The organism is Clostridium boliviensis, from assembly GCF_033342255.1.
GTDB lineage: Bacteria > Bacillota > Clostridia > Lachnospirales > Lachnospiraceae > Lacrimispora > Lacrimispora boliviensis.
Window position 1 is genome coordinate 1 of the sequence record NZ_JAWONS010000102.1, and the last position, 57,671, is coordinate 57,671.

A 57,671-nucleotide genomic window follows, 5' to 3' on the forward strand; every position below is an offset into this window, starting at 1 on the left:
GCTTTTTGTTGTTATCTCTCGATCAGCAACTCATTTATTCTATCATGTTGCCATTTCTTTGTCAACAACTTTTTTTATTTTTTCAACCGGTTTTAATCGGCCGCCTTTGCGTTATATTCCGCATCGGAACTATAATATAACATGTCCCCAATAGATTGTCAAGGGAATTTGTGTCATTTATTCATACAATTTTTTATGTCTTCTTTTCACTACTATATATATACGTTTTTACGGATTTTTTCTATATCTTGGGATTGGAATAAAAAACTGCGGAAAAGACATTTTCGTCTTTAACCCGCAGATTTGTTTTAATTGAATATATCATAAATACAATTGTTCTCTCAGATCAGCCCTTGCAGTACCCCCAGAACCATAAGGTTCAGAAGATTATGGCTATAAAGAAACGACAGCCATTGGCTCGATTCAATCTGACGGGTAACAATCATACCCCATTCTGTGCCGGAAAACGCAGTGACAAGCATACATGCCACCCAAAGGAACAGCAATCCCTCAAGCCCGCCGGCCAATGCTCCAGCTATTTTATTGATTCCTGATATAATCGGAAGTCTTGCAATAATATCCAGCCAGCGAATAACCATCTTAGACGCCAGATAGACCGCAGCAAACAGCAAGACAAACCCCGCTGAGTTAATGATTGTATCAGCAAGATAATTTCCAACATAATCAGTAAATGCCTGAACTCCCATCATCTGATAGATCTCACTGTTGTTATTCTCGATCAGCGCAGATTTAACCGGACCAGGTAAATTCAGGTTCTCTATTATGGTTCTTTGCGCAGATGGCTTTTCTGGGATCTCTTCCTGGGAACCTTGCTCCTGCCCAAGACCTGCAGCCTTAATAATATTTTGTGATACCGTCTGCTGAAGAGTAGTGTTCTCTTTTAGATAGGTGGTTACAGCCGGCAGTGACATACGGACAATGGTCAGGGATAAGATCATTGCAAATATTGATACTACCAGCCTTATAAATCCTCTGTGATGTCCGTAAAGAACCATACCGAGAAGATATACTCCGGCTATTACAGATAACCAGTTTTCCATATACAGCTTTGTCATATTTCCATTCCCAATACCAGCTTTCTGATGACAGAAGCTACTCCGTCTTCATCGTTGGTTCCTGTTACATAGTCTGCTGCTTCAATGAGTTCCTTGCTGCCATTCTTCATGGCAACTCCTACTCCGGCTTTTAAGATCATAGAAAAATCATTCTCCCCGTCACCAATTCCCATCGTTTGACTGGGACTGATTCCCAGATGAGACGCAAGCCGCAGGATCCCATCCCCTTTTGTTGCACCCATAGCATTGATTTCCAGGTTATTGGAGATCGATGAAGTAACAAGTATATCACTTCTTTTATCCAGTTCTGCCCTGAGCCTTGCTCTTTCTTCCATATCACCAAAAAAAAGATTGATCTTTTCAACGGGCTTATTGCTCATCTCTACAAACTCTATGATGTCAGGATAAACATCACGGGTATTATGGACCAGATTCTGCAGTTCCGGAGTAAGAACAAATTCTGATAAACGATCCATGAAACGGGCTTCTGTGATTCCCCGCCTGTCTATGTATGGATCGTACATTACATGGTATGGATCCACAAACCGCAAAATCTCCAATGCGAGATCACAGCTCAGAAGCCTGGTGTCAATCACTGTGTTCTCTTTCATATCCTCTACGACAGCACCATTGGTCGTGATCGCATACCGGATTCCAGGTATTTTTTTTACCTCATCCGGTATTCCATCAACAGTCCTTCCGGTACATGGAACAATGTGTATTCCTTTTTGAATACAGCTTATCAGAGTTTCCCTATTATATTCGGACAGACCTTTTCTGCTGTTCAACAAGGTTCCGTCCAGATCAATTGCAATGAGTTTTATATCCACGTTAAATCTCCATTAATAAATAAAATGTTCCTCTTTTAAAATAAGCAGTCCATCTTTATCATATTTCGTAGAAAACAGACCTTTAATGCGCTTGCCCATAGATGGTTTTTCAGCGCGGTCTGCAGCCTCCTCAATCAGGTTTTCTGCATTTTCTCTATTTAAAGGAACTCCGTCTTCTTCCATGATTTCAATTCTCTCATAAAGTGCCAGCATGCTCTTTCCAGTGATATTGCAGTCAATTTCATTGGCATATCGACAGGCATACTGCGCAAATTCATCTATATCCATCTCCTCACCGGTATACTCCGGTGCACCCTGCTGTCTATAAACGGGCTCGTCCGCAGGCTCATCGGAAGATTCGTCGTAAAAATCATCTTCCTGGTAATCAGCCGGCTGATTATATGAATCGGAGTAGTCGTATTCCGGCTTCTGGTATTCTACAGAACGGTCATAGTGAGATTCCCGATTGTATACGGCGCTTCTGTCTTCCCGTACCGGATTGCCTGGTACCGGTTCAGGAGCAAAAATTCCCTCACCACTTCCAATACATTCGAATTTACTTGCCAGATCCGGATGTTCCTGGTGCAGCGTTTCCATCTGCTTTGGATTATCAATTAAGACTACAATCATTCCGCTGGAATCTCGTTCCATAAGCTGGTTTAACTCTAAAAGAGCCTCCGGCGTCAGATCTCCGGCATCTTCTATTACTAAGTCTTTTCCGGAAAGCTTATCTGCAGATGCAAAAATCCCCCGCTTAGACAATTTTGATCCGGTAATCTTGGCAACCGGATTATTCACACCGCTTTCCCTGTGAATCTGCTTTAATGCATCGACTGCCAGCTGAAGTCCTTTTTCGGGAGTTCTGGCTTCAATCATAAGGTGATTGCGCACAGGGGGCTCCTGCAGATCTTCTTCCTCTTCTTCAGCATACTGATTTTCAAAATCCAGTTCTTCCTCTTCATCCTGCGGAAAATGATAACCGCTAGTATCAGGCTGGTATACTGCAGATTCCTCTCCCTCGTAATAATTGGAGTATTGTTCTTCATCGTAAACGTAACTCTCTTCCGGTTCAAGAGTAACGTCTTCGTCCTGTTCTGCAGTTGCAGCTGACGGGATTTGATAAACCTTATGGTCAAATTCCTGTGGTTCTTCTTCTTCGATAACCGGCTCTGAGTATAATTCCTGCTCTTCTTCCACTTCAGGTATATAGCTCTCCCTGGATCTGGGTATTACCGGGATGTCTCGTCCTACCCTGCGGATATCTTCCAGTATTCTGGTATGCTCCACAGCCGGTTCTTCCTGAACTGCTGGCTCATTATAGGTTATTTTGGACATTTCTCTGGCCAGAGACTCCTGAACTTCCGCCTCCTGCATACTGGCTTCATAATCCTCTTCCACTGATTCCTCATATACCATGTCCGGGTACTCATCAGTTTCCGACGCTTCCTGGTAATAGTCGGTATCCGGTTTCAGCTGTACACTTACCTTTTTCCCAGTTCCATACTCCTGCTCTACCGCCCGAAGTCTGGCTTCGTATTTGTCCCTGTTCTCGATGAGATCCATCTGGTAATTTGTCAGAGGGGCATACTGGACTTTTAAATCCATTGCCTTTTCCACATATTTTCCAAGACCAAACATAAGCATAATCCGGTCACAAGTCTCTACGCAGCGCTCCTGCATGCCTGCAAGGCTATAAAGCTCTGCCAGTTCATAAAGCCATTTCTCATCAAGCTCTACGCTGGTATAGGATTCAAGGGAATGAATGAGCTGCTGGGCCGGTGCCCCTTTTGCCTTTAAAATCATATACCGAAGAAGCTGCTGTCTGGGATCTTCAGATGCCAGATCTCCAAATTCCTTGTAGTAGCTTTCTGCTTCTTCGATATTTCCCTCTTTTACAGCAAGCTCAGCAAGTTTATAAAGAAGCCTCTTCCCTATAGGCGCCCGCTCATAGGCCTGTAAAAGAATCTCTTTTGCCTCTTGATAATCTTCATTTTTTTCATATACCAAGGCTACCATGGAAAGCAAATTGGTATTGCGGACTCTTCTCCAGTCGATTGTATCGGCGATCTTCATAGCCGTCTCATAGTCATTTTTGTTGACCATTTTTTTAATTTGTTCAACTTTTATATTAAACTCGTACTTATCCATTCTTTGCATCTCCTAACAAGGCAAATGAGTTACAGTTCGACTCTGCCCTCCAGAGCCCGTAACAATGTCACCTCATCTATGTACTCTAAGTCTCCGCCAACGGGAACACCGCTGGCTATGCGGGTAACCCTGATTCCTGTAGGTTTGATCAGCTTACTGATATACATGGCTGTTGTCTCTCCTTCGAGACTGGAATTCGTGGCAATGATCACCTCTTCCACATCTCCCTGCAGCCTCTGCATTAATTCTTTCAGCTTTATATCTCCAGGTCCGATTCCCAGCATAGGGGATATGGCTCCATGGAGCACATGGTAAACGCCATCAAACTTTCCGGTTTTTTCATAGGCAGCTAAGTCTCTGGTATCTTCCACCACCATAATAACCTTATGATTGCGTTTCTCACTCTTGCAAATAGGGCAGCGTTCCTGATCCGTCAAAGTAAAACACTCTTTGCAGTAATGCACGTTACGTTTCGCCTCTGTTATGGATGAAGCAAGACCCGTCACCTGTTCTTCCGGCATATTGATTATATGAAATGCAAGGCGCTGTGCAGACTTGCTTCCAATGCCTGGAAGTTTTGAAAGCTCTTCTATTAATCTGGTTATCTGACTGCTATAATAATCCATAATTAGAACGGAAATCCTCCGCCTAATCCTCCCAATCCTCCGGTTAATTTAGACATGGCTGAACTGCTGTCTTCTTCCATCTGGCGGAATGCTTCATTGGTAGCTGCCATGATTAAATCTTCCAGCATCTCAATATCATCGGGATCAACCACTTCCTGGGATAATTTAACGGAAGTCACTTCTTTTTTACCTGAAACCGTAACGGAAACTGCTCCTCCGCCTGCTGCAGCTGTATATTCCTTCTCTTCAAGAGATTTTGTTGTCTCTTCCATCTGACGCTGCATCTTCTGTGCCTGCTTCATTAAATTATTCATATTGCCAGGCATTGCGCCTGGAAAACCGCCACGTTTTGCCATGGTGTAAGTCCTCCTATATTTTGATAATCTTATTATTCTTCTATTGTTATATCCATTTGTATATTCGCTTTTAATTCCTCGTCGCTGACATAAATGGTATCCATACGTTCGTTTCCGCCCTGGAGCCTGGTCTGAAAGGCAATGGACTTTTTATAATGATCCTGCACGTACCGTTCAATTTCCTCAATCGTAGATTCCCGGCTTCCAATCAGGTAATTGCTCTGATCCGAAAAAACCACACAGAGGCGGCTTTCGCCTGAAGGTTCTACTATTGTTTCCCGGAAACTCGCCCGTATGGGACCTCCCAGTTCTCGAATGATATTCCCCCAGTCACCTCGGATTAAGTTTAAATCTTCCAGCTGTCCCTGGGGAAGTGCAACTCTCTGTGCCGGAGTCAGTGTTTCCAGCTCACTGGAATCAGAACCTGCCTCTGCAGATGAGGACGCGCCCTCTTCTCCTTTCTGGAGAAATGTTCCGCTCTCCAGCTGCTGTTCAATACTTTTTAACCGCTGAAGTATGGAATCATAGTTCTGCTCCATCTGAGGACGGGTCAGCTTAATGAGGGCAACTTCTATGAGAACACGTTTCTGGGAAGCATAGCGGAGCTGATTGGACAAATCCGAAAACACTCTTATATACCGAAGAAGTGTTTCATTGTCCGCAAGCGCACTGTCCGCTCTTAACTGAATCTGGTTTTCCGAAGACATATCAAGGAGATTATCTGCCTCGTCTACGGATTTTATAATCAGAAGATTTCTTAAATACCAGATAAAGTCAACTACAAACTGTCCGAGTTCTCTCCCCTGGATCACCATATCTTCCAGACAGGATATGCATTCTTTGGTTTCGTTTTTTGCTACTGCCTCAAACAGCCTGCCAAAAACCGTGATATCTACAGCCCCAAGTACATCAAGCACGTTATCATAGGTAAGAAGCTCCCCGTAATGAAAGGCGATACACTGATCCAGCAGGCTTAGGGCATCTCTTAACGCACCGTCAGCCGACTTTGCAATGTAAGTAAGTGCTTTCTCCTCTACCCTGATCTGTTCTGCTTCTGTAAGTTCTTTTAAATGTTCTGTAATCGTTTCAACCGTGATACGCTTAAAATCGTATCGCTGGCATCTGGATAATACTGTGATGGGAATCTTATGCACTTCTGTAGTTGCCAGAATAAATATGACATAAGAAGGCGGTTCTTCCAGAGTCTTTAGCAATGCATTAAATGCTCCTGTAGAAAGCATATGAACCTCATCGATAATATAAACCCGGTATTTCCCTTCGGTTGGAGGATACTGTACCTGCTCCCTGATCTCCCGGATATTTTCCACACCGTTATTGGAGGCTGCATCTATTTCCACAACGTTTAAAGAGGCACCTGCCGCTATATTCCTGCAGGTATGGCATTCCCCGCATGGACTGCCGTCCTTAGGCTGCTCACAATTGACAGCCTTGGCAAAAATCTTCGCGATACTGGTCTTACCTGTTCCCCGTGTTCCGCAGAACAAATATGCATGTCCGATACGCTGGGATATAATCTGATTTTTAAGTGTTTGCACAATATGGTCCTGCCCCTTCACATCTACAAAGGATGAAGGGCGCCATTTCCTATATAATGCCGTATATGACATGCTGTTACTCCTTATTCGTCTCCAAAACTGATTCCGATCATCTTGGCTTCCTTAACGATGGAACATTCCGGATCGACTGTTTTTAATTTACCTGCCACCTCTGCCAGGGGCACCTTAACAATCTCATTATTGTTAACTGCAACCATGTAACCGTATTCTCTGTTGCTGATCAGTTTTGCTGCTTCTGCCCCAAGGCGGGTTGAGATCACTCTGTCATAAGGACATGGATCTCCCCCCCTCTGCATATGTCCGGGAACAGTGACCCTGACTTCCTGTCCGGTCCGTTCCGTGATCTGCGCTCCGATCTCATAGGCCACAGAAGGATAAATCACGCCATTCTTCTTTTTTTCTTTCAGTTCCTTTTTTGTCAGGACCGCATTCTCTTTGGAAATCGCTCCCTCTGCAACGGCAATAATGGAAAATTTCTTGCCCTCACTGGTTCTTTTCTTTAGCGCTTTTATCACTATATCCAGATCATAAGGAATCTCCGGAACCAGTATAATATCGGCTCCGCCGGCAATCCCTGCATAAAGAGTCAGCCAGCCTACCTTATGACCCATGACTTCAACAATAAAGACTCGTCCATGGGAAGCAGCCGTTGTATGAATACAGTCAATGGCATTGCTTGCAACATTCACTGCGCTTTGAAAACCAAAGGTTATATCGGTTCCCCATAAGTCATTATCAATGGTCTTTGGAAGCGATACAACGTTTAAACCTTCCTCTCGTAAGAGGTTGGCCGTCTTTTGGCTGCCATTGCCGCCCAGGACAACCAGGCATTCCAGTTTTAGGTTTTTATAGGTGTGCTTCATGGCTTCTACCTTATTAAGGCCATTCCCGTCAGGTATCCGCATCTGTTTAAACGGCTGTCTGGAGGTTCCAAGAATAGTTCCCCCTTTTGTTAAAATACCGGAAAACTCTTCAGGCTTCATCACGCGGTATTGTGAATAAATAAGCCCTTTATAACCATCTTCAAATCCAACAATTTCAATATCATCAAACAGCCGGTACAGCGCTTTGGCAACGCCACGCATGGTGGCATTTAAGCTTTGACAGTCACCGCCGCTTGTAAGAATTCCAATTCTCATCATGAAAGCACACCTCTTCTTTGATTAGATTTGTTGTTTGGAAATAGGTACTATTATACCCATTTTATTCTCAATTATAATACAAAGGGGAATGTGGGGCAAGGGAAAACTTTATTTCATAAGATAATGTAAGGAAAAATTAAAAATGAAAAAACACCGCAAAGCAAATTATTGCTCTCCGGCGTCCTGAAAACTATATTTAATCCGTGCGTCTCACTTTGAACCGCTATCACAGGCGTTACCCTGACAGTTAACTCGGTCCAGGCACCCTCACGGCACACAGAAGGTTTCACTTAGTGCTGCTGCATTCCTGCCCTGACACGGTTCATGAAGATCTGTTGCGTAAGACCCAAACGTCATCGTCACTTATCAGGGGCAGCCCTGCAATAGTCAGCCCTGGGTGAGACATCACCCCTGCTGGAGCGGATTGCAGGTACAGGGCACCGCTATCTCCCCGGCTGCACGGAAACTTTATGACGTATTATGACTTAATCGCAGTTAAGTATACATGGAAACCTCCGGATTGTCAAGGATTTAAGGGGCAATTGTATCTTCCATTTTCTGTTTTTTGCTGTCACGTAATTCTTTGAAAAATTTTTTCATCATCTGGGAACATTCCTCTCCCAAAACGCCAGATTCCATTTCAACCTGATGGTTGAACCCGCTTTGATGAAATAAATCCAGAACGGAACCTGCACAACCTGCTTTTGGATTCATGCAGCCAATGACTACTTTTTTCATTCTGGCCTGTACGATTGCCCCGGCGCACATGGGACATGGTTCCAGAGTCACATACATGGTACAGTCTTCCAGCCTCCAGTCTCCCAGCTTTTTACAAGCCTTACGGATTGCTGTAATCTCTGCATGAGACAGTACATTCTTATCTGATGTCCGCCGGTTATAACCTCTGGCAATTACTTTATCTTCGTAAACAATGACACAGCCGATCGGTACTTCTCCTGCTGCCCCGGCTTTCTTCGCCTGTGTTACTGCCTGACGCATATATTTTTCATCTGTGGTCATAATCATTCCTCTTTGCTATTTAATATGGTATACTTGTCCTAAGTATACCATGAATGAAAGGAATGGTGAAGAGATGAAGCTATGTGGTCTTCAAAAAACAACACTTCTGGATTATCCGGGCCATGTGGCTGCCACGATTTTTTTAGGTGGATGCAATTTCCGGTGTCCATTTTGCCATAACAGCAGTTTGATTGGAAATGATGTCCAGTCTGAGTTTTCAGAAGAAGAAATTTTTAATTTTCTTATAAAAAGGAAAGGAATTCTGGAAGGTGTCTGTATAACCGGCGGTGAGCCCACACTTTCCGGAGATCTGGAGTCATTGGTCCGTAAAATCCGTGATCTGGGTTATCTCATAAAACTGGATACCAACGGCTATCGTCCTGATGTATTAAAGAAACTGATTACAGACGGACTTCTGGATTATGTTGCAATGGACATTAAATCCGGACGGGAGCATTATAAAAAGGCCGCGGGAATAAACGGTCTGAAAATAGGGAACATAGAAGAAAGTGCTGCTTTTTTAATGGAAAACCGTATCTCTTACGAGTTTCGCACGACAGTTGTAAAAGGGATTCATTCAATGGTTGATTTTGTGGATATCGGTAATTGGCTGGAAGGAGACTCCCTTTACTTTCTTCAGAACTATGTGGACTCAGACCAGGTTCTTTGTCCAGGTTATGCTTCCTTTTCAGACAGGGAATTGCATGGGTTTTTAAATATATTAAAACCCTTTATTCCCAGGACCGAACTCCGCGGTGAATCTTACTGACGCAAAACAGGGGGCCTTATCAGCCCCCTATTTTTATATCCGTATACCAAAATCCAAACCGCCCGTCTTCCATGGGCTGATCTTTTGAAAGCACAAAATTAGGAAAACCGAACATTGATGCCATATATCTCTCATTGCTGTAATAATGACCCGGAATCCCCAGCAGATAGCGGGGCGTTCCTTCAGGATTAAACAGCTTGGCGAGAATTAAATAACGATAGTTGTAGTAGCCGTGAAGCAGAAAACTGTTATTTCCGTATACCCAGGTGTCTCTGGGCAGAAGCCCGATATCCTGTGGTTTGATGGTCAGAATCTCACAGCCATCCTCATAATCAAATGCCAGAACTCTGGTGTGCTCTTTTCGCAGTTTATCCCAGATCACACTATGTAGATTATCTGCCAGATTTTCTTTCTGGCGCAACTGCTCCAGAACTTCTGGATCTCCCAGCTTGGGGTCTGTCTGATTTTGATTTTTTGTTTCCTTTATTACGGCGTCAGCGCGGTACAAGCGGGTAGTTCCTGCACTTGGTTCACTCAGTTCTTCCGGATCCTCAGCTAATATGGCAGAACTGGAGCTCATCTGGACCGGATCTTTTAATCCGGTATCGTCTGACTCTGTCATGACCGGTTTTGGCATGAGTGGTACCATTTCCTGCTGGCTTTGAACTCCATCCTCTGTTTCTTCCGGCTGTTCTTCCGCTACAGATTCTGCAGAGATGGGCCCAGTGGGCATTGGTCCCGCCGGTTCGGTCCTTGGCGGTGTTGGTCCGGTTGGTACAGGTACTGGTGCCATTGTTCCTGTTGGCATGGGTTCATTCATTGCCGGTTCACCTGGTGTTGGTCCGGTTGGACGCGGCTCCTGCCACCAGCCAGGAATTGGTCCTGTCATAAGCGGACGGGTATTTTGCCGCCAGTCCGATACTGGTGCTGTAATCGGAGGTGGATTTCCCTGCTTCCAGCCTGCAGTCGGACCTGTTACTGTTACAGGCACTGCCTGCTGGATCTCCGGTATGACAGACTCATCCCCCTGGGGAACCTCAGATTCTGGCCTCTGGCTCTCATCCATTCCACTTACTTTATCTGTTCCAACCTCTTCCTGGCTTGGCTCACTGCCGGCTGACACCGTGCCTTCTGTCCTGGAAGGAACATCCTCCTCCTGAGAGTTGAGACTCTCCGTTTCTTTCGAATCGCTCTCATTAAGCGGAAACTCTTTCTCTATCTCCTGAACAGCCTTTTTTATCTGTTCTTCCGATATGTCGGACGTGTCTTTAACAGCAGATTTGGTGTGCTCCAGATCTACTTCTGCCGCATGGGCAACAGCGTCCTCCCATATTGTGGTATAAGATCTCCATGTATTTTTTACATCATGTATGGTCAGTCCAAAGCATTGGTCCATATTAATCCCGGAATGTTCAATATCATTTACGGATACCGTGGCTCTGAATTCACCGGATCCGCCTCGTATGAAAATATTACCCAGGTATATTTCCTGCTCTCCGGCCAATAGATAAACTCCAATGTCGTTACTGCCTACATAAATTCTTTTCACGCTTACTGTAATTTTGCACTGGATTCCTCTCGTCTCTATCTTGGCAAATCCGATGTTTTTTCCTTTGATTCCGCCTTCATAGGCATAAATATATGAGATTAGTCTTCGATAGTTAGACATGCCACCACTCCTTTATCACTATTTTATGCACAGGAACATTTTTACATGACAGGAATTGTTTTAAATTTCCTTCAAAATAAAGAAAAACTTATCTGCCTCATATTTTGGTACAAATTTCTTAAATTCCATTGCATCAACAACATAAAAATGATATCCTAATAAAAGAATAAAATAAAAAATTTTTCCAAAATATGGAGGTTGATAAAAATGAAGCTCTACCGTGCAAAAGACTACTATGATATGAGCCGGAAAGCAGCCAATATTATTTCCGCTCAGATCATTATGAAACCCAACTGCGTTCTCGGACTTGCTACTGGTTCAACACCCGTCGGTACCTATAAACAACTGATTGAATGGTATAATAAAGGTGACCTGGATTTTTCCCGCGTTAAGACAGCAAATCTGGACGAGTACAAGGGACTTAACAGAGATAATGACCAGAGTTACTACTATTTTATGAAGAAGAATCTGTTTGAGCATGTAAACATCAATGTAGCCAATACACATATTCCTGACGGAACAGAAGCTGATTCGCAAAAAGAAGCTGCCAGATATGAAGAAGTATTAAGAAACCTGGGCGGTATCGACTTACAGATTCTGGGCCTTGGACACAATGGTCACATCGGTTTTAACGAACCATCTGATATTTTTCCAAAGGATACGCATATTGTTGACTTACAGGAAAGCACAATTGAAGCAAATAAGCGGTTTTTCGATTCTATTGACCAGGTTCCGCGCCAGGCATATACCATGGGAATTGGTACCATTATCAGAGCGAAAAAAATTCTGCTGATGGTAAGCGGAGAAGATAAGGCAGACATTCTCCATGATGCATTGTGTGGACCGGTAACTCCGAAAGTCCCGGCTTCGATTCTACAGCTTCATCCGGATGTCATTATTGTTGCAGATGATGCGGCCCTTTCCAAATGGGAAAACATCTGATCTTGACGTTATATGTTTTTAATGGTAAAATAAATTAATTTTTTAAGGAGGTGAGACGCTGTGAGACCTATATCCATTCAAACCACATCATTATGGATTAATATTGAAAATATCTCTGCAGTTTTCGGCAATTTTGATAAGTCCGTGTATCAGTACGCCCATTTTTACGAAAACGGCAGCGTCCCATCTGTGAATTTTTCTGTTAGCCGGTAGTTTTTACCACTGGTTTTACGGTTGATTTTCCGCCCGGATGCTACTGCACCGGGTTTTTTTGTGCGTTTTTTTAGAAATGGAGGTCTGAACGGAGACAATCCCATTTACCGATATCACACACAATGGAGGATCTGACCTATGAAACAGGTAAAAACTTTTCTGTCCGGCTGCGGCTTACAATCAAAAGCCGTATGCTCCACAATCTTCATCTGCTCCAAGCAAATATTTGACGGAGGCTTTCTTTGTATAGCAGGAGGCTATTTTGTACAATTTGTGCAGTTTGTCCTTCTGACCTTTATCTGGAAGACGCTAAACGAATCCAATGCCCTTCCTCCAGATGTCTCCCTTGACCAGCTAATGACTTATACACTGATGTCCACCATATTACATCAGGAGCTGAATATTATCTCTCCTGCCACTTCCTCTCTGTGGGAGGGTTCCGTAATCGGGCGTTTTCTAAGGCCTATGGCAATTGAGACCAGCTTTATTGCAGAAACTATCGGCAGATTCTGGATTCCCAACTTTTTATTTCTGGGTGTCCCATTGATACTATTCGCACCGGTGCTGTCTGTCCAGCCATTGCCTGCATCTCCGACTCTGGGAGTTCTTTCTTTAATTAGTTTGATACTGGCGGTTTCGATTGGGTTTGCAGTAGATCTTCTTTTTGCTTCACTTGCCATGAATTTGAAAAATGGTTGCTTTGCAGCCCTTGCAGTCAGGGATGCCATTTACTCCCTGCTTTCCGGAGAAATGATACCATTTTCCTTATTTCCGAAAAAACTGGGAACGCTGTTTTCACTCCTGCCTCTGGGTTCAGTTGCTCACGGACCTTTAACCATCTATACCGGATCTGCACGTTTCCCTTTTAAGGTTCTGGCGCTCCAGCTCTTCTGGGCTGTTATCTTGTGGACTCTGGCTGTTTATGTGTTTAAAAAAAGCAAAGAAAGGATGATCTCTTTTGGTGGATAATTTAAAAACTCTGATCAGGCTTTACAGGCACTATGCAAAAATGGATTTATTATGGTTTCTTAGGGATACCCGCTATTTCTTTATTCAGTTGATTTCTGATGTTGTAAGCGGTGGCTGCACCATTGCGGGTGTGTGCCTTTTATCTTTTCATTTTGAGAGTTTTTCTGGAATGACTCAAAGTGAAATTTTATTTATGATGGGGTATTCTCTTTTTATAGACGGTATTTTTATGGTGTTTTTTATCGGTAATAATACCGGTATGATCAGCAGGATCATTGGGCGTGGACAGTTAGATCACATTATGATCCAGCCAGTCCCTCTGTGGGCAGAGCTTCTGGCGCAGGGTTTTTCTCCTGTCTCAGGTTCTCCCATGTTGCTTTTTGGAATTGCACTCACATATTACGGTGCAAAAAAAGCTGCTATTCCCATAAATCTTTTTATGATTTTGCTGTTTCTTTTTTTCAGCATCTGTTCCATTGCTATAGTAATGTCGTTTATTTATCTGCTTTCCTGCCTGGCGTTCTTTGCACCTGCTGCCGCAGAGGAGATTGCAGGTGTGGGCAGAGATTTATTCTCAACCCTGAAAACTTATCCCCTGGGAAATATGCGAGGAATCCAAAAGCATTTATTCTTGTCTGTTATCCCTGTAGGTCTTTGTGCATGGTATCCTTCCATGCTTTTAATAAAAGCGGGGAAATACGGAGCAGGGGCGGTTTTAGTTACAGATGCGCTCTATCTGCCTGCTGCAGCCGCAATATTTTCAGTAATAACCATTTTTACATTTAAGAAAGGAATGAAGCATTATGAAAAATCAGGTTGTCCAAGATACTCCGGCTTTGGTCATCGATAATATTATAAAAGAATACTGCCAGTGGCAGCGAAGCGGCAATGTCCGCGATATCATTAAAAATTTGATTCACCCGGAAAAACGGGTGGTAACGGCTCTGAACCAGATATCTCTCCAGATAAACAAGGGAGAATTTGTTGCTTACGCAGGTGCCAACGGAGCCGGAAAAAGCACCACCATTAAGATTCTTTCCGGTATTCTTATGCCTACGGCGGGAACGGTTTCTGTACTTGGGCTAAATCCGGCCAGAGACCGGATTCGCCTCATGAGCCGGATTGGAGTCCTGTTCGGTCAACGGACAGAGTTATGGTGGGACCATCCGGTTCTATCCAGCTTTGAATGGAAAAAGGAAGTATGGAATATCCCCGATTCCACCTACAGGAGAAACCTGGAGATGGTTACAGAGCTCTTAGACCTGTCCGATATTTTAAAAACCTTTGCAAGGGAATTGAGTCTGGGGCAGCGAATGCGGGCGGATATTGCCATGCTCCTCCTGCACAGTCCGGAGTTGATCTTTCTTGATGAGCCCACGCTTGGTCTTGATGTGCTAGCCAAACAGCAGATGATCCGTTTTCTAAAAAAGATAAACCAGGAGAATAAAACCACTGTGGTAGTAACCAGCCATGACATGGATGATCTGGAGGAAATGGCTCAGAGAATGATTCTTATTAACAAAGGGCAAATAGCATTTGACGGAAACTTCGACCAGCTGCGAAATGTGATGGGCGGCTTTTACCGGATTGTGCTTACCACAAACTCAGAGGTTCCTCCTCTTTCTCTACCTGAATTGAGACTTCTAAAAACACAAAACGGAATCCATGAGTACGAATTTGACCGTAATATCCTGGAAATCCACATGGTTATGAAATTACTGTCCAGTTATCCACAGATCCTTGATATGGAAATAAAAAAAGCGCCCATCGAGGACGTAGTTGCTAATTTATATTTAAGCTGGCGGAAATAAACAGTTGGTTTTTTCCAACTATTGATGTAAAATATAGTTACATAATTTTTTAATGAAAGAGGTGTACATATGGCATACACATTTACAAAGGATCTGGAGACCGGAAACCAGTTAATTGATTCTGAGCACCGCCAGCTGATTGATGCAATCAACAATTTACTGACAGCTTGTTCCACCGGCAAAGGCCGTTCAGAACTGGCGAATACCACTAAATTTTTACAGGATTATACTGCCAAGCATTTTGAAGACGAGGAAAAGCTTCAGCTTCAGAGCCAGTATCCTGATTATGCTAACCATAAACGCTACCACGAAGAATTTAAAAAGGTAGTTGCAGGAATCTGTCAGAAGCTTGATAAGGATGGTCCTACCGTTGCTCTTGTAGGTGAAGTGAACAGTGCCATTGCGGGCTGGCTGATCAACCATATCAAGAGAGAAGATGTGAAGGTGGCCACTCATATCAAGAGTAATTCCTGACACACATGAATGTTATAAAACGGCAGCTTCTTACCAGATTTCTGGCAGGACGCTGCTTTTTTATTTTATGATACAAAATAATTGCTGCACTGTCTTTTCAATCTGTTCGGATTTTGATAGAATAGGTTCAGATATATAAAACAAATTACTGGAAAGAAGGTACATGATTATGAAAGACTCAAACTGCGCATATTGTATGAAAGGAGACTTAGTTGCCAAATTTGGTTATCCGATCTGTGAGATGGAAACCGGCTTTTTATATTTATTTAAAGAACAGAGTAAAAAGGGCAGAGTCATTCTTGCATATAAGGATCATGTCAGTGAGATGATTGATATCAGTGATGAAGAGAGAAATGCATTTTTTGCTGAAGTTTCCAAAGTATCCAGAGCCATTCACAAGGTTTTTAATCCTGATAAAGTAAATTACGGCGCATATGGAGATACGGGCTGCCACCTGCACATGCACATTGTCCCAAAATATAACGGAGGCGATGAATGGGGTGGTACGTTTACCATGAATCCGGATAAAGTTTATCTTACAGATGAGGAATATGAGAAGATGGCTGAGGCTATACGTAAAGCATTGTAAATAATACAGACCATACAGGGAAGGAAGGTGCCGGAGAATGTTAGATGACATCAGAAAACAGGCAGGGAAAGCTGCAAAAGAGCTTTTAGAAGCATCACATTTGAAGGAAAAAGATTTAGTGGTCATCGGCTGCTCCTCCAGTGAGATATCCGATCATAAAATCGGCTCACATTCCAGTGCAGAGATTGGCCAGGCAGTGTTCTCCGCAATTTATGAAGTTTTTCATAAACAGGGAATCTATGTTGCTGCCCAGTGCTGTGAGCATTTAAACAGGGCCCTGATATTAGAGAAAGAAGCGGCTGAATTCTATCATTATGAACCTGTTAATGTAGTTCCCCAGCTAAAGGCCGGAGGCTCCTTCTCTCTTGCTGCTTATCACGGTTTTGAACATCCGGTTGCAGTAGAATCCATTCAGGCTCATGCAGGAATTGATATTGGAGATACACTGATTGGCATGCATTTAAAAGCCGTTGCCGTCCCGGTCCGTATAAAAACCCAATATATCGGCTCTGCCCGTGTGGTAGCAGCCCGTACCAGACCAAAATACATTGGCGGTATCCGCGCTTTCTACGATGATACCATAGAATAATAAAAACCTGCAGCCTGGCGGTGTAATGCCGCTGGCTGCAGGTTTTACTGTTTTATTCCTTTGTGGCGTACATGAAGTACCAGTAGCCGTAAGGTGAATGCCATGTTCCCTTTATTTCAGGTCTCTGCAGATAAAAATCACTGGAATATACAAGAGGAGCTACCGCAGCATCTTCCATCATGATCTTCTCTGCCTGATGAAGCTTATCAAAATGCTCTGCTTTATCATCTGTACTTCTGGCCTCAGCCAGGAGTTTATCTACATCAGGGTTAGAGTACTTTCCATCATTGTTCCCGCTTTCTGTTGTAAACAGGTTCAGCATGTTGGAGGGATCATCATAATCATAAACCCAGCCTCCGCGGCAGATTTCAAAATCACCGGCACGGCGGGTAGGCGTAAATGAAGACCACTCCACAATTTTAATATCCATTCTGATTCCAAGTTCACTCCATGCATTCTGTAAGTACTCTGCAATTGGTTTGTTATAGCCGGCATCGTTGGTCATATATTCAATAGTCGGGAATCCCTCACCGTTGGGATATCCTGCTTCTGCAAGCAGTTCTTTTGCCTTTTCAAGATCTGCCTCATAATTATCCACGCTGAAGTAGTCTCCGCCGTTATTTTTCCGGCTTACCTCTTCAAATGAGGATCCCGCTTCTACATCAGATACACCAGGTCCAACGAAGTTAGCTGCAGGAGTTGCAGTTCCCATCATAAGGGTATCTGCAATATATCCGCGGTCAACTGCAAGAGTTAATGCACGGCGTACCTTTACATTATTAAAAGGTTCCTTCTGAGTGTTAAAAATAGTATAGGATGTTGCCATACGTGGCTCTAAATGAAATTCCGGTGAATCCTTAAGCGCCGGGATTTCCTCAGTAGGAACATCACGGATCATCTGAATCTCACCTGTCTGATATGCGCTGTATGCAGCATTGGAATCTTCCATAAGAACGAACTTTAACGTATTTAAGGTAATCTTATCTGCATTCCAATAATTTTCATTTTTAGCAAAGGTAATATGAGAACCTGGTACCCACTCGATCATCTTTAACGGACCGTTTGAAACATAGGTTTCAGGTGTCAGGGACCACTGGTCACCTTTAGCCTCAACGACATCCTTTTTGACTGGTGCCATACTTGCATGAGTAATAATCTTATCAAAGTATACGCAAGGACCAGAAAGCTCTACTACAAAGGTTTTTGCGTCTGGAGCTGAAACCGCCAGAGCATCAATGTTGCCTGCAGCTGCTTCGTCATATCCCTTGATCATAGAAAGCATATCTGCCGCATAGGGTGCTGCGGTCGCAGGGTCAGCCAGACGCTTCCATGAATATACAAAATCCTCTGCTGTGAAATCAGAACCGTCGCTCCATTTTAAACCATCTCTTAAATGAAATGTGTAGGTAAGACCATCATCACTGACATCATAAGATTCTGCCTGACCTGGAACAATGTTATTCTTTTCATCAAATGTGAGCAGAGTCTCAAATGCATGCAAAATCATATTGGATGCATCAATTGATGAGTTAAGAGCCGGATCAATGGTTTCCGGGTCCGGTCCTATCTCTACTGCCAGGTCAAGACCCCCTGTTGAGGTATTGGCCGCTGCCTCTGTCGTGGTGCCGGTCTTTCCAGAGCCTCCGCATGCACTTAATAACAGGCCAGAGACAAGAACAGCTGCTAATACGAGTGCTGTTTTTTTCATAATACTTCCCTCCGTATCTATGTTTTGTTTCGTCCGTCCATCAAGGACAGCACGGGATATAGCATACCATAAATGGACTAATCATGCAATCAGGATTTTTTCGTTAAACTCTTGTATTGTAAGGTGTTAAAGCGATAACGCGCAAAAGAGCCAGACAAATTGTATTACTTATTGTCTGGCTCACAGAGACATTTTAATTTTTTAGCGATAGGCTGTTTGTACTGCTTTCAGCAGTACCCCCGGATTTTTAGCATGAGGAGTAACCGGACAGATCTTCTTATCAATTCCCATCAATGTATATACGGCAATTCTTGCAGCACGAACTGAATATTCCTCTGTAAAGACCATATCCTCCGGTATTTCAACAAACTGGCTGATCATTGCAAAATTTGTGGACCCATCCGGTACGACCTCCGGTCTGTCTGCCATCTTTCGTGGCTGGAATTGCGCGTCTACATAAGGCATCATGCAGGGAATTACATTAATTACATCTGCCATAACTTCATCCTTATGATCCTGCATATGAAGGTGAAAGAGCAGTTCTGTAAGAAGTTCTTCTCCGGTACAGTCCTTCATTGGTTTTTTCACATAATCTCCTAATCTGTCCGTATAGAGGCCATAACCCCAAAATATGGTCTGATCCATTGGCTGATTGACAAAATGAGGCTGAGCCGCAACTACAATGCTCATCAGCCAGCTGGAATCCTTAAAAGTCATTAAAGCTCCGCTGCCTGGTGTATTGCCGGAATAATTCTCTATAAGCTTCAGTAGTCGGTTTCCTTTGCTTGTCACAGTGAAGCTTTCCCAGTTTGTCTCACTGATATCTCCGAAAAATGGATATGGATTACCAAGTCCCTGCTTTTTAGCTGCCACCATACTCCATAATTCTCCGGAAATCGGTTTTAGAACTGGTGCCGGTGCTGGTGTATAAAGATCACCTAGTGTAGCACTGTCTGTCATGCATGCATTGGTCATAATGCAGATATCGTTTTCTTCCAGTTCCAGGGTACGTGTAATACCAAGATCATTTAAATGGAGAACTTTTGCGGTAATCCCTTCCACTTCTGCAAAATCGATATCTGTTACTGTACAGTTCTCCGCAAATACAACCCCTTCTTTTCTTAAGTATGCTTCCAGAGGCCGAATCACGCTGTCATACTGGTTGAGAGGAGTTCTTGTTACTCCTTCCAAAGTATCTATACGGGAGAATTCCAGTATCATCCGGCGCATATACCGGCGGAACTCAAATAAACTGCTCCATTTCTGAAACGCAAAGGTGGTCTGCCACATATACCAGAAATTAGTAGTAAAAAAGTGAGGCATGTCCGCAAACCACTCTTCGATTGTCATATCGTCAAGCTTTTCTTCGGGTGTATTCATTAGTCTTAGAAGAGCCATACGTTCGCTCTGAGTAAATCCCATACTTTTCACATTAAGAATATTCCCATCTTTATCTATCAGTCTGGCTTTTGCTGATGTGGGATGGGCGTGATCAAAATCCAAAATCTCATCAGTCACACTTCTATCAGGATTGCCAAGTGAGGGTATGGATCGAAACAGCTCCCAGAAATTCTCATAAGTTTCTTCATTGAGCATACGTCCTCCCCTGCAGACAAATCCTTTCTCAGGAGTACCAATGCCGTCATTGCTTCCTCCGAATATCGGCATACCTTCAAAGATAGTAATCTGATTCCCAGGCATTTTTCCGTCTCTGATTAAATAAGCGGCTCCAGCAAGGCTTCCTAAACCTCCGCCTACAAAATATGCCTTTCCTTTGGGAATAGTGCTGTTTTTCTTATCGATACTACGCTTTTCCTTTCTTGCTTTACCTGTACGTGAATAAAGTGTTTTGGCCGCCACACCTGCTGCTGTAGCTGCAAGCCCCAGTACCAATAATTTTGCCATATTGCTTTTTTCCATTTTTTTCTTCATAAGCCACGCTCCAATCTCATTTTACATCAGCTAATAAGCCTATATTATCATACTACATTTTTTACGTCACCATACATGCTTTTATTCCTGTATAAAAAAACGACACCACAAAAGCGATGTCGAAAAACCAGACAATTTAACTATTTTGTCTATCGTAATTTTTATGATATTCTTTTACAATGAGAGTAAAGATTAAGGAGGACAATCCATGTCGGGTACATTACACAAACATATACGGGAAAGCGTTTTAAAAACAGCGCTTCTTCATCAACTAAAAAATGGTCAGAAAGCACCTGAACGGACCGCCCGCAACTTGAAAGAACTACTGGTGAAATTCAGCCCTGCTTCCAGCGAACTTTTCACTTATGATGAACTGCTCATTATGATAAAACGATGTTCCAGAGAGGAATGTCTGAATCTAATTATACAGAAATTGGCTTAAAGCTCCGCCTGGCTGCGAATGTATCCAATCCGTTCCGTAGCTCTGGCGAGGCTCTTTAACCGGTTTGATACCTCTTTGGGCTCCATCTTCATCCCTTCTCTCACCCAGTCCATAATCACTCCGCACAGACCATAGGCATAAAACCCTGCATCGAAATCCCGTTCTTCCTCTGTCAGTTTTCCCTTTTCATCCAATACCTCAATCGCTTCTGAAAACAACGCTTTTGTCATCTCATACAGATAGCTCTCAAACGTATGCTCCTGCTCTTTTATCGTATTCATATAAAAGGTTTTTTCCTGCTTTATATTGTTTAGCAGCTCATAGATTTTTATATTCCAATTCAGAAGACTGATATCTTCCGCGATAGCTGCAAAATTTTCATTATAATAAATCCAGCTTAACAATTCATACTTGTCCTGAAAGTGATAATAAAAGGTCTGCCGGTTCAGACCACAAACTGCAGTAATATCTGATATGGATATCTTATCAAAAGGTTTCTCTTTGCATACCTGCTTCAATGCTTCTGCAATCGCACGTTTTGTAATAAGTGAATCCGACATAATCCCTCCTGTTATACTATTTCTACATTCCAGTAAAGCAGTTGGCAAGTGCAGCAAACTGCTCTAAATTCAGAGCCTCTCCTCTAACAGACGGGGAAAGCCCCAGACTTTCAATGGCTTTTGCGATCTGTTCTTTTGTATATGGAATCGCAGGAGAGTTATTCAAACCGTTTTGAAGTGTTTTTCTTCTCTGGTTAAAGGATGCCCGGATCAGACGGAACATCAGTCCAGAGTTCTGTACATTAACGGGAGGATTTTTATGCCGAGTTAAGCGGATCACCGCTGATCCCACATTGGGGCGGGGCATAAAGCAGTTCGGGGGAACGTTGGCTACAATATATGGTTCTGCGTAATACTGAACAGCCAGTGAAAGCGCACCGTAATCCTTGGAACCCGGTCCTACCTGCATACGGTCTGCCACTTCCTTCTGCACCATGACTGTAATGTTATCAATGGGTACCTGACCTTCAAAAAGTCCCATAATAATGGGTGTGGTAATATAATAGGGCAGATTTGCCACTACCTTTATAGGGCGTCCACCGTTAAATTTCTGAGTCAGCTCATTGATATCTGTCTTTAATATATCTGCATGAATTACAGTTACATTATCGTATTCAGCCAAAGTTTCCTTTAGGATCGGTATTAAGTTTGAATCGATCTCTACTGCGACTACATGGCCTGCAGCTTCTGCCAGGTACTGAGTCATAGTACCGATTCCAGGACCGATCTCTAAAACACAGTCATCCTTCGTTACACCTGCCGCCGAAATGATTTTATCAAGTACATGTGTATCAATTAAAAAATTCTGTCCGAACTTCTTTTGAAATGCGAACTCATATTTTCGAATGATCTGGATTGTATTTTGAGGGTTGCCTAATTTATTTTGCATACACATTTTCCTATCGTTTTTTATTAGTCAATGGTATCTTATTATAAACAAAAAGTCAATAAAATATAAGACGGGTCCGAAGCCCGGATACCCTTTCTACAGATGATACAGCTTTTTTGCATTCCGGTTGGTGACCTCTACAGCCTCATCCCTGGAAATTCCCTTTATGGCGCTAATCTCATCGATAACATAAGAAAGATTCAGGGAAGAATTGCGCTTTCCCCGATTGGGTACAGGGGCCAGGTATGGGCAATCTGTCTCTAGTACCAGTTGATCTAAAGGCATATATTCCACTACTTCTTTCAGCTTTCTGGCATTTTTAAAGGTCAGGACACCGCCAATACCCAAATAAAAGCCCATATTCAGATATTCCCTCGCCATCTCTTTCCCATAGGAAAAACAGTGAATTACACCGCCCGCATCTTCGGAATGCTCCGCCTTCATAATATCAAGCGTATCTTTTGCCGCATCACGGCTGTGAATAATAACCGGAAGCTTTACTTCCTTAGCAAGATTCAGCTGCCGAACAAACCAGGTCTTCTGTGTTTCATGATCTGGTTCTTCCCAGTAATAATCAAGACCTATTTCTCCAATGGCGACTATTTTGTTACGGCTGGAATTTTCTTTCAGCCAGTTTAACTTCTCATCGTTTAACTCAGCAGTCTCATTGGGGTGAACACCGATTGCCCCATATATATAAGAATACTTCTCTGTGAGTTTGATGGTATTCTCTGATGTCTTTATGCTGGCGCCTACATTAGTAACTGCTTCTATTCCATGAGACTGCAGATTTTCAAGCAGCTCTTCTCTGTCCTCATCAAATGCCTCATCATCGTAATGGGCGTGTGTATCAAAAATCATAGATATCTCCTTTAAAACGTTTGTCAGCCTGTAATCAATAATCGCAGAATATAAAGCAGAATTAAATGAAGAGGATAAAACCAGTAAAATAAATATTTTAAATTCCTCTCACCCTTTTTTCCGTTATACATATGAATGGGCACAAGAGAAAGTGCCCCGGCTCCAAAACAGCTTACGCTGATTAATGCCGACGTAATCCCTGTAAATACAGCCTGAAGCTTCTTATTATCCCGAAATATATAGATAATCAAAATCAGTACTATTCCGTATATGTTGTAATCTGATTTCAGAAGAATGGATGCCCCGCATCCCGCTCCAATTGCCAGAAACTGCCGCAGCGGATCTCCCATAGCCTTCTGGTACCAGACAAGAACCCAAAGACCAATTAAAAGTGTAAAGAATACATTCTGATATCCGGGGTGAAACCAGCTGTCAAATACTGCAAGATCAAAAGGGATCTCTGAAATCAAGGCGAAAACCAATAGCCTGATCCCATACTTTTTAACATCTCTGGTGTGAAGAAATCCCTCTACCAGCAAAAAGCAGAAAATAGGAAAGGCAATTCTGCCAATTGTCCGGAGAACAAAATCAATGATACTCCACCTTGCGCCCTCCGGCGTTGCCAGTATTGTCTGCATCAATAAGGGATTCTGATATTTTAATATTCCGTTTTCAATCACAACCGCGCCTATATGGTCAATCAGCATGGTTATAATCGCAATCATCTTTAAGGCATTTCCAGTAATTCCCTTTTTTCGGGTAACGGCAGACTCTGTCATGGAATCCTCCTTTTAAACGATAAGACCGGATTATCAGAATCCGGCCTTATCTTTATCTAACCTTAAAACAGCTGATTATCAGCAGATTTCCGCTCCGGATGGCATTGTCTTTTCCGGAACCATAAGTGATAAATTGCCCTGTGCATCTTCCGCGCATAAAAGCATGCCTTCAGACAACACGCCGGCCAGCTTTGCTGGCTTTAAGTTTACCACAACCATAACTTTTTTACCAACCATTTCTTCCGGTGAATAATGTGCTTTAATTCCGCTGACAATCTGTTTTACCTGACTGCCTATCTTTACTTTAGAGCATAAAAGTTTTTTCGACTTGGCCACCGCTTCACAGGCAATGATTTCACCTACCTGAAACTGCAGCTTTGCAAAATCATCATATTCAATTTCCGGTTTGGCTTCTATATCAATTCCATCATCCGCCTGTACTTTAGTCTCTTCTTTTCCCATGTCTTCTGCTGCATGCATTGCTTCCACTTTCTCCATCACTTCCTTTACATCCATACGTGCAAATAAAATCTCCGGCTTGTCAGTTACCTTGTTTCCAGATGGGTATAAGCCAAATTCATTCATCTGGGACAGCTCTCTTTTCGTTGTATGAAGCTGTGCAAGAATTTTAACGGAGGTGTCCGGCATGAACGAAGCCAGAAGGGAAGCTCCAATAGTAATTGCTTCTGTCAGGTTATAAAGGACTGTTTCCAGACGGGACTTTGATCCCTCATCCTTTGCAAGCGTCCATGGTGCTGTTTCGTCAATATATTTGTTACTTCTTCTGAAGATGTTAAAAATAGAAGTCATTGCATCTGCTACACGGAGTTTCTCCATCTTTTCGCTGACCTTCTTCACCTCTTCAAGTACAACTGCCTTTAACTCCTCATCGAAGGAATCGGTTGTTTTTCCATCTGTAACCACACCTTCAAAATACTTATTGGACATGGATATGGTCCGGTTTACAAGATTGCCCAGAACATTAGCAAGGTCAGAATTCATGCGCTCAACCATTAGTTCCCATGAGATAATTCCGTCATTGTCAAATGGCATTTCATGAAGTACAAAATAACGAACAGCATCTACGCCAAAAAAGTCCACCAGTGTATCCGCATAAAGTACGTTACCCTTGGATTTACTCATCTTACCATCGCCCTGCAACAACCAGGGATGACCAAATACCTGTTTTGGAAGGGGGACATCAAGTGCCATTAAGAAAATAGGCCAATAAATGGTATGGAAACGAATGATATCTTTACCAATAAGATGAAGGTCTGCAGGCCAGAGTTTTGAAAATTGACCGCTGTTATTTCCATCGCAGTCATAACCGATTCCAGTTATATAATTTGTCAGTGCATCCAGCCATACATAAGTAACATGCTTTGGATCAAATGTTACCGGGATTCCCCATGTAAAGGTGGTTCTGGACACGCATAAATCCTGAAGCCCCGGAAGAAGAAAGTTGTTCATCATCTCATTCTTTCTTGATACTGGCTGTATAAAGTCAGGATTTTCATTGATATGATTGATCAGACAGTCTGCATATTTGCTCATACGGAAAAAATATGCCTCTTCCTTCGCCGGCTTTACCTCCCGGCCGCAATCCGGACATTTTCCATCTACCAGCTGTGACTCTGTAAAGAAAGATTCACAGGGAGTACAATACAATCCCTCATAGTGTCCTTTATAGATATCTCCCTGATCATAAAGCTTCTTGAAAATTTTCTGTACCTGTTTTTCATGCTCCGGATCTGTAGTACGGATAAATTTGTCATAGGATGTATTCATCAGATCCCAGATTGTTTTGATCTGACCTGCCGCCTGATCTACGAACTCCTTAGGCGTTATGCCTGCAGCTGCTGCTTTCTCCTCAATCTTCTGTCCGTGTTCGTCAGTTCCTGTCTGAAAGAACACATCATAACCTTCTTCTCTTTTAAAACGCGCAATGGCATCAGCCAAAACTGCCTCATAAGTATTGCCAATATGGGGCTTTCCGGATGCATAGGCAATAGCCGTAGTAATGTAATATGGCTTTTTGTTCGAATCTTTACACATAATCTTTTCCTCCAGAAATATAATGAGATGCAGGGTAATTCATTTTCCAACAAAGAAAAACCCGTCTTAAAAAATCCCAACAGGAATTTTAAAGACGGGGTATTATCCCGTGATACCACTTTAATTTATCCGTACCTTACGGTACAGACCTCACCGGCTGCGTTCTAATCAATAGCTTCCCAGAATGAAGCTTATGGTATATAATAACAGTCTGACACGATAACGGGTGTGACCGTCGAAATTTAAAGGCTTACTAAGCCAATTCAACTTCGCTGCTCCAAGGCCATGTTGGGAAATACGCTCAGGCTTCCTTTTCAGCTACCGGAATTCTCTGTACATGAGGCGGGTTTCTTACTCTTCTCTTCTCAGCATTCTCAAATGAATCAATTGTCAGTAACCCTAGTGTAATAGTTTCATTCCCGTTTGTCAAGCAGGTAACTTTCAGGATCTGACCTTTTGTCATTACTTTTTTCATGTAAACATATAAATAATATTAGTGAATTGCGGAGGATCTTAATATGAAAAATAATATTATCAGGCAGGGACGCCGTATCCTTTCCATTATCCTGGCTGCTTCTCTGTTTTGTGCCTGTACACCGCCTCCAGGACAGCCAGGAACGCCATCTGATGCTCAATACGAAAAATACCATGCAGCTGATTTATCTATGCAGAAATCATTCGATCAGTTTACTGCTGATCTGTTCCGGGAGGAAATCAAAGAATCCGGAATAAGTTTTCATTTCAGCATAGCTGATCCTGCTTCCAGGGGAATCGATACGGTGCCTTTAACTCTTGGTGATTATTCTCTGGATAAAATGAAACAGGGTACAAAGGATCTTCAAGAGACAAAGAAAAAGCTGGACGAATTTAATCCTCGCAAGCTGACCGCCGATCAGAGGCTTACTTATCAGATTCTATACTCCTATATCGAAACAGAATTAACTTCAGACGGAATGGAACTATACGCCCAGCCGCTTACCACCACCATCGGAATCCAGGCTCAGCTTCCGGTTCTATTTGCGGAGTATACCTTTTACAACAAAGCTGACGTAGATCATTATTTATCCCTGCTATCCACCATTGATGAATATTATGCACAGCTTATAGAATTTGAAAAAAAGAAGTCGGCGGCAGGGCTTTTTATGTCAGATTCAGCAGCTGATCACGTTTTAAAATCCTGTGAAGCATATTTAATTCAGCCGGATCACAGCTTTCTTGCGGAAACCTTCAATACAAGAATTGATGCCCTTACAGACTTAACCGACGAAGAAAAAGCCGAATATAAGGAGCAAAATCTAAAAGTCCTGGGAGACCATTTCATTCCGGCCTATAAGAATTTAATAAGCGGAATTACCGCTCTCATTGGTACCGGAACCAATGACAAAGGGCTGTCCTTTTACCCTGACGGGAAGAAATACTTTGAATATCTGGTTCATTCTAATACCGGAACGTCTTACGATTCAGTTAAAAGCTTAAAAAGAGCAATTGAAAAGCAGATGAGTTCCGATATTAAAGCATTGGGTCAGATTACAAAGGATCACCCGGAAGTTATTGACTCACTGGATCACTATTCCTTCCGATATACAAAACCAGAAGATATTCTGGAATCACTGAAAACCCAGATAACCACCGACTTTCCAGAGCTTCCCCCCTGCAATTATACCGTTAAGTATGTGCCAGAGGCTTTGGAGTCTTCATTAAGTCCCGCATTTTACCTGGTCCCCCCATTAGACCGGTATCAGGATAATGTAATTTACATTAACAAAAACCCGCGTTTTCAAAATGAAGATCTATATACAACGCTGGCTCACGAAGGTTATCCGGGACATCTGTATCAGAATGTATACTTTTTAAGCAAAAAACACGATGATTTAAGAAATATACTTTCATTTTCCAGCTATTCGGAAGGCTGGGCTACATATGTGGAGTATTATTCTTATACACTAGACAACGGGCTGGACCCTGAGCTTGGGAAATTACTGGCTCATAACACGGCTATTACACTTGGAATCTATGCATACCTGGATATCTGTATCAATTATGAAGGCTGGGATAGGGACGCAACCGCTAAATATCTGGGAACCTTCTATAACGTGGAAAACACAGATATTACAGATTCTATATTTAACAGCCTGGTTGAAAATCCAACCAATTACATGGAGTATTACGTTGGTTATCTGGAAATTATGGAAATGCGCAGCACCGCAGAACGAATTCTAAAAGATGACTTTAACTTAAAGGATTTTCATACATTTCTGCTTGATGTGGGTCCTGCACCTTTTTCTGTGATTCAGCCCGCGTTCCGCAACTGGCTGGCAAAGCAGCTGAGGAGTTAAATCAAATAAAACAGGCAAAAGCCCTCAAAAAGCTTTTGCCTGTTTTTTATTTGATTTCCTTATAATCCTTTTCATATTCCAGATAATCATTATCACCCAGCTTGATCGAACTATTGGAATAATTCTTGCCGTTTACCAGAAGTTTTAATTTAGAGAGTTCAAAGTTCTCAACAAAAGTATTGCCGATTGAGGTAATGATAAGCTTGTCATCACTCTTTGGTACTGCAGATAAATCCAAAGTCCCAACTCCGTCAGCAGATTCATATTTCAGAACCGTTGTACCTTCCTCTAATACGCCGTACTCAATAAGCTTGGACACTAATGCTTCCGCAGTCAGCTTGTCTACTGCATCCATTGCCTGATTTAAGCCAGTCTTATCATCATTCATGCTATATACGGAGATAATCTCCATAGGCTCTGCATTTGGGTCTGGAACTTTATCACTAGCGCCACCTGTTGATGCCATAACCTGGGGATCCGGCGGTGTTGTTTCCATCTTCGGCTGTGTCGGTGTACAGGCTGCCAGGGATACCATCAGCATTGCGCTCATTAAAAACAAGATGATTTTTTTCATAAATGCGTATTGCCTCCTTTAATTCTGTTAAAAACTCCGAAACCACTTATTCAGCTTGGTCAGAGCTTTGATTAAAACTTCTACCTCATCCTCACTTAACCCTTCTATCACTCCGGCTATCATCTCCCGATGAAATGTGGCATGATGCTCATAGGCTTGTTTTCCTTTTTCTGAAAGAGAAATATAAACAACGCGCCGGTCTTCTTCTCCTCTTTGGCGGGTCACATAACCTTTTTTAACAAGACTGTTCATGGCTATAGTCAATGTCCCCACCGTGACGGACAATTCCCTTGCTATTGTGGACATATTCTTAGGTTCTCCGACTCCGATTGCCTCGATTACATGCATATCATTATTGGTAATATTATTAAATTCCTGTGTAATGATAGCCTGCTGCTCGATATCCATTATATCCCGAAACAGTCTTACCAGTACTTCGTTAAGAGTTCCGTAAGTATCCACGTTTATCCCCTTCAAATCTTTATGACAATAAAAGCTTCTTCGTAATTATACATGATTATGTATTTTAAGACAACCACTTGAATTCTTATGAAATTCTTAAATCAGAATGATTCATTTCCTTTTATACCAAAATCCGGCTTAAAAACACACTTGCTGCTATTCCGGCTGCCGTTGCAGTTAATGCCCCGGCAAGAGTATATCTGGTTTTTCTGATTTTTACAGTACCAAAATAAACACTCAGGCAATAGAATAATGTCTCTGTACAGCTCATCAGTACAGAAGTCATAAATCCGATATAAGAGTCTGTGCCATATTTTTTGAAAATATCCAAAACAAGACCGGTCGCCGCTGAATTCGAGACCAGGCGAACTAAAATAACCGGCACAACCGGTGCCGGAAGAAATATATAAGAAGCCGGTTTTGTAAGCAGCTTTGCCAGAAAATCCAAAAAGCCGGATGCCCTCAATACTCCTACAGCTGTCATGAGTCCGATTAATGTTGGCATTATGCCTGCAACCGTTTTCATTCCATCTTTTGCTCCGTTTAAAAAATCATCAAATACAGGTCTTTTTGATAAAATACCAAATCCTACAATATAAAAGATGATCAGCGGAACTGCAGCCTCAGAGATAAATATTAAAAATCCCATAGTTTAACTCACTATCCGTTCATTATTATAACTTATTCCGGCTTTTTCCTTTTCATTCTACGTATTTTTTATAAACTTATTCCGAATAATTAAGACAGGCTTATGTAAGCAGCAAATAACGAAATTACAGAAGTGAAGAATTATCAATTGCCTTCTTACAATGGTTTTTGCTCCTCTTTTGTTAAGCTCGGTCATAATTTTCTGGAATTCATCCGGCGGCGGCGCCGGGACATCTGGTGTTAATTCGGGATGTTTTAGCATATAATCAAGCAAATGTGCTTCCAGTTTCTCTTTTGAAATCTGATTAAGCTTCACAACTATACCTCTTTAGCATTGGTTATTCTTTGCTTACCTCTCGCTTTGGGGTTGACTTTTTATCACTAACGTTTACTATAATAGTATATCGAATTTGGAGGCAGCTTTTCTATGAAAAAAATTATTTTAACTGGCGGCGGGACAGCCGGTCATGTTACCCCGAATCTGGCTTTGATTCCTTTACTGAAAGAAAAAAACTATGAGATTCGTTATATCGGCTCATATCAGGGAATAGAACGAAAGTTGATCGAGAACGCAAAGATCCCATACAGCGGAATCTCAACAGGCAAATTCCGAAGATATTTTGACATCAAAAATTTTACAGATCCCTTCCGAGTAATTAAGGGATTTGGAGAGGCGTTAAAATTAATAAAGAAATACAAACCTGATTTAGTCTTTTCCAAAGGCGGATTTGTGGCCGTTCCAGTGGTACTGGCCGCAAAACATCTAAAAGTTCCGGTAATTATACACGAATCAGATATGACACCCGGCCTGGCTAACCGGATCTGCATTCCCTCCGCAACCCGTGTCTGCTGTAATTTTCCGGAAACCCTTAACTATCTTCCAAAATCCAAAGCAGTACTGACAGGTTCCCCCATTCGGAAAGAACTACTGGAAGGTGATCGTATGACTGGGTTAAATTATGCAAAGCTCAGCGACAATAAGCCTGTTATCCTGATTATCGGAGGAAGTCTGGGGTCTGTTACAGTAAACAACGCCATAAGGGGCATCCTGCCTAAACTCTTAAACAATTACCAGGTAATACATATCTGCGGAAAAGGCAATCTGGATGAAAGCCTTACGAATCTTCGGGGATATGTTCAATACGAATATGTGGATGCCCCTTTGAAGCATCTTTTTGCTGCTGCAGACCTGATGATTTCCAGAGCTGGTGCAAACTCTATCTGTGAGATACTTGCACTGAGAAAGCTCAATATTCTGATTCCGCTTTCAGCCGCAGCCAGCAGAGGTGATCAGATATTAAATGCCAGATCTTTTGCCAAACAAGGCTTCAGCTATCTTCTGGAAGAAGAAAATTTAAATGCAAATACCCTGCTGCAGGCAATCACAGAAACGTTCGCGAATCAACAGACCTATCTGTCAAAAATGGAAAGCAGTGAACTCCATGATGCTGTGGATACAATTATTAATATGATTGAATCCCTTATATCAAAAAATTAATCTAAATTATAATTAGGACCAAGAAGATTCTTCAAACAGACTCTTGTCCGATAGATCCGGGAGCGGCAGACCGTTCCCGGTATTTCAAGCCTTTCACAAATCTCCGGAATCGTCAGCTGTTCCAGAAAATACAGTATGGCCATTTCCTTCCACTCATCTCTCATATTAGATATCTCGCTGGTAATATTTAATATAGACTCCTCATCAAGAACAACCTCCAGAGGGTCTGTCACCACAAACCTGTCCAGCAATGCAATCTGGTTGGAGGCAGCCTCCTCATCAAGACTGACTTTCTCATAATGGCCATTTTTACGAAGACAGTCAATACATTTGCGTTTTAATATCTTGATCAACATACTCTTTTTCCGCGTATCTGTCCAGGTTAATGAATAATTTTCAAAATAAGAGATAAATGTCTCCTGTACCACATCATCAATTTCCAGATCCGGTACGTTCAGTGTTTTTGCTATTCGGCGCAGCAGTCCCTGGTATTTACCATATATTGACTGCAGCAGCTGATTTTCATCCTCATGTATGCTCATATCATATGCCCCTCTGATTACAGGGCGCTCCTGATGGCGGCTCCTGTCTGTGCTAATTCTTCCGGACTTGCTTTACCCGGCATCCATGAAACCATAGCAGGACCTTCCTCATAACGGGGAATCAAATGCACGTGAAAATGAAAAACTGTCTGACCTGCCTCTTTTCCATTATTCTGCACTACATTGAACCCGGAGCATCCCAGCGCCTTTTTCATGGCGGCTCCTATTTTAGCTGCTAATGGAAGAACCTTTGCTGCCATTTCTTCATCCAGATCACAGATATCTCTGTAATGCTGCTTAGGAAGAATCAGGGCATGCCCTTTGGAAGCCGGTCCTAAATCCATAATTACCCGAAACATATCATCCTCATAAATTGTCTCTGAGGGTATTCCCCCATTTGCGATTTTGCAGAAAATGCAGTCCTCTTCTCTCACACAATCACCTCCTTCCGGCATTAGCGTTCTTATATCTGCTTACTGCTCCTGTACCGGGGTCTGCGATATAAAATAACTCCCATAATAATTCCAATGATCAGACCTGAAATATGGGCTGCATTATCAACCCCTGTACTGGTAAACCCAAAATAAAGGGAACATAAAATTACAACTACAAGCTGTCTGGTGCTTAAATCCTCCAGCTGACCACGATTAACTGCCACAGCATATAAAAGGCCTCCGATTACTCCAAAAATTGCTCCGGATGCGCCTGCAGATACCACACTTCGATATCCGGATAAATTCACTATCATAGAAGCAACATTGGCTCCCACACCGCAAATGATGTAAAAGATCAGATATTTAATATGACCAAGTGCACGCTCCAGATTATCTCCCAGAATAAACAGAATCAGCATATTATTCATAATATGATTAATTCCAAAATGCATGAAGGTAGAAGTTATAAGTCTGTAATATTCTCTTCTTTCAATAACCAATGGTGCATACATGGCTCCATGTGAAACCATAAACTGAGTATCTTCGGTTGATCCACTCATCTCCAGGTATAGAAAGTAAATGATATTCAACGCAATAAGACTCATATTCACATAGGCCTTCCTGCGACTGTTAAGTTCATCCATTATCGCGCTCCTTCTGAACCATAATATGCTTATTTTATCATAAACTGACAGATTATGTAAATATAAACGCAAAATTTGCTATAAAAATTTCATCTCCAGTCTCTAATCTCACAGCCTCATTTGTTTCCAGAAGCCTTCCGTTCACATAAGTACCATTTGTTGAGTTCAGATCACAAATCCAGTAATCATCGCCATCCTTTTCAACTTTTGCATGAATGCGGCTGATTGCCTCCCCCTCAAGAACGCAGTCCACTAATCCTTCCTGCTTACCAATGAGATACGGAGTATACGTAATCTCTATATCCTGTCTGCCAGGATCAGTTGATTTTAATATCCGGACTTTAGAATCTCTTTTAACATTTGTCAGTAGTGCCGTCTGTACCATTTCTTCTTCAACTGCTGTTTTTAACGGAGTACCAGGTTCTTCCTTTTCCTCATAAAAAGCCAGCTGCCACGCCTCCCGCTCCGACTCCGGCTCTATACCGGTATCTCCTTTTTTACTTTCTTCCCCATAATACTTTTTGTTTTTCATGCCTCCTGATTTGATTATTCCATACACAGCATTTAATATTCCTGCTATTGGCGGAGCGTACCAGTATTTAATGATTCCTTTATGACCAGATATCAGCCATATTATGACTGCAGATCCAGCCATGGTTGACAGCAAAAGGAGCAATGGCTTCCAGAGGACAAATCCAGAGGATGTTGCTTTCTCTAACTGGTTAAACTCCTGGAATACCTGTATCTGATCTTGATCTGTATCCGTAAATATAATCTGTTCTTCACCGTCTTCTGATCCGGACGGGGACACTGTGACTTCCTTTTCCCGGCCTTCCCCGGCATGTGGGGTGCAGACAAGCTCTGCTAATGTGTCAATACCGTAATTATCCTTTAAGCTCTCCTGATATAAGGCATATGCCATTACTACACATTCCTTATCCTGATGATTGACCTTGCCCAAAAGATAACGGAGTAATTCCGTCATATTCTCACTAAATTTTCTGTATCTTCCCGGTACCAGGCATAGAGAAACCAAAAAACGCTCCGGCTCAAGATAGATATATTCAGGCTGAAGAAGTATCTGATCTTCATTAAGCAAATAAGCAGGTAAGCGGTTAAAAACCTGTGCAATTCCAGTAATCAGATTCTTCAGTTCTGCTTTATTCAGGCTGTGAATTTCCAGGATCCGGTTTAAGGGCTGCCTGGAAGTGATTTCATAATAGAAATACTTATGATTATCAATCTGTTTTAAATGAAATTTCAATAATCCGTTTATTTGATTTTCTCTCAGCATGGAAACCTCATATCCCTCTGTCCCGGATATATCCTGCTCTATAATCAAATAATTATGCTTCATTTCACGCCTGTATGTAACATTCATCTCATTCCTCCTGATTGATCAGCGTCAGTTTTCTTAAAAAATCCTCAGGATCAAAAACTCTCTGTTTCAGTTCCAGGCTCCATTTACCACCCAATCCTGTTCCTGTGACCCGTCTGCCCGTAAGAAAATTTCCCGAAGTGTCTAGTTTAAATTGGTATTTCTCCCATGAAAAAGGGCTTCCTGCCCTGTGAGCCGCCCATTCTGAGGCATCCGCTGGGGATTCCGTCTCATTGTGTCTCAGTCTTTGTACCGATTCTGCCAGTGCCATGGACCCAGTAACCTCGTCTCTTAAGCAGTAAGCGGACTGAATTGTTAACATAAGTGCAAACAGTATGACTGCCATAACGAAAGCTGCCTCGACCGTATAGCTCGCGTTTAAGCGCCCCTTCATCTCATCACCAGGAGCAGCCAGACCGGAACCAGAAAAGGAATAAATGGAATCTTTTCTTTTCCAACATCAATTCCTTTCAAACGGTTTACCAGATAAAAAAGACCACAAAAAACACCGCTCAGGCTTAAGCCGTATAGAAGCAGCTTTAAGTTAAATAAAACAGGTAAGAACAGACCGCTGGTCAGAAAAAAACACCCATCTCCTGTTCCCACCGATTCCCTTGTCATTCTGCTTACTGCCAATAATGCAAAACCAACCAGGCAGCTGGTCAGCCGGCTGACCGGATCTTGTCTCTGTAAAACACACAAAGCGAAACCTGCTGCTCCGGCAATGATAAAGACCCAAATACTAATACTTTTTTTGCAGCTGTCTTCCCAGGCTGCTGTTAGAAGAAACAATCCAAAAATAATATCGTTTATTTGCTTAATCATTTTTCCTCCTTACTGGGAGCAATAAGAACACGGTCCCAGATGAATTACCTCCGATAATGGAACAAGCCTTACATACGCAGTAATTGACGTACACTCTTGATTGCTGTGATATTTTTCACCTGACGGCATGATATATACAATTCCATCATCTCCATTAAGACCCGCACATCTGCTGCAGGGCTTATATTTTCCTCCATTTAAATTGCGAATAGTTTTAAGATCTTCTTTATTCACTGCTTTGATTTGATTGTATATATAGTGACATGTCCTTTTTCTATGATATCTGGTACTATCTCTCCCCACATATACCATTTCTTCTTTGTGGCCGGATTCCCGGTCCTGAAGCAGAGTATTTCCAATCCAGGCTCTTCGCCGGCATCTGGCAGTCATCGGAACACTTTTTAGCCCTAAGATGGAAAATGGCAGACGGATCCGATAATCCATAATCAAATCAAAGGTTTCTTTATCTTTTAATACAGAGGAGTGGGAAAATGATACCGATTCCAGACATTGACAGACCTCTTGCCTGCTCATCTTCATTCTTACATAAAGGAGAACCCCCTGCTCAGTTAGTTCGGATATAAAATCGTCTGGTATTTCATCTAAACCTGCTGCATTAAGATTCTCTGCTTTCTCCAGCTCTTTTAGAACTGCTGCATATTGGCTTAACTCTTCTCCCGTATTCTCAAGTGCTGTCTGCACTTTTCGCCCATCATTTATAAGTTTCATTGGCATCATCAGGGTTATTACAGCAAACAGAAAAATCGGCAGTACCATTGCGGCTTCTATGGTCAGACTCCCTGGTTCTGATTGAAAGGAGGCGTATGACAATACCCTTTTTACAGAGAAATTTCTTTTTATCAAGGGGATTTGTACCTGGAGAGTAACTTTTGCTTTCTTAATAATTATTCTAAGCGCTCTGAAAAAGGGCATGATCACTCGCCTCCTTATCTTAATATGCTTTTTCTGTCCGAACCTCTATTGGATAATCTGGTTTAAGTCCTCCAAAAAAGAGATGACGCGAAACTCCTCTCCCTTTAATTTCTGCGCGGTATATACAATGGGTCATGCGAAATGTCTCATCCGCTGCCCTAAGATTCATCTGAATGACATCCATAAGCCGGTAATACTGCCGGCTGCCGTGAGAGACAAAAAGAATCAGTTTTAAATAGCCGGTGTAATTAATGCCGTTATCATCACTTCCCTCTCCCTCAAAAGTTCCCCGGTTTCCTGAATCCAGCAATCCCTCCATTGAAAGCTTCCAGGTATCCTTTGATTTAATAAGCACAACCTTTTCCCCCTGAAGAAGCCGCCTTACATCGACAATGGCTTCCCCCATTGCCCAGATACCCATTATAAAAAAGGAAACAAGTCCGTTCAGGGGAGCCAGCCCTGTAACTCCGGTAATTGCAGCTGCCAATGCATTTGCTTCCTCCCTTTTTTCCTGATCTGTCAGAATATGTACAAGATTCAGACCTTCTCTGATGGCTAAAATATCCGAAACTGCACTGGAGAAATTTTTCTCATCTGTATTCAGACCTCCTATCAGGTATTCCAGCTCATACTGAACGTCCTTTCCGCTCTCTGATAAATAACTGGTTAAAAATTGGCTGCAGTACTCCTCAAATAAAATCCGGTCTATCAGTCCATCTGTTTCTTCTTGTTCTTCCGTATAAATCAGTGACGGAAATGAGTTATTATTTAATACCCCTTTTGAAATCTTCTTTCCTTCCGGAAGAACCAGCGATATAAGACCATCTTTTACAAGGTTTTGTACTTTTTCTAAAACTTTTTCTTTTTGTGTATCCTTTACACCATTTTTATAGGAAAGCGTTGAGATATGTATCTCACCCCAGATATCCATAACTGATCCCCACAAATGGGATAAATCCGGTCCATCATCATCATCATCAGAACTGCTGTCCCAGTCATCTATTATTTGTTCTACCTCCTCGGTACGTTTTACTGAACGTTTAATCTTATCTTCTATAACTGAAACATTTACTGCGAGAGCTTCAATTGCTTTTCTGCGCTCGCCATCCTGTCTGACATAGGAATCATACCAATTGGTATCACTGTTTAATGTCATCTGTATTGGATCACTTAACTGATTGAATGATTCTTCTTTTTTACTTTTTGTCTTCTGTAATTGGATATTTAGCTCATCTGCAATCTTACCGTACGTTTTTATCAGGGTTGGAATCCGGTTAATCTCTTTTTCTAATTCATCCGCTTTTTTCATGAAACCATTCCCATTATAATGACTCAAATATGAATTTGCTTCCAGCCAAATGGTTCTTTGTTTTTCCAGGGAATCATTAATCTCTTTAATCACATGTTCCAAACGGACCGCTTCCTTAGTGTGTTCCCCATAGGACTTAGAGAGATCTTCTACGGCAGCGGCTTCTTTCAGACCAGCAAGCGTAGTAACAGCACCTGGTTCATCCGGAATATTATTAAAAATCCCATATCTCATATAATCCAGTATTTCCTGCTTCATATGTCTGCCACTGTCATCCGTAATCAGAACCTTCTGCATTAAATTTGCGTCCTGCATATCCATGGAATACCAGCCGGAATAATCTATATAAGGTTTCATATATCCCAACCATTCCTCCTCTAGTTTATCTCCGCTTTTATCTTCAAGAAGAAAAATCCGGTACTTCTCCCACGCTTCTCTGTGATATCTGCTGAATACAGAATCCATTGCAGAATCCGCCGCAAGTTTTAAATACCATCTTGTTCCGGCAGTCCGTGCGGACTCCAAAAGTCCGCACATCAGGCTGAATATGCATAAAAAGGCTAAGCTGAGAAAAACCGTTATATGACCTTTGTTATGCATTAGTACACCTCTTTCGACTGCTTATTAATCTCAACAAATATACTATCCAGCAGCTTTTTAATATTGGATTTAAAAATAATAACCAGACCAATTAGAACCACCAGGATTAATACAATTTCAATAACTCCAACTCCATCCTCCTCTCTCATAAAATCAAACATCTGTTTATTTAACAACTCTGCCACGGTATCACCTCCTTTCTCTAGTAAAATGCAAGAAATGCCGGAACTACTATCATAATCATTACCACCAATAGCATTAGAAGAAGCGGGAGCAATAGTTTGGTACCTGCTTCTTCTCCAAGCTTTTTGGCTGCATGTTTTCTCTGTTCGAATGCCGAACTCATCTCGAGATCAAGAGCATTTCTCAGTTGTCTGCCACCGTTTTTTTGATTCTGTTCCAGTAAAGCTGCGAGCTTGATGTATGGCTGAAGGCTGCACCGCCTTCCGAATTCATTGTAAGCACGTCCTTCCGGCAGACCGCTTCTTAACTGTACAGCCGTCTTAACCATCTCTTCGTAAGCAGGTCGAATGGACTGCTTTTTATTTTTCAAAGCCTCCCCGTAACCAGTTGCAATCCGTTCCCATGCTCCCCTTACTGTATATCCCGCTCCAATATACACCACAAGCTTTGAAACCACCTCTGAATAATCAAGTAAAAGCTGCTGTTCTCTCAGCCTGTACCTTTTTTGTTTTTCAACCTGAGTTCTGATCTGTAACAGAACTGCCAGTGCCAGACCAAGTACAGGCAATATCCCATAAGATTCTTCTTTTGGTTTAAAATACTCCAACGGTTGTCCTTCAAATATATCGGGTAAAGTCAGTTGGTCGGCCGTCTGCTGCTTCATATCAATCTCATCGGCCCATTTTTTGAAAGCTGCTTTTTGTTTCTCTTCTATTGTCAGTGCTGGTGGTATTACCTTACCTTTGAACCGATAGCTGTGTCTATGGATACCATCAGAAACTGCAGCAGTGATGTAAATCTCCTTTCCTCCCTCCAAAAGCCCCTCATTATAAACCGTTCCAAAGGAATCAATCAGGTCAGGATTGCTGGTATCCCAACGCACTGACACTCCAAAGCTGTCCATTCTATTTATAAAATTCAAATCATGCATTATGGAATTGAGGGAATCATTATCCGAAAGCATTAGAGTCTGCAGCTCCGTTTCCAACCTTTCAAACAGCTCCTCGGACTCTTTCTTTGTATAACGACGCTCCCGTACAGGAATATCAATAAACAGTTTTTTATCTCCCCGCTCCTGATTCAATCCTTTTACCACAATTTCATAAATTCGTTCTCCCTGCCCTGGGCCGGCTCTTTTTAACCCCATGCCTTCTTCCAATACATTCTGACTGCCCCACAAGGATATAATCTCCATAACTATGTACAAAAGGAATCCTCCTGCCACGCATACAGCCTGTGCCTTTGTTACAGGCTGTTTCCATCTGAACTTATAATGACCTTTCATCAGACCTCCTGGTTATAATTCAATCTCCATCATTTTCTTTGCCAGCCAAAACGCAATCATATAAATCCCCATGCAGATGGTCATCAGAATTTTTCCCGCCCCTGTGGTATACATGATCCTGAAAAAACCAGGAGAAGTAATATCAATATAGATGACAATAAAAAACGGAATGAGATTCATAATCTTCTGTTCAAACTGTTTGGAAGCTGTCATGGTGAGTATCTCCTGCTTTACCTGCACTTTATCCCGGATCACATCTGCGGTATGGCTGATGATTGAAACCAGCTCGCCTCCGCTTCGTTTTGCAGTTGCGAATACTTCAGCAAAATTCTTCACATCATCCAGCCCGCTTCTTGTGGCAAACTCCAAAAATGCCTTTTCTACCGACCGGTTAATGCGGATCTGACTTTCCATCAGCCGGAATTCCTTTGTTATAAGCCCAGCCTCACCATAGAGTACCGCCAGCTCTTTTGAAGAGGACAGGATTGCGTTTTCTACAGAATACCCGGCACTTAAAAAAGAGGAAAGAAGCAAAATACCCTCTTTAAATTCCAGATTCAGCTGCTGCAGCCGTTTTTCTTTTAATTCTTTTCTTTTTGAAACAGGGATTAGAATTCCTAATGGCAGCAAAATCAGAAATGCCGTCAGACTGCGGTAAAATACATAAGAAAAAAGTATTACAATTAAAACTCCCTGTCCACTGTAGATCAGCCACTCCTTCAGAGTAAGCACATACTTATCATAGTTTAATGCCTGCTGCTTCCAGTTTTTCTGTGTTTTCAAGATTTCCCACTTTTTTAAGAATCCCACTAACTTCTTTTGTTTTTCCCTGAGCCCCTTTATTCTCCTCAAACCGGTAAATGGGGTTAAGTCTGATTTCACCAGCCTCATATCCTGCCACCTCCACAATTGATAATACCCGTCTGCTTTTATCTCTCAGTCTTCCTAAATGAATTAAGACATCAATTGCAGCCGCCACCTGACTTCGGACAGCCAAAAGAGGTATATCCGTTCCCATAAGCACCATGGTTTCCAGCCTGGACAACATATCCTTTGGACTGTTGCCATGGCCTGTGCTTAAGCTTCCGTCGTGGCCCGTATTCATGGCTGATATCATATCGAGCGCCTCTCTTCCTCTGACTTCTCCAACTATAATCCGGGAGGGATTCATACGAAGAGCTGCCTTAATTAAATCTCCGATGGACACTTCCCCCTCGCCTTCTCCATTGGCACATCTTGTCTCCAGACGGACCAGATTGGGTATATGGGTAATCTGCAGTTCTGCCGAGTCCTCTATGGTTATAATTCGTTCACTTTTGGGTATATAGGCAGATAAGGCATTTAAAAATGTACTTTTACCGGAATTCGTACCGCCGCTGATAAAGATGTTATAACCGGCTTCCACAATGTTTTTTAAAAAATCAGCAGCTTCTCTGGTAATGGATCCAATCCTTAATAGCTTTTCTATGGTGATTGGCTCCGGAAATTTTCTGATTGTGACTGCAGGACCATCAAGGGATATCGGCGGCAAAACCACATGAACTCTGGAACCGTCACTCAGCCTGGCATCTGCTACCGGTCTTGAAACATTTACGTTTCTGTTAACACGGCTGACAATCTGTTGAATCATGTCTTCCAACTGTTCCTGACTTTCAAATACTTTATCCCACTGTTCCATACGCCCGCTGCGCTCAATAAAGATATGATCAGGCCCATTTACCATGATTTCTGTCACAGTCTTATCATCAACCAGCTCCTGAAGAACTCCCAACCGCCTGAACGAATCAAATAACCAGTCTCTCAGCCTAAGCTTATCTCTCAAGGGCAGATATCCTGTTAATCCCACCTCCATTATTTTCTCATCAATCATGGCATATAGTTCTTCATCAGAGATCTGATTCTGCTGATTTAATTCCGACATGATGTCCTCCCGCATCATTCTGCGCTGCTCTTCAACCAACTCTTCACCTCCCTATGGCTGCTTTCTTAAAAGCTGCCGGGTAAAATCTCCCAATTCGCTCCATAAAAGCTGATCCAGATAATTATCCTTTCTTCCAAAGGTACAGTGATACGGAAGCCTGATTTTCTGTATCCGCTTTGTAACAGTTCCGTGACCGGATGCATTAAGGTATGTCTCAAACTCCGCTACCTTTGCGGCGGACACGCAGTCTTCTTTCACAGGCATATAGATGCAATCACAGATTTCCAGAATATCCGCTGCTCTTTTCCCCATCTGTCCCAGATCAAGTATTATGGTTCCGTATGTACTTTCTTTAGCAATCTGCCTGATTAGCCCTGATATCTCCTGAGAGGAAGCAAAGGCAAGATCTTCCGGATACTGAACCGGAGGTATATAATCCAAATCTCCCCATGTGCAGACAGCAGCACCAAGTCTGGCAGAAGAAAAGGTGCTTTGTCTGTAATAATAGAATAAATCTGACAGCCCCCTCTCATACTCTTCTCCGGTCAGCTCTGCCAGTCCGGAACAATCCTCCAGATTTAGATAAAGAACTTTTAAATCCCGGGACAACACCTGTGCCATAGTCAGGGAAAACGATGTCTTTAAACAACGGTTTATCGGTGAATAAACACCAATCACCCTGCTTTTTTCAGACAGCACGGTATACCCCTGATCTTCGAAAGCCAATCCGTACACTTCCATAACCTCCTGAAGAAGACGGTCTGCGGCCTGATACTTATAAACACAGGGATACCGGTCATTAGGGGAGATCAGCCTCTCCTGAGCAAGGAGAATCACCTTTTCTGCTCTGATCTGTTCAATCTCCCCATCTGATATACCACAACTGATCAAAACAAGTTCAATGTCATGGCCGAAGCTGTAATCAATCAGTTCCTGTACCGATGTAAAGGACACCATGAACAGCAAAGACCGCTCCTTCTCATTTACAAACTCTGCAAACCGTTCTCCGAATGCAGCGTCTTCATCGCATATTGCCATAATGCGTTTTGTCATAGCAAACCTCCTGTTAAACCAAAATAACAGCAAGCAGCGTTCCCAAAAACATGCAGAATCCCAGCGGAATAACTGCATCATACCCATCCCGGGATGAACTGTAATAAGCTGTAATTTTTTTTGTTTGGAATAATGACCTCAAGTAGGTCAGAAAATAAGACAACCGTTGAAAGGTACTGCCTTTCAACGCCATAAGAAACAGAGACCAGAATGCCCCTATTATAAATCCGCCGGCAACCGCTTTAAAACCAGTGCCAAAACCAAGATATCCGAATATGAGGGCGGCTGTTTTAATATCACCCGCTCCAATCATACGGCATACAAACAGCAGAAAAAATGCTGCTGTAACTACTAAGAATCTTCCTGCAAATGCCATCATCTCATGCAGAACAGCCAGATTCCCGTCTTCAACTGCTTCCTGCAAGGTTAAACAAAGTCCCATCACAATACCCGTAAATACCAGGTAATTGGGTATACGGTGTTCCCTTACATCAAAATGAGAAGCAATAGCCAGTATAAACAATAATACGAGAACTTTTACAATATCAACTCCTTTTTACTAAATTATAAATCTGGAAATAATGCCGGAAATTCGGCTTTGAATAATGAATAGTGAACCGTATACAGAACGTATGCGAGATTCTGACTTTATTATGCACAAGGCAGATTCAAAAGTCAACTCTTTTTTACAAATTTTTCTATTTTGCATTTGATATGAACCATCAGATGATTAGTCATTTTGTGTTATAATATACAATTTTTTATCACATTTTCAAATCTTATAAGTAGTTTTGTACAATATCTGTTGACCTTTTTCCGCCCGGGTGTTACTATAATATTAGTTTACTATTTTAAACCAAAGGAGATGTTTCAGGTGGCGAATGGAGATTTTCCACAGCTTTTTAAAAGCTGTATGCCGCTTTTTATTGCATTAGGAGACGAGGTCCGGCTTACGATTATTGAAGTTCTGGCCAATGCCTGCATAAAAAAGCAGACTGAACTTTGCGGAATGAATGTAAATGAAATTACAGATAAGACAAGTTTATCCCGCCCGGCCATTTCTCATCATTTAAGAATATTAAAAGAAGCAGGACTTGTATCGTCACGCCAGGAAGGAACTGCCAATTATTATTTTCTAACCTTTGGAGAAAGCACAAAAAGGTTATGCACACTTGGGCAGTATCTCCAGAATTATATGGATCAAGTCTAATAATTTTATGGATATTCAGGTAATAGATGAATAAAGTTCCAATTTCCAGATATAATGAGTTTTATAGATACTCGTTAAATCTTAATCTGGAGATGATTATATGAAAAATTTATTATTAGGGAATCACTTTTCTCTTACGGAAGAGGAACGGACTTTACGCAAGGAAATTGAACGTTCCAAAACCGCCATTGATGCAGCAAGGAATCATTTCGAACAGGTCGTTGACCCAACTTTAATTGACTGCTATATCTACGAACTGAATGCAGCGCAGCTTCGCTACCAGTTTCTTCTGCGCCGTTTTAAGAGCCGCGAGGTATAATCAGGTATAGAATAAGCTTTGATACTGACCTGTTACAAAGGCTGCTTCAACATGGGAATCGTGTACCAATATGGAGGGGTGAGCAAATGGAGAATGTAACAAATGAATTGGGAACAGGTTTTATTACAGAGCTTGACCGTTATTTATACAACAACGGCCGTCATTACGAAATTTATGAAAAACTGGGCGCTCATCCGAAAACATACAACGGAAAGCAAGGGGTGTATTTCGCCGTTTGGGCACCTCACGCAAGTCAGGTTGGGGTAGTCGGAGATTTCAATGGATGGAACCCCGACTTAAATCCCATGGTCCCCCTGGCCGATTCCGGTATCTGGGAGGTATTTGTTCCGGGGGTGGCACTGGGACAGCTGTACAAATATTCTTTAACTACTCCCAGTGGAAAAATTCTTTTTAAAGCAGATCCCTATGCCTTTCATGCAGAATTCCGCCCTCAGACCGCTTCTGTTACAGCCGATTTATCCGTATATACGTGGAACGACCATGCTTGGGTAAAAAAGCGGGAAAACCAGGATATGCTGTCTGAACCGTTAAGTATTTATGAGGTCCATCTGGGCTCCTGGAAACGAAAAAACCGGGAAGAAAAGGAAGGCTATTATACATACAAAGAGGCTGCCTGCGAACTGGCAGAATACGTGAAGAATATGGGCTATACCCATATCGAACTTATGGGCATTGCAGAACACCCATACGACGGCTCATGGGGTTATCAGGTAACCGGTTATTATGCTCCTACTTCCAGATACGGAACACCCGACGAGTTTATGTATTTTGTTGATTACATGCATCAGCATGGAATAGGAGTTATTCTTGACTGGGTTCCGGCACATTTTCCCAAAGATGCCCACGGACTTTCCGAATTCGATGGGGAAGCCTGTTACGAATACGCAGATCCGCGCAAGGGGGAACACCCTGACTGGGGAACCAAAGTCTTTGACTATAGCAAATATGAAGTGGATAATTTTCTTATTGCCAATGCTCTTTATTGGGTGGAAAAATATCATATAGACGGGCTGAGAGTAGATGCCGTTGCTTCCATGCTGTATCTGGATTATGGACGCAGCAGCGGCGAGTGGGTTAAAAACCCCCACGGAGGGAATGAGAATCTTGAAGTCATTGAGTTTTTTAAACACTTAAACAGTGTAATAAAGGAACGGGGAAAGGGCGCTGTTGTCATTGCTGAAGAGTCTACTGCATGGCCTAAAGTAACAGATCAGCCCGAGAATTCCGGACTTGGCTTTACTTTTAAGTGGAACATGGGCTGGATGCATGATTTCCTGGAATACATGAAACTGGATCCCTATTTCAGAAAATATAATCATCATAAGATGACCTTTGGACTTACATATTTTACCTGTGAAAATTATATACTTGTATTGTCGCATGATGAAGTCGTCCACTTAAAAGGTTCCATGATTAATAAAATGCCAGGACTTCTTGAGGATAAGTTTTCAAATTTAAAGCTTGGCTATACTTTTATGATTGGACACCCCGGAAAAAAACTGCTTTTCATGGGACAGGATTTCGGCCAGTTCCATGAATGGGATGAAAAAGATTCTCTTGAGTGGTATCTGGCTAAAGAGCCTCTTGGTGAAGATCTGAACAATTATGTCCGTGATCTTCTTCACCTGTACCGAAAATTTCCCGCACTCTATAATAATGACTACATCTGGGAGGGATTTTCCTGGATTAATGCCAATGACAATGAACGTAGTATTTTCAGTTTTATCCGGCATGGAAAAGGAGTCAGAAACAGCCTGTTGTTTGTCTTGAATTTCACTCCTGTCAAACGTCCTGATTTTCGGGTGGGCGTACCAAAACCCGGGAAGTATACTCTTGTTCTTGATACAACACATGGGCTGTATCAAGAAAAGGAATCCGGTGTGGATTTTAAATCTGAGAAGACTCCATGGGATGATCAGGATTATTCCATTGCTTATCCGCTTCCAGCTTTTGGGGCCGCTATATTTCGTTTTTAATTTACGAATTATTTGGTTATTTTTTATATATTTTTCTATAAAATACTATACTTTTTCGTTATTTAGTAGTAAAATATAAGTATAAAATTACTTAATATGCTAGACTCAGAGATGGAAGGAGAGGTTCATATGGCAGCAGAATTAATCGCTACAACAGCAACAAAGAAGGTATTTCATGATGGTGAAAAGGCAATTAAAGTTTTTAACGCTGAGTTTCCTAAGGCTGAAGTTTTAAACGAAGCACTCATCAGCGCCAGAGTAGAAGAAATTGGCGGTATTCATGTTCCACGAGTACTGGAAGTCGGTGTTTTTGAAAACCAGTGGTCCATTACCTTTGATTTTATAGAAGGCAAGACCCTCCAGCAGCTGATGGATGAGAATCCCGAGAAACTGCCGGAATATATGGAACAGATGGTAGATCTGCATCTGAATATCATGTCTAAGCATTGCCCCTATTTAAATAAGCTGAAGGATAAGATATCCAAACAAATTCAGGATATTGAAGAACTTGGTGACGTAACCAGATATGACATGCGCACACAGCTGGACAGCATGCCAAAGCATACCAAACTCTGCCATGGCGATTTTAACCCCTCCAATATTATTGTAAAGAGCGATGGAACTATGTATGTTCTGGACTGGGTACATGCCACTCAGGGTAATGCCAGTGCAGATGTTGCAAGAACCTATCTGCTGTTCTGTCTGCAGGATCAGAACAAGGCGGATATGTATATGAACCTGTTCTGTAAGAAAACGGGAACTGCCAAAAAGTATGTTCAGTCCTGGCTTCCCATTGTCGCAGCTGCACAGCTTTCCAAAAAAAGGCCGGAAGAAGAGGAACTTCTGAATAAGTGGGCCGGAGTTTGTGATTACCAGTAACTTGATCAAAAAGGGAGTGGACCTGAACCGTCCGCTCCCTTTCTATGAATCATATTGTGCCATAACCATTTCGTAATATCTGCATCGCTTCAAGATTCTTCTTTACCGGTCATTGTCTCATGCTCTTTTTTAAGTTCCTGATACAAATCGTAAAAACTCCATTTTGAGTTGGTATCTGTTATTACAGCCTTTAATGCTATTTTGGATACTCCTGACCGCTTTAAATTCATCAGCAGTTCATCAATCCGTTTGCTGGAAAAATTCTTCATAACCAGAATCTCTTCCTCAACCACCGGACATTCGCCTGCAGGCTGTTCCTCAAATCCCTCACTTCCCGCCAGATAACCAATCGTCTGGCTCGTCTGATCAGGGGAAATATTCTTAATGCGGATTCCCATCTGGATCAGAACTGCCTTTAACCTGGCAACCCTGGTATTATTCCCTTTCTGACTTTCCTTTTCCGGGCAGTAATATAAAACCATTTCCTTCTTCACTTGCATTTTATATCCTCCTTTTGATGTCTATAGCAGCTGTTAGATCTTCACTGCTTAATATGCTTAAATAAGATGGCGGGATATCAAATACGGTTTTGCAACCGTTCATCCCTTCTTTATTGAACCGATATGCCGCTCGCGCATACGCATGATTACGACGGATAGCGCATTCCACTCCTTTTCCAAGATTACCATAGCCTAAGATTCCTATTTTAATTGTCATAATTCATCTGCCTTTCCCAAAATATTACTTTCTATTATAGTTTACAGGATGTGTTGTGTAAATCCTGTTTTTTAATGATTCAGCATGAAAAAATCCGCAGCCGGATTATTCCAGGCTGCGGATCAAACGTCTATAGTTACTTAAGCAAGTGCTGCTGCGACTTCCGGCATCTCAAGAGCTGTCGTCTCATACTTATCTAAAATCACTTTCTGGATCATATCCCGGGTTCCTGAATTAATGGGATGTGCAATATCCCGGTATTCCCCGTCTGCAGCCTTGCGGCTTGGCATGGCAATAAAAAGGCCTTTTTCTCCTTCAATAACCTTAATGTCATGAATCACAAATTCATTGTCCAATGTTATGGATACAATCGCTTTCATCTTACCCTCTTTTTCGATGCGTCTAACTCTTACGTCTGTAATCTGCATGTTAAAGCCCCTTCCCGTCACATTTCCTATAATGTGTATCTCTCGTTTTTTTCTATGACAATTTTTACATTGTCTGGCGTTCCTATATAGGTGGTGTTGGCCCGAATCGTATCCCGGCTTTCCACGATACAGTTTTCTATCACTGTATTGTCCCCTATATAAACATCATTTAAAATGATGGAATTCCTGATGACACAGTTGTTACCGATATATGCCTTTTTAAATAAAACAGAGTTTTCTACCACTCCATTTACGATACTGCCGCTGGATATCAGGCTGTTTTTCACAGCAGCACCGGGATTGTACTTTGCCGGTGGCAGATCGTCAATTTTCGAATAAACATCAGGATACTGCCGGAAGAAATAATCCCTGACCTCCGGTTTTAAAAAGTCCATATTGGTTTTATAATAGGACTCCACAGATGCAATGTTTCTCCAGTATGTATTCATTCGGTAGGCATATATTCTTTTTAAATTCCTATAGCGGATCAGTATGTCGCTGACAAAATCATAACGGTCTTCCATGGCACACCGTTCAATTAATTCAATCAGCTGACGTCTGCGGATTACATAAATCCCGCAGGATACTGTATTGGAGGATGCAACCATTGGTTTTTCCTCAAATTCTGTGATTCTTCCGTCGTCATTGGTCTTCACAATTCCAAAGCGGGTGGTATCTTCCCCTGCCGGAAGTTCTGTGCAGACAACGGTAATATCAGCCTTTTTTTCAATATGATACTCCAGGACTTTTCCATAATCCAGCTTATAGATTCCATCCCCAGCTGCAATAACCACATACGGCTCATGGCTGTTTTTTAAGAATATCAGATTCTGATAGAGGGCATCGGCTGTTCCCCTGTACCAGTCACTGCTTTCTGCTGTAATTGTGGGAGTAAATACAAACAAGCCTCCCTGCTTTCTTCCAAAATCCCACCATTTTGAAGAACTTAAATGCAAATGAAGAGATCTGGAATTATACTGGGTCAGAACCGCCACATTCTGTATATGAGAGTTTGTCATGTTACTGAGCGCAAAATCAATGCTCCGGTAATTCCCTGCAATGGGCATAGCGGCAATGGCTCGTTTATTGGAGAGTTCCCTCATTCTTTTGCTGTTTCCGCCTGCTAATACAATTCCTATTGCTCTCATCTCATACCACCTGCCTTTATGATGTAGTCACCGCCTGTCAGCTCTCCGTCCGGATAATCCTCCGGCCTGGTCTCACCAACAATTGCTGTGTTCTTACCCACCTTAACATTGTCTGGTATGATGGAATTTTCCCCAATAGTCACCAGATCGAACTGATAAACCTTAGGATCATATTTGCTGGGCGCAAATTCACCTTTTCCCAGTTCACAATCAGCACCGACAGTAACATTCTCAGCAATGATTGCTTTCCTGATCGTGGTGTTCTCCCCGATTGTACATTCCCTCATAATAATGGAATCTTCAACTACAGCTCCTGATTTGATTACTACACCGGCACCAATTACGGAATTATGAACCTCACCCCAGATTTCAGTTCCTTCTCCGATAATGCTCCGGTCAATGACAGCCTCTTCTGCTACATACTGAGGCGGAATAATATCACTCTTCGTATAAATCTTCCAATACTCTTCATAAAGATTAAACTCAGGAATGATATCAATCAGTTCCATATTTGCTTCCCAGTATGAGCTTAAGGTACCTACGTCTTTCCAGTAGCCGTTATACTCATAGGCAAATACCCTGTTTCCGGACTCAAAACAGTAAGGTATGATATGTTTGCCAAAGTCACAGCCTGGAACATCAGACATGCGGATTAATGCTTCCTTTAAAACCTTCCAGCTGAATATGTAGATACCCATGGAAGCAAGATTGCTTCTGGGGCTCTCCGGCTTCTCCTCAAATTCTGTAATCCGGTTATTCTCATCGGTAATAAGAATTCCAAAACGGCTGGCTTCTTCAATAGGAACTGGCATGGCAGCAATAGTGATATCAGCATTATTGGCTTTATGATACTCAAGCATTACCTCATAATCCATCTTATAAATATGATCCCCTGAAAGGATAAGAACATAATCCGGGTTATAGGTCTCCATATATTCCAGGTTCTGATAGATGGCATTGGCTGTGCCAGTATACCAGTCACTTCCCTTGCTTCTTTCATAGGGAGGCAGAATCGTGACACCACCAACGTTACGGTCTAAGTCCCATGGAATACCTATCCCGATATGAGTGTTTAAACGTAATGGCTGATACTGAGTCAGGACCCCTACTGTATCGACTCCTGAGTTAATGCAATTGCTGAGCGGAAAATCAATAATACGATATTTTCCGCAAAATGATACTGCGGGTTTTGCCACCTTCTGCGTCAGAACACCTAACCGGCTGCCCTGACCGCCTGCAAGAAGCATGGCAATCATCTCTTTTTTAATCACGTTATCACCTCTTGCTGTTGATATTTATTGTACTAGCATTATAACATACATTCGTAGAATAGTGAACAAATTTTTGAATTATTGTGTTATTTTTTTGTGCATTTTCCGACATTTTTCATGCTTTTGTCTTTTCTTTTACATTTTAGCGTTTATCAGTAGTTTTTGCACCCCATACCCCTTGAATCAAGGCCGGAAATACAGTATAATCTTATTAAGTATGCGAACATGTAAAAGGAGAAGCCATTATGGATTTAACCGCGGTAAGACAAATATATAGAGACAAAGATTCATTTCTTAATAAAGAGATTACAATCGGAGGCTGGGTAAGAAGCTTAAGGGATTCTAAGACCTTTGGTTTCATCGTGTTAAATGACGGAAGCTATTTCGAAACGCTTCAGGTCGTTTACCATGATTCTATGGAAAACTTTTCAGATATATCTAAGCTGAATGTTGGTGCTGCAATTATCGTCACCGGAACCCTGGTTCCGACACCGGAAGCCAAACAGCCGTTTGAGATTCAGGCCGCAAAAATCGACATTGAAGGTTCCTCTGCTCCGGATTATCCCCTTCAGAAAAAGCGCCATTCCTTTGAATATTTAAGAACTATTTCACATCTGCGTCCGAGGACGAATACGTTTCAGGCAGTTTTCCGGGTGCGTTCTCTCATCGCCTATGCCATCCATCAGTTCTTTCAGGAACGGGATTTCGTTTATGTACACACTCCTCTCATCACAGGCAGTGACTGTGAAGGTGCCGGAGAGATGTTCCAGGTAACAACTATGGACTTAAAAAATATTCCTATGACCAAAGAAGGAACGGTAGACTTTGCTCAGGATTTCTTCGGAAAGCCTACCAATTTAACCGTTAGCGGACAGCTGAATGCCGAAACTTATGCTATGGCCTTTCGAAACGTTTATACCTTTGGTCCTACCTTCCGTGCTGAAAACTCCAATACAACCCGGCATGCGGCAGAATTCTGGATGATTGAGCCTGAGATGGCATTTGCAGATCTGCAGGATGATATGGAACTGGCTGAATCTATGCTGAAATATGTGATTCGTTATGTTCTGGAGCATGCTCCGGAAGAGATGAACTTCTTTAACCAGTTTGTGGACAAGGAACTGTTAGACAGACTGAATCATGTATTGAATTCTGAATTCGCTCATGTGACCTATACGGAAGCAGTTGAACTTTTAGAAAAACACAATGAAGAATTTGATTATAAAGTATTCTGGGGCTGTGACTTACAGACAGAGCATGAACGTTATTTAACTGAACAGCTATTTAAAAAGCCGGTATTTGTCACTGATTATCCAAAGGAAATCAAAGCATTTTACATGAAGATGAACCCTGATAATAAGACCGTTGCTGCAGTGGACTGCCTGGTTCCCGGTATCGGTGAGATCATCGGAGGAAGCCAGAGAGAAGACAACTTAGACAAGCTTACAGCACGTATGGACGAGCTGGGTCTGAAAAAACAGGATTATGATTTCTACCTTGACTTGAGAAAATACGGTTCCACCCGTCATGCGGGATTCGGACTTGGTTTTGAACGCTGCGTTATGTATTTAACCGGTATGGCCAATATCCGTGACGTGGTTCCATTTCCAAGAACCGTTAACAACTGCGAACTATAGGCCGCTGAGGCTGCTGCCAATAAATCAGACAGCCTCTTGATACAGGAACCATGTATAAAGGGAATCTCAAATTTCTTTTATATGTGGTTCCAAGTCTATGAAAGAGGATACGTACAGCAAACATCAGATTCTTTCATGCAGTGCTGTACCAGCGAGGTATTGACGATGAAATTTATACATATTGCAGATGTACACTGGGGTATGAGCCCCGACAGCGATAAGCCCTGGAGCCGGGAGCGCTACCAGGACATTAAAGACACATTCGCAAAAGCTGTGAACCAGGCGAAGACCATGGAAGCTGACTGTCTTTTCATTTCCGGTGATCTTTTCCACCGCCAGCCACTTGCCAGAGATTTAAAGGAGATTAATTATTTATTTTCCACTATTCCGGGCGTTCGTGTGATCATTATCGCTGGAAACCATGACCGCATTCGGAATAACTCTGCTCTATTAAGTTTTACCTGGGCGCCGAATGTAACTTATCTCATGGGAGAAGAGCTGGAAAGCGTTTATTTTAAGGAAATTAATACAGAGGTCTATGGTTTTAGCTATCACTCTGTAGAGATACCTGAAAACCGCCTTGACCACTTAAAGGTACCTAATAACGGAAGAATTCATGTCCTTTTAGGCCACGGAGGAGATGCCAACCACATCCCCTTTGATAAAGGTGCCATGTCAAGCCTGGACTTTTCCTACATCGCCATGGGACACATCCACCGCCCTGAGATTCTTATTGAAAATCGTATGGCTTTTGCAGGCTCTCCGGAACCCCTGGACAAGACAGAATCCGGTCACCACGGTATGATGGTTGGGGAGATCAATGAGGTAACCCGTATGGTAACCTCCCTGAAATTCATTCCTCTCGCAAAGCTTCAGTACATCTCTCTTGCAGTCAATGTCACCCCAGCCACCACCAATACAGAACTCGCCATGAAAATTACACAGGAAATCCAAAACCGGGGCATAGAGAATATCTACCGGTTACGCATACGGGGCATGAGGGATCCGGATATTACATTTGATTTAGACATGCTCTCTGCCCGGTTTAAGATTCTTGAAATGATTGACGAATCAGAACCACAGTATAATTTTTCCGCTCTCTTTGCCGAACACCCCAGCGACATGATCGGTTTCTTTATTCAGGCACTTCAGAAACCAGAGATGAGCGGGGTAGAAAAGAAAGCACTCTATTACGGAATTAATGCTTTGCTTCGCACTACGGATGAAAGGAGCTGACCATGAAAATACTGGACATCTACATCAATGGATTTGGAAAGTTCCATGGCAGGAACTTAACGTTCCATGATGGTATTAACATTGTTTATGGAAAAAATGAGGCAGGTAAATCCACAATACATACTTTTATCCGCAGCATGCTCTTTGGAATTGAACGCCAGAGGGGACGAGCATCGAGAAATGATCTCTACTCCCGTTTTGAACCATGGGAAAACAGCGGAACCTATGAAGGACAGATCCGCGTAGAACATAAGGAACATATCTACCGCATTGAACGGACTTTTCAGAAGAATAAAAAAGAGTTTAAGATCGTAGATGAAACTGCAGGACGGGAAGTCGAGCCAACAAAGTCATTCTTAGATGATCTTCTCTGCGGTTTAAGCGAAACCTCATACATCAATACCATCAGTATCGGACAGTTAAAAAGTGCAACAGACGAAGGTATGGTTACGGAGCTGAAAAACTATATTGCCAACTTAAATACAACAGGTAATCTTGCTCTTAATATCACAAAAGCGGCGGCTTGTTTAAAATCCCAGAAAAAAGAGCTGGAAGCGCAAATGGTTCCTGAAGCAGCCCGGACCTATACCTCACTGTTAAGTGAAATCCGCAATATTGAAAAAGAAATCTCAGCTCCTGAGTATGAGAACCAGATTAAGTCTTACCAGAAGCTTCGCCAGGACATGAAGGCTGACTTAGAAGAGCGCCAGGCAGAAAAGGAAGAACTGATCAAGAAAGTAGCAAGAGGCCGGCAGGTTCTCACAGGCAACCATTTTACTGACCACGAATCCATTCAATCCTGTTCCAGAAAGGCGCAGCAGCATTATGATGAATATGTAGAGGCGCAGACAGCATCAAACCGTAAACCGAAAAAGATCGCCTCTGCTGTTTCACTGATTGTCGCAACCCTTTTACTATGCAGCACTGGTATTATTTATTATTTAGGAGAATCCAATTACTTCTCTGCCTATTATGGCATTGATCTCATCCTGCTTCTGAGTATTTTTGTAAGCGGTGCTCTTATTTTCTATCTGATTGGCTTAATCCTGTTTTTAAGGATCCGCCACCATCAAAAGGATATGGAAATGAGCGGCAAGATTCTTCAGGAAATCCTGTCCAGGCATCTGGGAGAGACCGATATTACTTCGGATTCCATACAGGCATTTCAGAACCGCATGGCAGAGTTCACACGGCTCTGTTCGGCCGTAACCAAATCGGAAGCAGCCATTAACCAGAAGGCGGTCGAGATTGAAGAACTTAATAAAAAGCTGGAAGGATGCGGCGAAACCATTGAGACACAGCAAAAAAGCCAGTGGGAGCTTGAGAAGAAGCTGGATCATCTATCTGGCTGTAAAACCCAGGCCGAAGGGCTGAAGCATATTATAGCTGAAAATGACCGCTTACGGGAGGAAATCGCTGCTGTGGACTTAGCGTTGGAAACCATGACCAGCTTATCTTCCTCCATCCGTGACTCGTTTGGTCTTTACTTAAATAAGGCAGCCTCTGATTTGATCTCAGGAATTACCGGCGGAATCTATACCAGTATGAGCGTAGATGAAAACCTGAACATATTTTTAAATACCAAAACCAAGCTGGTTCCTTTAGAGCAGGTCAGCAGCGGAACCATGGATCAGGTCTATCTGGCTCTTCGCCTGGCTGCTGCAACTCTGATCCAGTCTGGTGATGAAAAAATGCCGTTTATCTTTGATGACAGCTTTGTACTATATGATGACGACCGGTTAAAGACCGGATTAAAATGGCTGTCTGGTACTTATAGCAATCAGATTATTATCTTCACCTGCCATCAGCGGGAAGCACAGATGCTGACTGCCAACTTAATGCCTTATCATTTAGTCGAAATATAAAGAAATCCCTGAGAGAGACAAAAATCTCTTTCAGGGATTTCTTTATATTAATCATATATTTCTAAAAAAATCAATTACAACTCCAATTATAATTCCCAGGATCGCTGGACATATCCAGGCTAGCCCAGCAGAATAAAGCGGAAGAACAATAAGTGTATCATGCAGAAATCTGGCTCCTGCCTGTTCCAGCGCCAGCAGAACTCCCGTGATTCCTGTTAATCCCATGGAGCATACATATACCGCTCTCCAGCGTTTTCCATCCCTAAACGCAAAAGAAAGAATGATCAGCACGATGGATATTGGGTAAAGAGCATTTAAAACAGGTACTGATATCTCCAGTATCTTGTTAAGTCCTGCATTGGAAATAATCAGACTGATGAAAGCAAATAAAAACGCCCATGTCCGGTACCTCACTTTAGGTATAATGGTGCAAAAATACTTACTGCAGCAACTGATCAGGCCAATACACGTATTCAGGCATGCAATGAAAAAAACAGCCGCAAGCAGAATGAGACCGGCTTTTCCATATAAGAATTGTACCGCCTGATTTAAGGTCTGAGCACCATTTTCTTTAACACCAAATGTTCCTCCGGTCACTGCACCCACATGAGATAAAGCACTGTAAACTAACAAAAGGATTCCTCCGGCAAAAAATCCGGCTTTAATGGTCTCCCGAACCACATCTGCTTCTTTCGGGATACCCATAGCTTTAATATTCAAAGATATAATAATCCCGAAATTCAAAGCTGCAATGGTATCCATCGTCATATAGCCTTCCAGAAATCCTTTCACAAACGGAGCTTTTTGATAGGTTTCGGCTGGCTGTCCATAAATGCCTGCCGGATGAAGGATGCAGCCGGCAAAGATCACTGCGATCAGTACCAAAAGTATGGGAGTCAGTATCTTTCCCAGCCTGTCCGTCAGCTTATCAGGTTTTAAAGCAACGGCAAACGCTATGGCAAAAAAAACAACGGAATATAGAAACTGCATCCAGCCAGTGGCACTTCCCGCCTTTAGAAACGGTACGACTGCCATCTCAAAAGACGTACTTGCTGTTCTTGGAATTGCAAGGCAGGGTCCGATGGATAAATAAATTAACAGGGTAAATATAAATGCAAATTTGGGGTGAACCCGGCCAGCAAGCTTATCCAGTCCGCCGGACTGCGCTACTGCCACCACGCCCAAAACCGGAAAACCAATCGCGGTTACTGCAAATCCTGCTACTGCAATCCACACAGATATTCCCGCTGATGCGCCTAAATAAGGGGGGAATATCAGGTTTCCTGCCCCAAAAAACATGGAGAAAACCGTTAAACCTGCTAAAACTAATTTTTCTTTTGTTAATCGTTCCATAATCCCCCCTGGATTAACGGTCTCCAGCGCGGTAACGCTCCAGCAGACGGTTGATTCTGTTTGTTGGATTGAGCAGTGGGCTCAGGGAGGCATCATGGTTTAAATTATCAATGATAAGAGCGATGTATTTGCTCATATCGACATTAATATAATAAGGTCTGGACAGAAGATCCGGTGTCTGATGAACCAGGTTTGTGGTTAAGATCCTGTCGATCAGTCCATTTTCATAATATTCATCAAACTTTGCAAGGCCGTTGGTAAAGAGTCCGAAGGTAGCACAGACAAATACTTTTTTTGCCTTTCTCCGTTTCAGCTCTTTTGCAACATCAAGCATACTTTCGCCAGAAGAAATCATATCATCCACAATAATTACATCTTTGCCTTCCACGCTGCTTCCCAGAAATTCATGTGCAACAATTGGATTGCGTCCATTCACAATCTGCGTATAATCACGCCGTTTGTAGAACATACCCATATCAAGTCCCAGTACATTGGCAAAGAACACAGCACGTCCCATACCGCCTTCGTCAGGGCTGATTACCATCATGTGATCGCTGTCAATATCCAGTTCCTTCTCTTCTTTTAATAAGTATTTAATAAACTGATAAATTGGCTGAACCGTCTCAAATCCCTTTAATGGAATCGCATTTTGAACTCTGGGATCATGGGCATCAAATGTAATAATATTCTCCACACCCATGCTCACAAGCTCACGAAGCGCTAATGCACAGTCCAGTGATTCTCTTCTGGAGCGCTTATGCTGGCGGCTCTCATATAAGAAAGGCATGATCACGTTAATGCGTCTGGGTTTACCCGCAGATGCTGCAATCACACGTTTTAAATCCTGAAAATGATCATCGGGGGACATGTGGTTGGTCATCCCACACAGAGAATAGGTCAGACTGTAATTGCAAACGTCAACCATGATATAAAGGTCATCTCCACGCACCGATTGCTGCA

At 42.3% G+C, this 57,671-nt stretch carries 59 protein-coding genes and 1 other RNA gene (1 of these 60 running past the window's edge); 18 read left to right on the forward strand and 42 right to left on the reverse strand.

What is annotated here, in order from left to right; all coding sequences use genetic code 11:
* Window positions 1-341 precede the first annotated feature (341 nt).
* The 9 genes from RZO55_RS05235 to tadA all read right to left on the reverse strand — a co-directional run bounded on the left by RZO55_RS05235 (window position 342) and on the right by tadA (window position 8,775).
* Window positions 342-1,076: a CvpA family protein gene (locus RZO55_RS05235; protein ID WP_318063236.1), complete on the reverse strand. Its 735-nt coding sequence runs from the start codon at window positions 1,074-1,076 to the stop codon at window positions 342-344.
* On the reverse strand, window positions 1,073-1,906 hold the full coding sequence (locus tag RZO55_RS05240; RefSeq protein ID WP_318063237.1) for a Cof-type HAD-IIB family hydrolase: 834 nt from the start codon (window positions 1,904-1,906) through the stop codon (window positions 1,073-1,075). The genes RZO55_RS05235 and RZO55_RS05240 overlap by 4 nt, the downstream gene beginning before the upstream one ends.
* Before the next feature lie 12 nt (window positions 1,907-1,918).
* The gene (locus tag RZO55_RS05245) at window positions 1,919-4,054 is read right to left on the reverse strand and encodes a tetratricopeptide repeat protein (protein WP_318063238.1); all 2,136 of its coding nucleotides are present in this window, start codon (window positions 4,052-4,054) and stop codon (window positions 1,919-1,921) included.
* A 29-nt stretch (window positions 4,055-4,083) separates the two neighbouring features.
* The gene (gene recR / locus RZO55_RS05250) at window positions 4,084-4,680 is read right to left on the reverse strand and encodes a recombination mediator RecR (RefSeq protein ID WP_318063239.1); all 597 of its coding nucleotides are present in this window, start codon (window positions 4,678-4,680) and stop codon (window positions 4,084-4,086) included.
* A 2-nt stretch (window positions 4,681-4,682) separates the two neighbouring features.
* The gene (locus tag RZO55_RS05255; RefSeq protein ID WP_318063240.1) at window positions 4,683-5,036 is read right to left on the reverse strand and encodes a YbaB/EbfC family nucleoid-associated protein; all 354 of its coding nucleotides are present in this window, start codon (window positions 5,034-5,036) and stop codon (window positions 4,683-4,685) included.
* A gap of 32 nt (window positions 5,037-5,068) precedes the next feature.
* A complete protein-coding gene (dnaX, locus tag RZO55_RS05260) occupies window positions 5,069-6,664 on the reverse strand; it encodes a DNA polymerase III subunit gamma/tau (RefSeq protein ID WP_318063241.1) in 1,596 nt (531 codons plus the stop codon).
* Window positions 6,665-6,675: 11 nt separating this feature from the next.
* Window positions 6,676-7,755 carry a 6-phosphofructokinase gene (locus RZO55_RS05265; protein ID WP_318063242.1) on the reverse strand — a complete coding sequence of 360 codons (1,080 nt, stop codon included), beginning with the start codon at window positions 7,753-7,755 and terminating at the stop codon, window positions 6,676-6,678.
* A gap of 201 nt (window positions 7,756-7,956) precedes the next feature.
* Window positions 7,957-8,218, reverse strand: an RNA gene (gene ffs / locus RZO55_RS05270) — signal recognition particle sRNA large type.
* A 68-nt stretch (window positions 8,219-8,286) separates the two neighbouring features.
* The gene (tadA, locus tag RZO55_RS05275; protein WP_318063243.1) at window positions 8,287-8,775 is read right to left on the reverse strand and encodes a tRNA adenosine(34) deaminase TadA; all 489 of its coding nucleotides are present in this window, start codon (window positions 8,773-8,775) and stop codon (window positions 8,287-8,289) included.
* Window positions 8,776-8,824: 49 nt separating this feature from the next.
* On the opposite strand from tadA, the gene RZO55_RS05280 reads away from it, so the two are divergent.
* Window positions 8,825-9,544: an anaerobic ribonucleoside-triphosphate reductase activating protein gene (locus RZO55_RS05280; RefSeq protein ID WP_336624260.1), complete on the forward strand. Its 720-nt coding sequence runs from the start codon at window positions 8,825-8,827 to the stop codon at window positions 9,542-9,544.
* A gap of 19 nt (window positions 9,545-9,563) precedes the next feature.
* On the opposite strand, the gene RZO55_RS05285 is transcribed toward RZO55_RS05280, so the two are convergent.
* The gene (locus tag RZO55_RS05285; RefSeq protein ID WP_318063244.1) at window positions 9,564-11,213 is read right to left on the reverse strand and encodes a DUF6128 domain-containing protein; all 1,650 of its coding nucleotides are present in this window, start codon (window positions 11,211-11,213) and stop codon (window positions 9,564-9,566) included.
* A 207-nt stretch (window positions 11,214-11,420) separates the two neighbouring features.
* Here RZO55_RS05285 and nagB point away from each other — a divergent pair, with 207 nt between their 5' ends.
* From nagB to RZO55_RS05320, 7 genes are all read left to right on the forward strand, one after another.
* Window positions 11,421-12,155 carry a glucosamine-6-phosphate deaminase gene (gene nagB, locus RZO55_RS05290; protein ID WP_318063245.1) on the forward strand — a complete coding sequence of 245 codons (735 nt, stop codon included), beginning with the start codon at window positions 11,421-11,423 and terminating at the stop codon, window positions 12,153-12,155.
* A gap of 351 nt (window positions 12,156-12,506) precedes the next feature.
* Window positions 12,507-13,337, forward strand: coding sequence for an ABC-2 family transporter protein (locus RZO55_RS05295; RefSeq protein ID WP_318063246.1), 831 nt, complete (start codon window positions 12,507-12,509; stop codon window positions 13,335-13,337).
* Complete coding sequence (locus tag RZO55_RS05300; protein WP_318063247.1) at window positions 13,330-14,187, forward strand: ABC-2 family transporter protein; 858 nt, start codon at window positions 13,330-13,332, stop codon at window positions 14,185-14,187. Before RZO55_RS05295 ends, RZO55_RS05300 begins: the two co-directional genes overlap by 8 nt.
* Window positions 14,141-15,148 carry an ABC transporter ATP-binding protein gene (locus RZO55_RS05305; RefSeq protein WP_318063248.1) on the forward strand — a complete coding sequence of 336 codons (1,008 nt, stop codon included), beginning with the start codon at window positions 14,141-14,143 and terminating at the stop codon, window positions 15,146-15,148. Before RZO55_RS05300 ends, RZO55_RS05305 begins: the two co-directional genes overlap by 47 nt.
* Window positions 15,149-15,217: 69 nt before the next feature.
* Complete coding sequence (locus RZO55_RS05310; RefSeq protein WP_318063249.1) at window positions 15,218-15,622, forward strand: bacteriohemerythrin; 405 nt, start codon at window positions 15,218-15,220, stop codon at window positions 15,620-15,622.
* Window positions 15,623-15,791: 169 nt separating this feature from the next.
* A complete protein-coding gene (locus tag RZO55_RS05315) occupies window positions 15,792-16,211 on the forward strand; it encodes an HIT family protein (protein ID WP_318063250.1) in 420 nt (139 codons plus the stop codon).
* Window positions 16,212-16,248: 37 nt separating this feature from the next.
* Entirely contained in the window at window positions 16,249-16,800 is a 552-nt protein-coding gene (locus tag RZO55_RS05320) for a TIGR01440 family protein (RefSeq protein WP_318063251.1), read from the forward strand.
* Window positions 16,801-16,852: 52 nt separating this feature from the next.
* Here the strand turns inward: RZO55_RS05320 and RZO55_RS05325 are convergent, their stop codons facing one another.
* The gene (locus RZO55_RS05325) at window positions 16,853-18,511 is read right to left on the reverse strand and encodes a peptide ABC transporter substrate-binding protein (protein ID WP_369293195.1); all 1,659 of its coding nucleotides are present in this window, start codon (window positions 18,509-18,511) and stop codon (window positions 16,853-16,855) included.
* A 198-nt stretch (window positions 18,512-18,709) separates the two neighbouring features.
* Window positions 18,710-20,440: an oleate hydratase gene (locus RZO55_RS05330; protein ID WP_336624261.1), complete on the reverse strand. Its 1,731-nt coding sequence runs from the start codon at window positions 20,438-20,440 to the stop codon at window positions 18,710-18,712.
* Between the two features lie 208 nt (window positions 20,441-20,648).
* Between RZO55_RS05330 and RZO55_RS05335 the strand changes: the two genes are divergently transcribed.
* On the forward strand, window positions 20,649-20,882 hold the full coding sequence (locus tag RZO55_RS05335; protein WP_318063253.1) for a hypothetical protein: 234 nt from the start codon (window positions 20,649-20,651) through the stop codon (window positions 20,880-20,882).
* Here RZO55_RS05335 and RZO55_RS05340 read toward each other — a convergent pair.
* From RZO55_RS05340 to RZO55_RS26015, 6 genes are all read right to left on the reverse strand, one after another.
* Window positions 20,879-21,442 (reverse strand): TetR/AcrR family transcriptional regulator C-terminal domain-containing protein, encoded by a 564-nt coding sequence (locus RZO55_RS05340; protein WP_318063254.1) that lies wholly within the window; start codon window positions 21,440-21,442, stop codon window positions 20,879-20,881. The two genes, RZO55_RS05335 and RZO55_RS05340, sit on opposite strands and share 4 nt — an antisense overlap.
* Before the next feature lie 22 nt (window positions 21,443-21,464).
* A complete protein-coding gene (gene rsmA, locus RZO55_RS05345) occupies window positions 21,465-22,331 on the reverse strand; it encodes a 16S rRNA (adenine(1518)-N(6)/adenine(1519)-N(6))-dimethyltransferase RsmA (RefSeq protein ID WP_318063255.1) in 867 nt (288 codons plus the stop codon).
* A gap of 96 nt (window positions 22,332-22,427) precedes the next feature.
* Entirely contained in the window at window positions 22,428-23,192 is a 765-nt protein-coding gene (locus RZO55_RS05350; protein WP_318063256.1) for a TatD family hydrolase, read from the reverse strand.
* 23 nt (window positions 23,193-23,215) lie between these two features.
* Window positions 23,216-23,971, reverse strand: a complete 756-nt coding sequence (locus tag RZO55_RS05355) for a TraX family protein (RefSeq protein ID WP_318063257.1) — start codon at window positions 23,969-23,971, stop codon at window positions 23,216-23,218.
* Between the two features lie 78 nt (window positions 23,972-24,049).
* The gene (gene metG / locus RZO55_RS05360) at window positions 24,050-26,026 is read right to left on the reverse strand and encodes a methionine--tRNA ligase (RefSeq protein ID WP_318063258.1); all 1,977 of its coding nucleotides are present in this window, start codon (window positions 26,024-26,026) and stop codon (window positions 24,050-24,052) included.
* Between the two features lie 301 nt (window positions 26,027-26,327).
* Window positions 26,328-26,501, reverse strand: a complete 174-nt coding sequence (locus RZO55_RS26015; RefSeq protein ID WP_439100023.1) for a hypothetical protein — start codon at window positions 26,499-26,501, stop codon at window positions 26,328-26,330.
* Between the two features lie 43 nt (window positions 26,502-26,544).
* Here RZO55_RS26015 and RZO55_RS05365 point away from each other — a divergent pair, with 43 nt between their 5' ends.
* Window positions 26,545-28,362: a DUF885 domain-containing protein gene (locus tag RZO55_RS05365; protein WP_318063259.1), complete on the forward strand. Its 1,818-nt coding sequence runs from the start codon at window positions 26,545-26,547 to the stop codon at window positions 28,360-28,362.
* A gap of 46 nt (window positions 28,363-28,408) precedes the next feature.
* On the opposite strand, the gene RZO55_RS05370 is transcribed toward RZO55_RS05365, so the two are convergent.
* From RZO55_RS05370 to RZO55_RS05380, 3 genes are all read right to left on the reverse strand, one after another.
* Window positions 28,409-28,936, reverse strand: coding sequence for a GerMN domain-containing protein (locus RZO55_RS05370; protein WP_318063260.1), 528 nt, complete (start codon window positions 28,934-28,936; stop codon window positions 28,409-28,411).
* 27 nt (window positions 28,937-28,963) lie between these two features.
* Window positions 28,964-29,398 carry a MarR family winged helix-turn-helix transcriptional regulator gene (locus tag RZO55_RS05375; protein WP_336624262.1) on the reverse strand — a complete coding sequence of 145 codons (435 nt, stop codon included), beginning with the start codon at window positions 29,396-29,398 and terminating at the stop codon, window positions 28,964-28,966.
* A 121-nt stretch (window positions 29,399-29,519) separates the two neighbouring features.
* Window positions 29,520-30,047, reverse strand: coding sequence for a nucleoside recognition domain-containing protein (locus RZO55_RS05380; RefSeq protein WP_318063262.1), 528 nt, complete (start codon window positions 30,045-30,047; stop codon window positions 29,520-29,522).
* Between the two features lie 426 nt (window positions 30,048-30,473).
* Between RZO55_RS05380 and murG the strand changes: the two genes are divergently transcribed.
* Window positions 30,474-31,544 carry an undecaprenyldiphospho-muramoylpentapeptide beta-N-acetylglucosaminyltransferase gene (gene murG, locus RZO55_RS05385; protein WP_318063263.1) on the forward strand — a complete coding sequence of 357 codons (1,071 nt, stop codon included), beginning with the start codon at window positions 30,474-30,476 and terminating at the stop codon, window positions 31,542-31,544.
* Here murG and RZO55_RS05390 read toward each other — a convergent pair.
* From RZO55_RS05390 to RZO55_RS05455, 14 genes are read right to left on the reverse strand one after another with little or no spacing between them, the layout of a single operon-like run.
* Window positions 31,541-32,086, reverse strand: a complete 546-nt coding sequence (locus RZO55_RS05390; protein ID WP_318063264.1) for an RNA polymerase sigma factor — start codon at window positions 32,084-32,086, stop codon at window positions 31,541-31,543. The genes murG and RZO55_RS05390 overlap by 4 nt on opposite strands.
* Before the next feature lie 17 nt (window positions 32,087-32,103).
* On the reverse strand, window positions 32,104-32,520 hold the full coding sequence (locus tag RZO55_RS05395) for an HIT family protein (protein ID WP_318063265.1): 417 nt from the start codon (window positions 32,518-32,520) through the stop codon (window positions 32,104-32,106).
* 29 nt (window positions 32,521-32,549) lie between these two features.
* Entirely contained in the window at window positions 32,550-33,164 is a 615-nt protein-coding gene (locus RZO55_RS05400) for a rhomboid family intramembrane serine protease (protein WP_318063266.1), read from the reverse strand.
* Between the two features lie 52 nt (window positions 33,165-33,216).
* Window positions 33,217-34,545, reverse strand: a complete 1,329-nt coding sequence (locus RZO55_RS05405; RefSeq protein ID WP_318063267.1) for a DUF6382 domain-containing protein — start codon at window positions 34,543-34,545, stop codon at window positions 33,217-33,219.
* 1 nt (window position 34,546) lies between these two features.
* A complete protein-coding gene (locus RZO55_RS05410; protein WP_318063268.1) occupies window positions 34,547-34,936 on the reverse strand; it encodes a hypothetical protein in 390 nt (129 codons plus the stop codon).
* Window positions 34,933-35,367 (reverse strand): hypothetical protein, encoded by a 435-nt coding sequence (locus tag RZO55_RS05415; protein ID WP_318063269.1) that lies wholly within the window; start codon window positions 35,365-35,367, stop codon window positions 34,933-34,935. Before RZO55_RS05415 ends, RZO55_RS05410 begins: the two co-directional genes overlap by 4 nt.
* Window positions 35,368-35,376: 9 nt before the next feature.
* Entirely contained in the window at window positions 35,377-36,300 is a 924-nt protein-coding gene (locus RZO55_RS05420) for a hypothetical protein (RefSeq protein ID WP_318063270.1), read from the reverse strand.
* A 19-nt stretch (window positions 36,301-36,319) separates the two neighbouring features.
* A complete protein-coding gene (locus RZO55_RS05425; protein ID WP_318063271.1) occupies window positions 36,320-38,209 on the reverse strand; it encodes a DUF5702 domain-containing protein in 1,890 nt (629 codons plus the stop codon).
* Window positions 38,209-38,394 carry a Flp1 family type IVb pilin gene (locus RZO55_RS05430; protein WP_369293194.1) on the reverse strand — a complete coding sequence of 62 codons (186 nt, stop codon included), beginning with the start codon at window positions 38,392-38,394 and terminating at the stop codon, window positions 38,209-38,211. The genes RZO55_RS05425 and RZO55_RS05430 overlap by 1 nt, the downstream gene beginning before the upstream one ends.
* Window positions 38,395-38,411: 17 nt before the next feature.
* Entirely contained in the window at window positions 38,412-39,677 is a 1,266-nt protein-coding gene (locus tag RZO55_RS05435) for a type II secretion system F family protein (RefSeq protein ID WP_318063272.1), read from the reverse strand.
* A gap of 12 nt (window positions 39,678-39,689) precedes the next feature.
* The gene (locus tag RZO55_RS05440; protein ID WP_318063273.1) at window positions 39,690-40,460 is read right to left on the reverse strand and encodes a type II secretion system F family protein; all 771 of its coding nucleotides are present in this window, start codon (window positions 40,458-40,460) and stop codon (window positions 39,690-39,692) included.
* Entirely contained in the window at window positions 40,417-41,637 is a 1,221-nt protein-coding gene (locus RZO55_RS05445; protein ID WP_500683304.1) for a TadA family conjugal transfer-associated ATPase, read from the reverse strand. The genes RZO55_RS05440 and RZO55_RS05445 overlap by 44 nt, the downstream gene beginning before the upstream one ends.
* 12 nt (window positions 41,638-41,649) lie before the next feature.
* Window positions 41,650-42,651 carry a P-loop NTPase family protein gene (locus RZO55_RS05450; RefSeq protein WP_318063274.1) on the reverse strand — a complete coding sequence of 334 codons (1,002 nt, stop codon included), beginning with the start codon at window positions 42,649-42,651 and terminating at the stop codon, window positions 41,650-41,652.
* Between the two features lie 13 nt (window positions 42,652-42,664).
* Complete coding sequence (locus RZO55_RS05455) at window positions 42,665-43,174, reverse strand: prepilin peptidase (RefSeq protein WP_318063275.1); 510 nt, start codon at window positions 43,172-43,174, stop codon at window positions 42,665-42,667.
* Window positions 43,175-43,525: 351 nt separating this feature from the next.
* Here RZO55_RS05455 and RZO55_RS05460 point away from each other — a divergent pair, with 351 nt between their 5' ends.
* From RZO55_RS05460 to RZO55_RS05475, 4 genes are all read left to right on the forward strand, one after another.
* Window positions 43,526-43,861: an ArsR/SmtB family transcription factor gene (locus RZO55_RS05460; RefSeq protein ID WP_336624263.1), complete on the forward strand. Its 336-nt coding sequence runs from the start codon at window positions 43,526-43,528 to the stop codon at window positions 43,859-43,861.
* Between the two features lie 100 nt (window positions 43,862-43,961).
* On the forward strand, window positions 43,962-44,180 hold the full coding sequence (locus RZO55_RS05465; protein WP_318063276.1) for a YaaL family protein: 219 nt from the start codon (window positions 43,962-43,964) through the stop codon (window positions 44,178-44,180).
* Between the two features lie 86 nt (window positions 44,181-44,266).
* Entirely contained in the window at window positions 44,267-46,177 is a 1,911-nt protein-coding gene (gene glgB / locus RZO55_RS05470; protein ID WP_318063277.1) for a 1,4-alpha-glucan branching protein GlgB, read from the forward strand.
* Window positions 46,178-46,306: 129 nt separating this feature from the next.
* On the forward strand, window positions 46,307-47,056 hold the full coding sequence (locus RZO55_RS05475; RefSeq protein ID WP_318063278.1) for a phosphotransferase family protein: 750 nt from the start codon (window positions 46,307-46,309) through the stop codon (window positions 47,054-47,056).
* An 89-nt stretch (window positions 47,057-47,145) separates the two neighbouring features.
* On the opposite strand, the gene RZO55_RS05480 is transcribed toward RZO55_RS05475, so the two are convergent.
* The 5 genes from RZO55_RS05480 to RZO55_RS05500 form a co-directional block, all read right to left on the reverse strand.
* Window positions 47,146-47,556, reverse strand: a complete 411-nt coding sequence (locus RZO55_RS05480; protein ID WP_318063279.1) for a DUF3783 domain-containing protein — start codon at window positions 47,554-47,556, stop codon at window positions 47,146-47,148.
* Between the two features lies 1 nt (window position 47,557).
* Window positions 47,558-47,773 (reverse strand): hypothetical protein, encoded by a 216-nt coding sequence (locus RZO55_RS05485; protein ID WP_318063383.1) that lies wholly within the window; start codon window positions 47,771-47,773, stop codon window positions 47,558-47,560.
* A 140-nt stretch (window positions 47,774-47,913) separates the two neighbouring features.
* Complete coding sequence (gene spoVG / locus RZO55_RS05490) at window positions 47,914-48,201, reverse strand: septation regulator SpoVG (protein ID WP_318063280.1); 288 nt, start codon at window positions 48,199-48,201, stop codon at window positions 47,914-47,916.
* A 26-nt stretch (window positions 48,202-48,227) separates the two neighbouring features.
* On the reverse strand, window positions 48,228-49,349 hold the full coding sequence (gene glgD, locus RZO55_RS05495) for a glucose-1-phosphate adenylyltransferase subunit GlgD (protein WP_318063281.1): 1,122 nt from the start codon (window positions 49,347-49,349) through the stop codon (window positions 48,228-48,230).
* Window positions 49,346-50,620: a glucose-1-phosphate adenylyltransferase gene (locus RZO55_RS05500; RefSeq protein WP_318063282.1), complete on the reverse strand. Its 1,275-nt coding sequence runs from the start codon at window positions 50,618-50,620 to the stop codon at window positions 49,346-49,348. Before RZO55_RS05500 ends, glgD begins: the two co-directional genes overlap by 4 nt.
* Before the next feature lie 245 nt (window positions 50,621-50,865).
* On the opposite strand from RZO55_RS05500, the gene asnS reads away from it, so the two are divergent.
* The 3 genes from asnS to RZO55_RS05515 all read left to right on the forward strand — a co-directional run bounded on the left by asnS (window position 50,866) and on the right by RZO55_RS05515 (window position 55,358).
* Window positions 50,866-52,257: an asparagine--tRNA ligase gene (gene asnS / locus RZO55_RS05505; protein ID WP_318063283.1), complete on the forward strand. Its 1,392-nt coding sequence runs from the start codon at window positions 50,866-50,868 to the stop codon at window positions 52,255-52,257.
* Between the two features lie 165 nt (window positions 52,258-52,422).
* Window positions 52,423-53,493: a metallophosphoesterase family protein gene (locus tag RZO55_RS05510; protein ID WP_318063284.1), complete on the forward strand. Its 1,071-nt coding sequence runs from the start codon at window positions 52,423-52,425 to the stop codon at window positions 53,491-53,493.
* 2 nt (window positions 53,494-53,495) lie between these two features.
* Window positions 53,496-55,358 carry an ATP-binding protein gene (locus tag RZO55_RS05515; protein ID WP_318063285.1) on the forward strand — a complete coding sequence of 621 codons (1,863 nt, stop codon included), beginning with the start codon at window positions 53,496-53,498 and terminating at the stop codon, window positions 55,356-55,358.
* Window positions 55,359-55,409: 51 nt separating this feature from the next.
* Here RZO55_RS05515 and brnQ read toward each other — a convergent pair whose 3' ends face one another.
* Together brnQ and RZO55_RS05525 are read right to left on the reverse strand one after the other, a co-directional pair.
* Window positions 55,410-56,711, reverse strand: coding sequence for a branched-chain amino acid transport system II carrier protein (gene brnQ / locus RZO55_RS05520; protein ID WP_336624264.1), 1,302 nt, complete (start codon window positions 56,709-56,711; stop codon window positions 55,410-55,412).
* 13 nt (window positions 56,712-56,724) lie between these two features.
* On the reverse strand, window positions 56,725-57,671 hold the 3' portion of the coding sequence (locus RZO55_RS05525) for a ribose-phosphate pyrophosphokinase (protein ID WP_318063286.1). The gene runs 232 nt beyond the window's last position; 947 of the gene's 1,179 nt are visible here — the last part of the coding sequence; its start codon lies beyond the right edge, outside the window; its stop codon occupies window positions 56,725-56,727.

Coding starts and splice junctions, on each gene's coding strand:
- RZO55_RS05410 (WP_318063268.1), bottom strand. CDS start 34,936: ATGAAGGGGCGCTTAAACGCGAGCTATACGGTCGAGGCAGCTTTCGTT.
- RZO55_RS05425 (WP_318063271.1), bottom strand. CDS start 38,209: ATGCATAACAAAGGTCATATAACGGTTTTTCTCAGCTTAGCCTTTTTA.
- RZO55_RS05340 (WP_318063254.1), bottom strand. CDS start 21,442: ATGTCGGATTCACTTATTACAAAACGTGCGATTGCAGAAGCATTGAAG.
- RZO55_RS05465 (WP_318063276.1), top strand. CDS start 43,962: ATGAAAAATTTATTATTAGGGAATCACTTTTCTCTTACGGAAGAGGAA.
- RZO55_RS05475 (WP_318063278.1), top strand. CDS start 46,307: ATGGCAGCAGAATTAATCGCTACAACAGCAACAAAGAAGGTATTTCAT.
- RZO55_RS05415 (WP_318063269.1), bottom strand. CDS start 35,367: ATGATTAAGCAAATAAACGATATTATTTTTGGATTGTTTCTTCTAACA.
- RZO55_RS05295 (WP_318063246.1), top strand. CDS start 12,507: ATGAAACAGGTAAAAACTTTTCTGTCCGGCTGCGGCTTACAATCAAAA.
- dnaX (WP_318063241.1), bottom strand. CDS start 6,664: ATGTCATATACGGCATTATATAGGAAATGGCGCCCTTCATCCTTTGTA.
- RZO55_RS05310 (WP_318063249.1), top strand. CDS start 15,218: ATGGCATACACATTTACAAAGGATCTGGAGACCGGAAACCAGTTAATT.
- metG (WP_318063258.1), bottom strand. CDS start 26,026: ATGTGTAAAGATTCGAACAAAAAGCCATATTACATTACTACGGCTATT.
- brnQ (WP_336624264.1), bottom strand. CDS start 56,711: ATGGAACGATTAACAAAAGAAAAATTAGTTTTAGCAGGTTTAACGGTT.
- RZO55_RS05400 (WP_318063266.1), bottom strand. CDS start 33,164: ATGGATGAACTTAACAGTCGCAGGAAGGCCTATGTGAATATGAGTCTT.
- RZO55_RS05515 (WP_318063285.1), top strand. CDS start 53,496: ATGAAAATACTGGACATCTACATCAATGGATTTGGAAAGTTCCATGGC.
- glgD (WP_318063281.1), bottom strand. CDS start 49,349: ATGAGAGCAATAGGAATTGTATTAGCAGGCGGAAACAGCAAAAGAATG.
- RZO55_RS05485 (WP_318063383.1), bottom strand. CDS start 47,773: ATGACAATTAAAATAGGAATCTTAGGCTATGGTAATCTTGGAAAAGGA.
- RZO55_RS05245 (WP_318063238.1), bottom strand. CDS start 4,054: ATGGATAAGTACGAGTTTAATATAAAAGTTGAACAAATTAAAAAAATG.
- RZO55_RS05450 (WP_318063274.1), bottom strand. CDS start 42,651: ATGACAAAACGCATTATGGCAATATGCGATGAAGACGCTGCATTCGGA.
- RZO55_RS05420 (WP_318063270.1), bottom strand. CDS start 36,300: ATGCCCTTTTTCAGAGCGCTTAGAATAATTATTAAGAAAGCAAAAGTT.
- RZO55_RS05330 (WP_336624261.1), bottom strand. CDS start 20,440: ATGAAGAAAAAAATGGAAAAAAGCAATATGGCAAAATTATTGGTACTG.
- RZO55_RS05280 (WP_336624260.1), top strand. CDS start 8,825: ATGAATGAAAGGAATGGTGAAGAGATGAAGCTATGTGGTCTTCAAAAA.
- RZO55_RS05380 (WP_318063262.1), bottom strand. CDS start 30,047: ATGGGATTTTTAATATTTATCTCTGAGGCTGCAGTTCCGCTGATCATC.
- RZO55_RS26015 (WP_439100023.1), bottom strand. CDS start 26,501: ATGAAAAAAGTAATGACAAAAGGTCAGATCCTGAAAGTTACCTGCTTG.
- nagB (WP_318063245.1), top strand. CDS start 11,421: ATGAAGCTCTACCGTGCAAAAGACTACTATGATATGAGCCGGAAAGCA.
- RZO55_RS05365 (WP_318063259.1), top strand. CDS start 26,545: ATGAAAAATAATATTATCAGGCAGGGACGCCGTATCCTTTCCATTATC.
- RZO55_RS05510 (WP_318063284.1), top strand. CDS start 52,423: ATGAAATTTATACATATTGCAGATGTACACTGGGGTATGAGCCCCGAC.
- RZO55_RS05305 (WP_318063248.1), top strand. CDS start 14,141: ATGAAAAATCAGGTTGTCCAAGATACTCCGGCTTTGGTCATCGATAAT.
- RZO55_RS05390 (WP_318063264.1), bottom strand. CDS start 32,086: ATGAGCATACATGAGGATGAAAATCAGCTGCTGCAGTCAATATATGGT.
- rsmA (WP_318063255.1), bottom strand. CDS start 22,331: ATGCAAAATAAATTAGGCAACCCTCAAAATACAATCCAGATCATTCGA.
- asnS (WP_318063283.1), top strand. CDS start 50,866: ATGGATTTAACCGCGGTAAGACAAATATATAGAGACAAAGATTCATTT.
- murG (WP_318063263.1), top strand. CDS start 30,474: ATGAAAAAAATTATTTTAACTGGCGGCGGGACAGCCGGTCATGTTACC.
- RZO55_RS05435 (WP_318063272.1), bottom strand. CDS start 39,677: ATGAAAGGTCATTATAAGTTCAGATGGAAACAGCCTGTAACAAAGGCA.
- RZO55_RS05350 (WP_318063256.1), bottom strand. CDS start 23,192: ATGATTTTTGATACACACGCCCATTACGATGATGAGGCATTTGATGAG.
- glgB (WP_318063277.1), top strand. CDS start 44,267: ATGGAGAATGTAACAAATGAATTGGGAACAGGTTTTATTACAGAGCTT.
- RZO55_RS05480 (WP_318063279.1), bottom strand. CDS start 47,556: ATGCAAGTGAAGAAGGAAATGGTTTTATATTACTGCCCGGAAAAGGAA.
- spoVG (WP_318063280.1), bottom strand. CDS start 48,201: ATGCAGATTACAGACGTAAGAGTTAGACGCATCGAAAAAGAGGGTAAG.
- RZO55_RS05355 (WP_318063257.1), bottom strand. CDS start 23,971: ATGACAGAGTCTGCCGTTACCCGAAAAAAGGGAATTACTGGAAATGCC.
- RZO55_RS05405 (WP_318063267.1), bottom strand. CDS start 34,545: ATGAATGTTACATACAGGCGTGAAATGAAGCATAATTATTTGATTATA.
- RZO55_RS05335 (WP_318063253.1), top strand. CDS start 20,649: ATGTCGGGTACATTACACAAACATATACGGGAAAGCGTTTTAAAAACA.
- RZO55_RS05370 (WP_318063260.1), bottom strand. CDS start 28,936: ATGAAAAAAATCATCTTGTTTTTAATGAGCGCAATGCTGATGGTATCC.
- recR (WP_318063239.1), bottom strand. CDS start 4,680: ATGGATTATTATAGCAGTCAGATAACCAGATTAATAGAAGAGCTTTCA.
- tadA (WP_318063243.1), bottom strand. CDS start 8,775: ATGACCACAGATGAAAAATATATGCGTCAGGCAGTAACACAGGCGAAG.
- RZO55_RS05235 (WP_318063236.1), bottom strand. CDS start 1,076: ATGACAAAGCTGTATATGGAAAACTGGTTATCTGTAATAGCCGGAGTA.
- RZO55_RS05315 (WP_318063250.1), top strand. CDS start 15,792: ATGAAAGACTCAAACTGCGCATATTGTATGAAAGGAGACTTAGTTGCC.
- RZO55_RS05285 (WP_318063244.1), bottom strand. CDS start 11,213: ATGTCTAACTATCGAAGACTAATCTCATATATTTATGCCTATGAAGGC.
- RZO55_RS05255 (WP_318063240.1), bottom strand. CDS start 5,036: ATGGCAAAACGTGGCGGTTTTCCAGGCGCAATGCCTGGCAATATGAAT.
- RZO55_RS05320 (WP_318063251.1), top strand. CDS start 16,249: ATGTTAGATGACATCAGAAAACAGGCAGGGAAAGCTGCAAAAGAGCTT.
- RZO55_RS05265 (WP_318063242.1), bottom strand. CDS start 7,755: ATGATGAGAATTGGAATTCTTACAAGCGGCGGTGACTGTCAAAGCTTA.